The sequence below is a fragment of the Streptomyces sp. RLB3-17 genome (assembly GCF_007113425.2).
GTDB classification, from domain to species: Bacteria; Actinomycetota; Actinomycetes; order Streptomycetales; family Streptomycetaceae; genus Streptomyces; species Streptomyces mirabilis_D.
This window is the reverse complement of the sequence record NZ_CP041610.2, coordinates 1,816,124-1,871,906: the sequence shown is the minus strand read 5'-3', so window position 1 is coordinate 1,871,906 and position 55,783 is coordinate 1,816,124. Positions and strand designations below refer to the sequence as shown.

Sequence of the window (55,783 nt, the reverse complement as noted above, 5' to 3'; positions counted from 1 at the left end):
AAGCCGGTCCCGGCCACCGCGGGCACCCTGCGCACCGAAAAGCCGCTGTTCACCGGCCTGTTGGTGGGCGCCATCCTGATCATCACCGGTCTGACCTACTTCCCGGCGCTCGCGCTGGGTCCGCTGGCCGAGGGGTTGGCGTCATGACCACTCGCACAGATTCACCTTCAGAAGAGGACTCGATGTCCACAGCCACTCCGACCCGGGCGCCGCACAGCGATGTGCCGACCGGCCACAAGACTGACGAAAGCCGTGTCGGCGCCGGTCTGTTCGACCCGAAGCAGCTGCTCAGGTCGCTGCCGGACGCCTTCCGCAAGCTCGACCCGCGGGTGATGATCAAGTCGCCCGTCATGTTCGTGGTGCTGGTCGGCTCGGTCCTGACGACGATCTTCTCCTTCAAGAGTCCGGGCGACTGGTTCGGCTGGGCGATCAGCGCCTGGCTGTGGCTGACCGTGATCTTCGCCAACCTGGCGGAGGCGGTGGCCGAGGGCCGCGGCAAGGCGCAGGCGGACACGCTGCGCAAGGCCAAGACGGACACGGTGGCCCGCCGCCTCAACGGAGACGTGGAGGAGCACGTCCCCGGCACCGAACTGCGCGTCGGCGACCTGGTCGTCTGCGAGGCGGGCGACATCATCCCCGGCGACGGAGACGTCGTCGAGGGTGTGGCGAGCGTCGACGAGTCGGCGATCACCGGTGAGTCGGCCCCGGTCATCCGGGAGTCCGGCGGCGACCGCAGCGCCGTGACCGGCGGTACGAAGGTCCTCTCCGACCGGATCGTCATCAAGATCACGACGAAGCCCGGCGAGACCTTCATCGACCGGATGATCGCTCTGGTCGAGGGCGCGGCCCGGCAGAAGACGCCGAACGAGATCGCGCTGAACATCCTGCTCGCGTCGCTCACGATCGTCTTCCTGCTCGCGGTGGCGACCCTGCCGCCGTTCGCCGACTACGCGGGCACGCACCTGACGATGGTCGTCCTGGTGGCCCTCCTGGTCTGCCTGATCCCGACGACGATCGGCGCGCTGCTCTCGGCGATCGGCATCGCGGGCATGGACCGGCTGGTCCAGCGCAACGTCCTGGCCATGTCCGGTCGCGCGGTCGAGGCCGCCGGCGACGTCTCCACGCTGCTGCTCGACAAGACGGGCACCATCACCCTCGGCAACCGTCAGGCCTCCGAGTTCGTGCCGGTGTCCGGCACCACCGAGGCCGAGGTGGCCGACGCCGCCCAGCTGTCGTCGCTGGCCGACGAGACGCCCGAGGGCCGCTCCATCGTCGTACTGGCGAAGGAGAAGTACGGGCTGCGCGAGCGGCACCAGGGCGAGCTGTCCGGGGCCGAGTGGATCGCCTTCACCGCCCAGACCCGTATGTCGGGTGTGGACGTCGACGGACGCAAGATCCGCAAGGGCGCGGCCGGTTCGGTCATCGCCTGGGTCCAGGAGCGGGGCGGCGAGGTGTCGGCCGACGCCGACACCCTCTCCAACCGGATCTCCGAAGCGGGCGGCACGCCGCTGCTGGTGGCCGTCGAGGACACCGACGGCGCGCGCGTCCTCGGAGTCATCCACCTGAAGGACGTCGTCAAGGAGGGCATGCGTGAGCGGTTCGACGAGCTGCGCCGGATGGGCATCAAGACCATCATGATCACGGGTGACAACCCGCTGACGGCCAAGGCGATCGCGGACGAGGCCGGCGTCGACGACTTCCTCGCGGAGGCGACTCCCGAGGACAAGATGGCGCTCATCAAGCGCGAGCAGGCGGGCGGCAAGCTCGTCGCGATGACCGGCGACGGCACGAACGACGCCCCCGCGCTGGCACAGGCGGACGTGGGCGTGGCGATGAACACGGGTACGTCGGCCGCCAAGGAGGCCGGCAACATGGTCGACCTCGACTCGAACCCGACCAAGCTCATCGAGATCGTCGAGATCGGCAAGCAGCTCCTCATCACCAGGGGCGCGCTCACGACGTTCTCCATCGCCAACGACGTCGCGAAGTACTTCGCGATCATCCCGGCACTGTTCGCGGCGGTCTACCCGGGCCTGGACAAGCTGAACATCATGCACCTGTCCTCGCCCGACTCGGCGATCCTGTCGGCGGTCATCTTCAACGCGCTGATCATCATCGCGCTGGTCCCGCTCGCCCTGCGGGGTGTGCAGTACCGGCCGGTGAGCGCCGACAAGATGCTGCGGCGCAACCTCGGGATCTACGGTATCGGCGGCCTGATCGCCCCCTTCATCGGCATCAAGATCATCGACCTGCTCATCTCCCTCATCCCCGGAATCGGCTGATCGGCTATGAACAACTCGGTTACGAACACTGCCCGGTTGCTCTGGGCGGGCCTGCGCGCCCTTCTGGTGCTCACCGTGGTGACGGGCGTCCTCTACCCGCTGGCCATCACCGGGGTCGCCCAGGGCCTGTTCTCGGACCAGGCGAACGGCTCGGAGATCAAGGCGAACGGCAAGGTCGTCGGCTCCTCGCTGATCGGCCAGTCCTACAACCTGCCGCTGAAGAAGGGTCAGGAGACCCCGGACGCCGACCTGAAGTGGTTCCAGGGCCGCCCCGCGAACGGGCTGGGCGCCAACAGCGTCAACACCCAGTACAAGCTGATCCTGTCGGGCGCCACCAACCGTTCCGGTGACAACGCCGACCTGATCAAGTGGGTCAAGGACGCCAAGGCGGCCGTCATCAAGGACAACTCGGTGAACGGCTACACGGTCAAGCCGTCCGACGTGCCCGCCGACGCGGTCACCTCCTCCGGCTCGGGCCTGGACCCGGACATCTCCCCGAAGTACGCCGACATCCAGGTGCACCGGATCGCGGAGAAGAACGGCCTGCCTGTCGCCCAGGTGCAGAAGCTGGTCGACGAGCACACCGACGGCCGCACCCTCGGCTTCATGGGCGAGCCCCGCGTCAACGTGCTCGAACTCAACATCGCGCTCAAGGGACTCGTGGCGAAGAGCTGATGGGGTTACCTGCACCACGCGGGAGTCGGCGGCCGGGGACGCTCCTCGAGTCGCCGACTCCCGCAGCCATGAGGCCGGTTCCGTATGGCTCCGGCCCGCCGTACAACAGGAAGGGCGCACACCGATGACCCGGGTACTGGTGGTGGAGGACGACCCTCAGCTCGTCCGGGCCCTCGTGATCAACCTGCAGGCCCGGCGGTACGGAGTGGACCCGGCCCCCGACGGCACCACCGCGCTGCGCATCGCCGCCGCCCGGCAGCCCGACGTGGTCCTGCTCGACCTCGGCCTGCCCGACATGGACGGCACGGACGTCATCAGGGCCCTGCGCGGCTGGACCCGCGTACCGATCCTCGTCCTGTCCGCCCGCCGCGCCTCCGACGAGAAGGTCGCGGCCCTGGACGCGGGCGCCGACGACTACATCACCAAGCCGTTCAGCATGGACGAACTCCTCGCCCGGCTGCGCGCCGCCGTCCGCCGCACGGACGACGTTCCGCTGGCCCCCGAGACCACGCTCGTCATGACGGACGGCTTCACCATCGACCTGCTCGCCAAGAAGGCCACCCGCGCCGGGCACGACGTACGCCTCACACCGACCGAGTGGCATCTGCTGGAGATCCTGGTCACCAACCCCGGCCGGCTCATCACGCAGAAGCACCTGCTGGCGGAGGTGTGGGGTGTCAGCCAGAGCAACAAGACCAACTACCTGCGGGTCTACATGGCCCAGCTCCGCCGGAAACTGGAGGCGGACCCCGCCCACCCCCGCTATCTGATCACCGAGCCGGGCATGGGATACCGCTTCGAGAGCTGAAGCGCGCGTACGAAACCGACGAAGAGAAGAGAAGATGGCACGCGGCAAGCTTCGGATCTACCTCGGTGCGGCACCGGGGGTCGGCAAGACGTACGCGATGCTCTCCGAGGCGCACCGCCGGGTGGAGCGGGGCACCGACTGTGTCGTCGCCTTCGTGGAGCACCACCACCGGCCGCGCACCGAGGTGATGCTGCACGGTCTGGAGGAGATCCCCCGTAAGGAACTGGAGTACCGCGGAACCGTCTTCACGGAGATGGACGTGGACGCGGTGCTGGCCCGGCGCCCCCAGGTGGCCCTGGTCGACGAGCTGCCCCACACGAACATCCCCGGCTCCCGCAACGCCAAGCGCTGGCAGGATGTCGAGGAACTCCTCGCCGCCGGGATCGACGTGATCTCCACCGTCAACATCCAGCACCTGGAGTCGCTGGGTGACATCGTCGAGTCGATCACCGGCATCCGGCAGCAGGAGACGGTGCCGGACGAGGTGGTACGGCGGGCGGACCAGATCGAGCTGGTCGACATGTCACCGCCCGCGCTGCGCCGTCGTATGGCGCACGGCAACATCTACAAGCCGGACAAGGTCGACGCGGCGCTGTCCAACTACTTCCGGCCCGGCAACCTGACCGCGCTGCGCGAGCTGGCGCTGTTGTGGGTGGCCGACCGGGTCGACGAGTACCTGACCGAGTACCGCAGTGAGCACCGGGTCTCGAAGATCTGGGGTTCGCGGGAGCGGATCGTGGTCGGGCTGACCGGTGGTCCCGAGGGGCGCACACTGATCCGCCGGGCCGTGCGGCTCGCGGAGAAGGGCGCGGGCGGCGAGGTCATGGCCGTCTACATCGCCCGCAGCGACGGACTGACCTCCGCCTCGCCCAAGGAACTGGCGGTCCAACGCACACTGGTGGAGGACCTGGGCGGCACCTTCCACCACGTCATCGGCGACGACGTCCCCACGGCGCTCCTCGACTTCGCGCGCGGGGTCAACGCCACCCAGATCGTCCTCGGGGTGTCCCGGCGCAAGGCATGGCAGTACGTCTTCGGACCGGGCGTCGGGGCGACGGTGGCCCGCGACTCGGGTCCCGACCTCGACGTCCACCTGATCACCCACGGCGAGGCGGGCAAGGGGCGCGGACTGCCGGTCGCCCGGAGCGCACGGCTCGGCCGCCTCCGGGTCGTCTGGGGCTGGTTGACCGGCGTGGCCGGGCCGGCCCTGCTCACCCTGCTGCTGACCGGCGTCGCGCCCGAAGTCGGCCTGGCCAACGACATGTTGCTGTTCCTGGCGATGACGGTGGCCGCCGCCCTGCTGGGTGGGCTGTATCCCGCCCTGGCCTCGGCCGTGGTCGGCTCCCTGCTGCTGAACTGGTTCTTCACCCCGCCCGTCCACACCCTGACGATCGCCGACCCGAAGAACATCGTCGCCATCGCGATCTTCGTCGGGGTCGCGGTGTCGGTGGCGTCGGTGGTGGACCTGGCGGCCCGGCGTACGCACCAGGCGGCCCGGCTGCGTGCCGAGTCGGAGATCCTCTCGTTCCTCGCGGGCAGCGTGCTGCGCGGCGAGACCAGCCTGGAGGCCCTGCTGGAGCGGGTCCGGGAGACCTTCGGCATGGAGTCGGTCGCGCTCCTGGAGCGGGAGAGCGACGTGACGCCGTGGACCTGCGCCGGACGGGTGGGCACGGGGAGGACGTTGGAGCGGCCGGAGGACGCGGACGTGGACATGCCGGTGGGGGACCGGATGGCGCTCGCGCTGTCCGGGCGGGTCCTGCCGGCGGAGGACCGCCGGGTGCTCGCCGCCTTCGCCGCCCAGGCCGCGGTGGTCCTGGACCGGCAGCGGCTCCAGTCCCAGGCCGACCAGTCCCGTGCCCTGGCCGAGGGCAACCGCATCCGCACCGCGCTGCTGGCCGCCGTGAGCCACGACCTGCGGACCCCGCTGGCCGGGATCAAGGCCGCGGTCTCCTCGCTGCGGTCGGACGACGTGGCCTGGTCGGAGGAGGACCGGGCCGAGTTGCTGGAGGGCATCGAGGAGGGCGCCGACCGGCTCGACCACCTCGTGGGCAACCTGCTCGACATGTCCCGCCTGCAGACGGGCACGGTCACCCCGCTGATCCGCGAGATCGACCTGGACGAGGTGGTGCCGATGGCGCTGGGCGGCGTACCGGAGGACAGCGTGGAGCTGGACATCCCCGAGACGCTGCCCATGGTCGTCGTCGATCCCGGTCTGCTGGAACGCTCGGTCGCCAACCTCGTGGAGAACGCGGTGAAGTACAGCCCGGCGGACGAACCGGTCCTGGTCGCGGCGAGTGCCATGGCCGACCGGGTGGAGGTACGGGTGGTGGACCGCGGCCCAGGCGTCCCCGACGAGGCCAAGGACCGCATCTTCGAACCCTTCCAGCGCTACGGCGACGCTCCCCGCGGCGCGGGCGTGGGTCTCGGGCTCGCCGTCGCGCGGGGCTTCGCCGAGGCGATGGGCGGCACACTGAACGCCGAGGACACGCCTGGCGGCGGACTCACCATGGTCCTCGGTCTCCCGGCCGCGGCCGGCAACGGTGCGACGGCGGTGCCCGCATACGCTCATGAGCGCGTAGCTCCTCCTCGGGCCGCCGATGCCCGCTCCGGACCGCCACACTGAAGTACGCGTCTGCTCGTCCGAGGCTGAAGGGGATCCAAGTAGGCCTGGATCGGCGCCTGTTCACGGTAGGCGGCGAACATGGCCTCCCCGTACTGATCATCGGTGTGCCGGGGGTGTCGCTCACCGCGGAGCGCCGACCGCGCTCAGCACCGCGTCGGCCATGCCGCGCGCGCCGCGCTCGTTGGGATGCATCGGGGCGGCGGGAAGGCTGGGCAGCAGCGGCTCGATCCAGCGGGTGTCCCTGCCCGCGCAGGCGTCACGGCCGACGGACGGCTTGTACGTGTCGACGTATCCGGCCCCGGCGTCCTGTGCCCGCTCGCGCAGCACGGCGTTGAGCTGCTGTTCCTTGTCGTGGAGGTAGGTCGCGTCAGCGGGTGCGAGGGTCAGGTCGTCGGCGCAGCCGGTGCCCTGGGCCGGCAGGATCGCCGGGTATCCCACGACGTACACACGGGCCTTCGGGGCACGGCGCTTCACCTCGGCCAGTGCTGCGGACAGCCGCTCACCCGCCGTGTCGATCTTCCGCTGTACGTCGTCGGTGTCGCCGGAGACGTACTTCCCCCGGCACGGCGCGTCGTCCCCGGTGTACTTGCCGCGGCCGGTCATGTCGTAGAACACGCCCGCCTTGACGCACGTGGTGACCAGCGAGGCGAAGCCGATGTCGTTGCCGCCGATGCCGAGGGTGACCAGCCGCGTCCCGGCGGACAGTGCCGACAACTGGGCCGGGTTGGTGCCGTCGTCGGTGGACTGCGGTGTCGTCAGGTCGGCGACGGTGGCCCCGCTGCAGCTCACGTCGCGGAAGTCGGCCGCCCGCAGCCCCAGCCGCTCGGCGACCAGCGCCGGGTAGTCGTGGTCGGAGCGATCGCACCCGGCGGGGGCTCCGGTCCGGTCGGGGATCCGTGGCCCGGCGGTGTAGGAGTCGCCGAGCGCCACGTACGGTCCTCGTGGCGTCGGGTCGGTGCCCGAGTGGTGCCGGGTGATGCCGACCGCGGCGACCAGGGTGGCGCAGGCGAGGAAGACGCCGATCAGCACGGTCCGTAGGTGATTCGTCATCGACATGTCCTACTGACTCGGTGACGGATGAGGGCGCGCACGCCAGAAGGCCCGACAACCCGGTGGCCAAAGGCAAACAGCCAGGGGAGAGGTCTTGTCGTCCCGCTCTCTGGGACGCCTTCAGGCTCGCGGACAGGGCCCTGTCGCGTCGTCCTCCGGCTGCCGACAATCCCGCTACTGAGAACGCAGTACGCCGTGGAGTGCGCGTAGTGCCGATGCAGACGCACGCCCGCGCCCGATGTGGTCCTCAGTCGCTGCCACGCCACTGGAGCAGATCGAGGGCGACGGCGACCTTGACGGTGTTGTCCTCGAGTGGCTTCGGGAGCAGTCGGTCGGCTCGGTCGAGCTGCCGGAGCAGGGTGTTGCGGTGGGTGTAGAGCCGGCCGGCGGCGCGGGTCGTGTTGCACTGGGCCTGGATGTACGTGAGGACGGCGTGCCTCAGTTCAGGGCTCGCCGTGGCGAGGTCGCCGAGGGTGGTCTTGACGAACTCGTCGGCCTGTTCGACGTCCTGACTGATCAGGCTGCTGAGCTGGACGTCGTCGAAACCGGCGACACGACGCGGTGAACGGAGCCTGGCGAGCATGCGCTGGGTGGTCAGCGCGGCGAGGTGGCTGCGCCGGAAGCCCTCCCTGCCCCGGGCGGGCGGGCCCACGGCGATCCGGACGCCCGGCAGCGGGTCGAGGAGCCGGCTCAGCGGGCCGGTGTCGGGTGCGGCGGGTCCGGGCAGCCACACCCACAGAGTGGCCGCGCCGACGATCACGGTGAGTGGTTGCTGCACTCCGGCCGTCTGCGCCAGGGCCTCGGTCGCACGTTCGAGGTGGCCCGGTTCGGGGGCCGGTTCCTCGCTCCACACGACGGCGGCGGTGTGTGTCCGGTCGAGGGCGTAGCCCAGGCGTGCTTCCGCCCGTTGTCGGCTGATGGGCGCGCCTTCGACGAGCAGGGTGACGATCTCGCGACGTTCGGCGTGGGTGCCGTGGGTCAGCTCTTCGCGCTCGGCGGCCATGCGGGCGGCGATGTCGACGATCGTGGCGTCGAGGAAGCTCGAGACGGAGCGCGCCGACACGTCGAGCAGCTCACGCAGTTCGTCGGGGTCGGAGGTCAGGGTGAAGGCGGTCTGCATCCAGCGCCGCCAGGCCGCGTTCTGTCCGACGCGGTAGGAGTCGAGGGCCGATTCGTCGAGCCCGCGGCGTACCAGGTCGCGGGCGTGGCTGAGACTGTCCGGGCCGGTGTACGCGGGTACCGGCGCGCCGGGGTCGCGCACGGTCTCCGACGCCCAGAACGTCAGGTGGGCGCGGTTGATCCGCCGTGTGGCGGCGCGCAGGGCGGGGTCCTGCGCGACGGCTCGCATGGTCACCGCCGCCAGGGTCGCCTCGTCGATCTCGTCGAGCCACTCCTGCAGACTGTTGAGTGCGATCTCCGCACCCTGCCGAAGCAAATCGCATGTACGTTCGGATGGGCGCTGCCAGATCATGCCCGCACGTTAGCCCCGCGGTGGTGCAGAATGCACTGGTCTTTTCCGATGAAGGTGCAGACCGCCACACCGTACTGGCCGGTATGTGAGGTCATCATCGAGGCACCACCCAGCTAACGCCTCAGCAACGGAGTCCCCGCACATGACCCGTCAGAGCGAGCACATCGACGTGCTGATCATCGGCGCCGGCATCTCCGGCATCGGCGCTGCGCACTACCTGCAGACCGAGCGGCCGGGCAGCAGTTACGCGATCCTGGAGGCCCGTGGTGTCTCCGGCGGCACGTGGGCGCTGTTCCGCTATCCGGGCATCCGGTCGGATTCGGACCTGCACACCTTCGGCTACGCCTTCAAACCGTGGCGCAACGACAAGTCGATCGCCACCGCCGATCTGATCCTCGACTACCTGCGGGAGACCGCGGGGGAGAGCGGCATCGAACAGCGCATCCGCTACCACCACCGGGTGCGCGGCGCGGCCTGGTCCACCGCCGAGGCCCGCTGGACGGTGGAGATCGACCGCGCCGACACCGGTGAGACGGTGTCGATGACCGCGAACTGGCTGTTCTGCGCCGGCGGTTACTACCGCTACGACGAAGGGTTCACCCCCCGGTTCGAGGGCAGGGAGCGGTTCGCCGGTCAGATCGTGCACCCGCAGCACTGGCCGGAGGACCTGGACTGCGCGGGCAAGAAGGTCGTGGTGATCGGCAGCGGTGCGACGGCCGTCACGCTGATCCCGGCGCTGGCGGACACGGCCGGCCATGTCACCATGCTCCAGCGTTCGCCCACCTACATCCTTCCGGTCGCGTCGCAGGACGTGATCGCGAACACGCTGCGCAGGGTGTTGCCGGCCGGCCTCGCCCACCGGCTCACCCGGCGCAAGAACATCGCCCTGCAGCGCTTCGTCTGGCGGACCTCGCAACGCCATCCACGGGTCGTGCGACGTCTCATCCGCGCCGTGAACATCAGGCAACTGCCGGCCGGTTATCCCGTGGACGAGCACTTCAACCCGTCCTACGACCCCTGGGACCAGCGGCTGTGCACGGTCCCCGACGCGGACCTGTTCAAGGCGCTCAAGAAGGGAACGGCCTCGGTCGTCACCGACCGGATAGCGACGTTCACCGAGACCGGCATCCGGCTCGAGTCCGGTCGTGAGCTCGACGCCGACATCATCGTCACCGCCACCGGGTTGAACGTGCAGCTGTTCGGCGGGATGGCGCTCTCGGTGGACGGCGAACCCGTCGACTTCGCCGACAGGGTGGCCTTCAAGGGCATGATGCTGAGCGGCGTACCGAACTTCGCCTTCGCGATCGGCTACACGAACTCCTCGTGGACGCTCAAGGTGGGCCTGCTGTGCGAGCACTTCACCCGGCTGCTCGGACACATGGACGCCATCGGCGCGGACATCTGCCGCCCCGAGCTCCCCGACCCGGCCATGCCGACCCGTCCGCTGCTCGACTTCGGCGCCGGATACGTCAAGCGGTCCCTCCACATGATGCCGCGTCAAGGACTCGCCCATCCCTGGCTCATGTCGATGAACTACCACTCCGACGTCAAACTGCTGCGCGGCGGCCCCGTCGAGGACGACAACCTGCGCTTCACCTCCGTCGCACGCCACGCGAAGGCCCGGACGTCGGCCTGAGCGGCGACCGGCTCGCTTCCGTCGGACGCGACATCACCCCGTGCCACCGGACGCACGGCGACGACCGACGGCTGCGTCGGCCGGTACTCCTTCGGCACCCGCTCCGACAACCGTGCCGCCGGCCGGACCACGAGGATCACGGCGACCTGGCCCAGGACACCGCCGGCCTGCTCGACCACCTCGGTGTGGCGAGCGCGCAACTGGTCGCCATGTCCATGGGCGGCATGATCGCCCGTGCGAAGGACAAGGCCATCGCCCCGGCAGGGCACGGCGCGACAGACCGACACCTTCCGGAAGTCCGGCGACCGGACCGCGGAACTCCGAGATGTCACGACACCGACCCCGTCATCCACATCAATTCACTGGGCCCTGGGAGCGGAGCCGGATGCATTCGCGTGTCCGGATCGTACGAAGACGAGCGCGGCACTTGCGCGCACGGTGCGGTGCTCACCGGGCTCGGACCTCTGCGAGGTTGAACTCCCAAATACCTTGCGGTGCAAAGGACATGCGCACGCCACCACGCCTCGATACCGTCCACATGCTGGGAATGGGCCACTCCGGCCGTCCGTCGCGCCGGGCGAGGACTAGGCTGCTCCACAGACGTCCCAGACCCCGGCGGCATGTCGTTGCTGAGCACAGATCGCCGCGAGGAGCGGGCCCTTCGCCCGTCGCCCGGCGCATCCCTGGAGGGAACCGGGTGAGCCCGCAGTCCTGCCGCGCAGGCCGGCCAGTCGGTCGTTGCCCGACCTCCGCCGAATGTACTCCGCTGCCGGAAGTGGGCTGACGGTGCCGGGATCCCGGCACCACCGAGTCCCCTGCCGGACGGTCTTCCGAACCGAGGCGTCATGCCCCTTCCGCCGCTCACCGTCTACCGTCACGACCGAAGAAAACGGGCACTGATCACGCTGGCCGGTGAGATCGACCTGGACACGGTGCCCCTGGTGCGCGCATCACTGGAACGGTGTCTGCGCGACGGCATCCGCACCATCGACGTCGACCTCACCCTCGTCACCTTCTGCGACTGCAGCGGCCTCAACGCCTTCCTCAACGCCGCACAGCACATCACCGCGGCCGGGGGGACGCTGCGACTGCACCATCCGCCGCGGACACTGGTCCCCATGCTCGACATCGCCGGCTGCGAATTCCTGCTCCTGGGGGTCCCGTTCGGGCGGCTGTCGCCTCCTCCCGGGTACGCCCCGGTCACGACCGCTCCCGTCCCGCCGCATCGGTCTGTTCCGCCTGTTACTCGTGTACGTGTCCTGTCGGGCGGTGCGGTGTGATGGCTCGGCCGCATCAGGGACGGTCGCGGCAGCCCCGTGGAATCGAGAAGCCCGGCGTGAACTCCGGAGCGGACCTCAGAGCGGACCCGGGACCGGGCGCGGTGCGGTTGCGCCGGGTGAACCGATGGCTCGTGGAGGACATCCGCGAGGATCTCGGGAATCTGTACGAGGACTCCTGCGCATCGGGATCCGGAAAGGCATACCGCCGTGCCAGCCGCCAGGACTTCCTGAACCATCTGACGGGCCACATCCGCCGACCGGGATTCGCCATGGTGATCGCGGAGGCGGACGGTCTGACGGGGTGCGCCTTCGGGTTCCCCGTACTCAGCGACGGCCGCTGGTGGCTCGGTTTCGACGGTGTGCTGCCACGCACCATTGAGCGGATCACCAAGTCCAGCACTGTCTTCGCGATCAGCGACACCCTGGTCCGCCCGCACCCGCAGGACCAGAAGCTGGCCCACCGTCTGCAGGAGAAGCTGCTGACCGACCACCAGGCGACCCTTGGCGCCACCTTGGTGGATCAGGCCGACCGCCTGACTCTCGACTCGCTCCACTCCTCGGGATGGCTGGACATCGGAGAGGTTCGGAGGCCGACGAGCCCCACCACGTTCCGTGCGCTGGTGCTCCCCGTCGGGGAACGGACCACGGCAAGGCTGGAGGGTCTTGCGCACGAAGCCCGGATACGGTGGCCCGGGTGAGGTCCGACAACCGGTCGGCCCGGATCCAGGTACTGGTCGCCGAGCAGGCGGCCCGGCGGGGTGCCCGGGTCGGCGTGGTGGACGTGTGTACCGCGGCGGTGGCCGCACTGCCGGTCGGCGGGGCCGGACTTTCCGCGATGTCCAGATCCGCGGCCAGTCATCCGTTGTGCAGCACCGACGATGTCAGTGAGCAGTTGGAGGAGCTCCAGCTCACCTTGGGCGAGGGGCCTTGCGTGGATGCCTTCACACAGGGTTCGGCCGTACTGACGCCCGATCTGCTCGCCGCCGAAGTGCAGGACCGCTGGGCCGTGTTCGCCGACGCGGCCCTGGAAGCCGGGGCACGCGCCGTCTACGCCTTCCCTCTTCAAATGGGTGCGATCAGCCCCGGAGTTCTGGACCTGTACTCCCAAGTCCCGGGCAGGTTGGACGCGGAGGCGCTGTCCGACGCGTTGGCTTTCGCCGACACCGCCGCTCTGGTCCTGCTCGACTCCCGGATAGACGGCGAAGCGGACCTGGCCGGCGGATGGTCGGCGGACGGACGACACGAGGACCTGGGCGCGTACCGGGCGGAGATCGACCAGGCCACGGGCATGCTCACGGCCCAGCTCGGAGTCGGTGCCGAAGAAGCCTTCGTCCGCCTGCGCGCCTACGCCTACGCCAGAGGACGCCGCCTTGCCACGGTGGCCGCCGACGTGGTCGCCCACCGGCTCACGTTCCCCCCGGGCGCGGAAACGGATCGGACCGACGATGAAGCCTGACACCTTTGCCGAGCCAACAAGCCGAACTAAGAAGACCGAACCAAGAAACCGGACAAGGACATGAGTTGCACTTCCCGTCCCTTCATCCGGGCCGGGGTCAGTCTCGACGGAGGGTGTGCACGATGAATCAGCGACTCCTGGCCAAGACCTTCGTCGAGCTGGCGGACAACCTGGTCGCCGACTTCGACCTGATCGACTTCCTGCGCCTGCTGACCGACCGCTGTGTGGGCATGCTCGGCGCGAGTGCCGCAGGCGTGCTGCTCGCGGACCGCGACGGCGAACTCCGCGTCATGGCCGCCTCCGACGAACAGGTGCGCCTGCTGGAACTCTTCCAGCTGCAGAACCACGAAGGGCCCTGCCTGGACTGCTTCCGCACCGGCGCACCGGTGATCGTCGCCAACCTGAGCGGGGAGTCCGACCGCTGGCCACGCTTTGTCGCGGCAGCCCACCGCAGCGGGTTCGGGGCGGTCCAGGCCCTGCCGATGCGTCTACGGGACGAGGTCGTCGGAGCCCTGAACCTCTTCCACGCCACCCCGGGCCCCTTCGAGCCGGACGCCACGCCGCTCGCCCAGGCCCTGGCCGACGTCGCCACCATCAGCCTGCTGCAACAACGCACCGCGCACCGCAGCACCGTCCTCAACGAGCAACTGCAGAGCGCGCTGAACAGCCGCGTCCTGATCGAACAGGCCAAGGGAAAACTCGCCGAACGCCGAGGCATCGACATGGAACAGGCCTTCACCACACTGCGCGGATACGCCCGTGCTCACAACCGGCGCCTGTCCGACCTGGCCCGCGCGTTCATCGACGACTCCGAAGCCCTCCCCGGCCTGAGGTCCTGACCAAGGCCACGACCCGTCAGCAGCAGCTCCCAGAGAGTGGTTCACCGGTTTGTGGTTCGCAGACTCTGCTTTCCCGGCCGGACGGCCGCCGCCGATGGTGTTCGGCGGCGGCCGTGGTCGCGAGGACGCGAGGCCCCCCGGCTATCGTGTCCTCGCGCACTGCCCTCGCGGCGGCGGGGTGGCGGGAGCACCCCGAGTGGAAAACGCCAGGAGGACGGAAGCTGGAGCCGCGGTCTCCGGCGATGCGGCTCCGGCCGGCCTCGATTGCGACTCGGGGGCTGGGAGCCTGGGTGGGGGACTTGCCGGTTCCGTCGATTCCTCACACGGACGAAGTCCCGCCTGCCTTGCCCTGACCGTAGAGCACATGCACGACGAGCGGAACAGGGCATGACATACGCGTTCGTCACCCGCGGCGCTCGCGGTCCCGCCGGTCCTCACGGTTCCAGCGCCCTCGGTGCTGTCGGCTGTAGCGGCGATCCCAGCGGTCCTGACGCTCCCGGCGGTCCCGATAGTCCTGGTACTCAACGAAGTCGGACCCGCCGCCGCGGCCCCGGCCCCCGCGGCCGTAACGGGTGGCTCCGAAGACCAACACAGCCGCGGCGGCCCACCAAATGGGGTTGAGGAAACCGAAGCCGAACAAGACCACGATCAGGACGAGAAGCAGAACGAACACAGCGGGCCTCCCCGGGAGCAAAACACAACATCGGTACCGGGGACTGGGGCCTCACCCCACAGCGTAGTCCTGCCCGGAGACCGCCGATAGTGCGCGACAGATGCATCTACTGCCGGACATCGATGGCTACTTGGCACCTATTGAGGAAATACCGGAAGGTCTGGCGTACGACGTGGCGCCCCTGCCCCGGCAGCGTCGCACCGCGAAGGCGCTCCTCAAACCATGCGGGCAACGTGGTGATCACCGTACTGATCGTCCTCGCGACGACAGCCGTACTCGTGGGACGCGGACCGGTCCGGGACCCGGCGAGCACTGAAGCCCTACGGCTCCCTCCGGAACAGTCACCGAGCGCAGTATCGTTGGTTTTGGGCCGGTTCACTCTCACGTGCAACCGCCCGGAAGGGCGGCTCCGGCGTGTTTGCGCCGGAGCCGTTGAATCATGCCCCGTGAGGGGGGGCGCAAGATCGGCGTGCTCGAAGCGATCTATGTGGACACCACCACCGACGAACCCGCCGTGGCCACCGTGCGAACCGGGCTGCCCACCCGCCAGCGCCTGGTTTTCGCCCCCCTCGACGAGGCGATCCTCGGGCCGGACTACCTCAAGGTCTCCTACGCCAAGAGCCTGGTGAAAAAGGCTCCTTCGATCGGCACGGACGACATCCTGCCCGCCGAGCAGGAGAAGGGGATCTTCCAGCACTACGGCATGACCTACCAGCCAGGCGTGAAGGGCGAACGCCAACTCGCGCGCCGCTGAGCGACCGCGCCCCGTCCCACTCAGTCCGGTCTGGTCCAGCCCAGTCGGGTCCGGTCCAAGGAAGGCGTTCAGGCGATGGTGCTCTTTCTTCTCCTCGTCCTCGTGGCCGTTGTCCTCGGAATCACCGGAGTGGCAGCCGAGGGCCTGGGATATCTGCTGATCATCGGCATCGTGCTGCCCGCGGCCGATGTGGCCATCGCCAATGCCCGATGGCCCGGGCGCGCCGGCCGTCGCCCCATCCGCTGACGGCGGGCAGCGGGCGACCGCACGTCCGGCACCCCGTGGAACTCGCGCCCCCGTAACCGTCCATCGAACCCGGGCCAGGAGTATCCTGGAGATACCGAGGGTACGTCGTACACCGGCTTCGATGCCCGTGCCGTCCCCGGCGATTCACGACACCGGGCCGGTCCTGGCCGGCCCGGGACAGGGTTCGCGTGATGACCGCAACCACGTTCGACAAGCCCGCGGTCGAAGACCGGACCTTCTCTTCTTCACCGCCACCTCTCCGGCTGCAGCTGGCGCCACCCGGCACGGCCCCCGCCCTGATCGACGGCGCATGGTGGCCACGCTCCCGCGACCTGACGGCCGAACTTCCCGCGCTCACCGCCGTCTTGGACCGGCTGTGGGGGCGGATCACACACGTCACCGTCAACCCCACATTCTGGCCGGTCATCCCCCGCAAGGTTCCCGTCCAGGGCCATGTGGTGAAGGTCGGCTGGTTCAAGGCCGAGCAGGACCCGCACAAACTGCTCCTGCTGTCCTACACCGCGGGCCGCTGGGACCTGCTGGTGATCCCACCCGAGACCGACGCCGCCACGGCTGCCCGGCTGATGACCACCGCCGCGGATCCCGTACGCAGCCTCACGGCAAGCGGCCTGATCCAGGAGGCCGAACTCTTCCGTATCGCCGCCGAGGACGAGGCCGCATGGGACTCTGCCCGGGAAACGGTCTGGGACTCCGAAGGCGGACACGACGCCCGCCACACCTCTTCCCACAGTCCCGTGGGCGCTGCCATCGGCCGCCTGCCGATTCCGGCGCCAGGCATGTGACAGGTGCGTGATGGGCGGCGTTCGGAACCGGTGCCTCGCCGGGGCCCGTTCGGCGTGCCGCGGGAGTAGCGTGGGGGCATCGAGAGTATTTCGCACATCGGCCGCCATGCCGGTGTCGTTCTCGGCGAGTGACGACACCGGGCCGCCTCAAACAGCGGCTGGGAGACAGGTGCGCGCGATGTTCGCGACCACCGACCGACCCCCGTTGCGGATCGTGCCCTTCAGGGCTCCGACCGCTCGCCTCGCGCTGAAGACCGTGAGCACGTCCCGAGGACTTCTCGACGGTGCCTGGTGGCCCCGCTCCCGGGACCTGACACACGAACTCTCCGCCCTGGCCGACGTACTGGACCCCCTGTCCGGACGGATCACCCGGATCGCCGTCAACGCGACCTACTGGCCTGCCATCCCAATCAGGGTGCCCGTCAACGGTCATGTGGTGAGGGTCGGTTGGTTCACGACGGAGCTGGACCCCCACAAGATCATGCTGCTGTCCCACACCACGGGCAGCTGGAACCTGCTGGTGATACCACCGGAGACCAACGCCCCGGCAGCCGCTCGCCTGATGGCCGCCGCGAGCGACAGCAGCGGTCCTCCGACGACCGCGAGCGCGCTCATGGCAGCGGAACACGCCCTCCACGGCAGTTCCATCACTGCCCTGGACCGGAATTCCGAGGAAACCTGGGAGGACGGGGATGACACCTCCACCTACCAGGCAGCTGCCGACCGGCCGTGCCGCCTGATCACGGCGAACGCAGGTTCTCCTGACAAGGCCCGGAGTAGAGTGAGGTGACAGGCACGAGTGGCGGCAATCATGGCAACACTGCGAGAGCGGAAGAGCTACCGCGAAGCGATCATGAAAACGCTGTACGAGGCCACCGAAGGCAATCGCCTCCTTGGCGTCACCGGCGCGAGGCTGCGTGACGACCTCCAGGTCCCTGAGCAGGATCTGGCCGCGGCGTGCGCATATCTGGTGGGCGAAGAGCTCATCACCGTCGACTGGGCGCAGGGAAACACACCCGCGATGGTGATGTTGACGCATCGGGGGATCCGGCTCATGGAGGCCGAGGAGGAGGAACGCGGCTGACGCGATCCGGGGCCGGTGCACTCTTATGGTGTGGAAGGCCCGTTGGATTCAGGGCCGGCGGATGCCGATGCCGGCCACGCCCGGCTGTCGGCTCAGTCCAGGACTGCGAGATGGTCGGCCGTGCCCCCGCGCCATTCGATCAGGAAGAGGGTCGCGTCGTCGCTGGTGCGGCCTCCCCGTTGCCGCTTCAGGGCGTGGGAGAGTGCGCGCACCACCGCTCGTACGCCCTTCTCTCCGTGTTCGATGCGGTTGACCCAGTGGATGAGCTGTTCCTCGCCGAACTGTTCTTCGCCGGCCTCGTGCTCCTCGATCAGGCCGTCGGTGAAGCACAGCACTCGGTCGCCGCGTTGGAGCATCTGCTCGCTGATCTGGGGATCTTCACCGCCGAAGCCGACCGGCAAGGTGGTCGGGCCTGCCAACTGCCGGACGACCCGGTGGTCGCGGATCAGCAGTGGTGCGGGGTGGCCGGCGTTGACCCACTGCAGGTGACCCGTCGCGATGTTCAGACGCATCATCTGCGCGGTGACGAAATGGTCGGGCCCGAACTGCTCGGCGATCGCCCGGTCCATGAACGCGTAGATCTCGGACAGGCCGATGCCGGCACGTCTGGCGTGCCGGTAGGCCCCGATGGCGACGGTCGCCATCGTGGCGGCGTCCAGGCCGTGGCCCATCGCGTCGACCATGGCCACGTGCAGGATGTCTTCGTTGAGGGCGTAGTCGAAGCTGTCGCCTGCGACGTTGTAGGCGGGCTCCAGGATTCCGGCCACCGCGACCTGCGGGTTGGACATCGCCAGCGGCGGCAGCAGGGACCACTGGATCTCCGCGGCCACGCTCATCGGTTCGCGGCGCCGGGTGAGGAAGAACTGGTCGGTGTAGCTGTGCTTGGTGACCAGCATGTCGGCGACCAGACCGGCGAGCCTGCGCAGCAGCCGTCGGTCGTCGTCATCGACGGTGTCCAGGGTGAGGGCCATCACGCCCACCTGGTCGCTGCCGTCCAGCAATGGCAGGTACATCCGGACGCCGTCGGGCCGCGGCACCTCGGCGATGGTTGCGTACAGGAAGGCCGTGCCGGCGGGAGAGTCGTCGATCGGCTCGGGCTCGCCGACTGTCAGCCGCCGACCCGGTAGCGGCACCAGCACCTGTTGGCCGTAGTCCTGCAGCAGGATCGAGACGTCGCGGCCACCGACCCTGGTCACCTCTTCCGCGATCAGCGGGGCGATCAGCTGCGGCGGCATCTCATGTGCCCGGTCCAGCAGCACCCCCAGCAGTCGCTCACCGAACCCTTCCGACCGGTCCACCAGGCCCTTGTCGGGCCGTCGCTCACCTTCCGCCACAGCCGTACCCCCGCACCGGCGTCTTCGAAGCCTCGGCCACCGTCTCCCTGCTCATCTCGTGCCGCGGATCCAGCGCCCGCCCCGACGTCCTCGGGTCCATCCGGCGGTCACGGCGGATACGCTCGCCCCGCTCACGTGATCTGTACACACGAGCTCCTGACACGGCCGTGATGAACCCGCACAGAGTGACGTGGCCGACCAACCCGAAGAGCCCATTACGCCACACGCGGCATGTCACACACGGTCAGGGAAGTTGGCTCTCAATGTCGTTGTGACGCCTGGCAGGGTGTACCTGGCGGCCATCAGCCGATATCCCCGGACAGGCGATTCCTCAGAGTCGAGCGCCGCCGTGCCACGGAGTCTCACGGCAGTCACCGATGTTCAGTGGGCAGCATCTACCCTGTGACCTGCGGCCACCGCGTGATCGTTTGTCTTCACACACCGATGATCAACGGTGGCCGCATCTATGAGTACCAGCGGGATGGAAAGGCTCGTCGAAGGAGATCCCAGTGCTGGGATTGCTCGGCTTCCACGACGAACTGGACCACCGCACCGGCCGACCGAACGGATCCATGCGCGATGCCGTCCAGCCCGTCGGCGAGCCGGATGAGGCGGAACTGGTGGCCTACTTGGACGCCGGCCAGGTCCTCATTGACGTCATGGAAGCCGGACGCGACGTCATCACCGGAAGCTCCCACCGGCACTCTTCGGGATGCTCTTCTTTGGTAACCGACGGTACCTGGCTGTGGCGCAGGGACTTCCCGCACTACGTGGAAACGCACCACGTCCCGGTTGGCTGGGCCTCGGCTGTCCCATGGCGATCGACTGCGACCACTGGAGTACTAACGGGCGCTGAGGTCCAAGGGCTTCGCCGACGGGCCGGGGCGGGTGCGTGCCTCCGGCGGGACGAGGGCGCCGTGTCCCGCGGAGCAGACGACCACGGTCTCGACCGGCGCGCCGCAGTCGGCGTGCGTGACCTCCAGGGGCGGGCCCTCGGGATCCGCCGCATGGCGGTCTCCCCACTGCTTGAGGGCGATCATCGCCGGCCACAGCTCCCAGCCCTTGCGGGTGAGCCGGTACTCGTGGCGGGTGCGGCTGCCGGGCTCGTTGTAGGGGACGGTGTCCAGGATCCCGGCCGCGACGAGCTTGCGCAGCCGGTCCGCGAGCACGCTCTCGGACAGCCCCACGTGCCGGCGGAAGTCGTCGAAGCGCCGTACGCCGTTCATGGCGTCCCGCAGGACCAGCAGCGACCACTTCTCGCCCACCAGGTCGAGAGTCCGCTGGACCGTGCAGTTCTCGGTGCTTGTCTCCAGCCACGTCATGCGGCCCATCGTAGGCTGGCTTCGACGTTGACATCCAGACCTCGTGCTGGCTAGCTTCGAATTCCACAGCCAGATCATCGAGGGAGCGACATGGGCAGGTCACGCACGTACGACTGGGAGGACCCCGCCGTCTCCGCCACCGCCGTCGGGCAGTACAGCGGTCTCGACTTCCTCCGCGAGGTGCAGGCAGGACGGCTCCCCGCCGCGCCGATCGCGGCGACCCTCGGGATGACGTTCGAAGAGGTCGAGCACGGCCGGGTCGTCTTCGCCCTCGTCCCGGGCGAGGAGCACTACAACCCGATCGGAAGCGTCCACGGCGGTGTGTACGCCACCCTGCTCGATTCGGCGGCGGGCTGCGCGGTGCAGTCGGTCCTGCCGCAGGGGATGGGATATACCTCACTCGACCTGAATGTGAAGTTCCTGCGCCCGGTCACCGTGGACACCGGCAAGGTCCGCGCCGTGGGCACCGTCCTCAACAGTGGACGTCGTACCGCCCTCGCGCAGGCCGAGCTCTTCGATTCCGGGAACCGGCTGCTGGCGCACACCACCAGCAGCTGTCTGCTGTTCCCCGTCTGAGCGGCCGCCCGCACAGGAGCGCGACGTACGGAAGGCAGGCAGCTATGACGGTGTACGACTACGACCGGCGCCGGACGGGGGTTCTGCTGGTCGATCCGCTGAACGACTTCCTCGCCGACGAGGGCAAGCTCTGGCCGCGCATCGCGGAAGTCGCGCGGGAAGTCGACCTGCGGGCCCATCTGTCCGAACTGGTGTCCACCGCTCGTGAGGTCGACGTGCCGGTCTTCTATGTTCCGCACCACCGCTGGACACCCGGGCTGTACGAGTCCTTCTCCCACCCGAACCCGTCACAACGCTCCGTGGACAAGCATCAGCTCTTCGCCCAGGACGCGTTCGGCGGGGACTGGTACCCGCCCCTGCGGCCCGAGCCCTCGGACACGGTCGTCGTGCAGCACTGGGCCCAGAGCGGGTTCGCCAACACCGACCTGGAGATGCGCCTGCGTCAGCGAGGCGTGGACCACGTGATCGTCATCGGACTGCTGGCGAACACCTGCATCGAGACCACGGCCAAGTACGCGATGGAACTCGGATTCCATGTGTCGCTGGTGACCGACGCCACCGCGGCGTACTCGAGCGAACTCATGAGGGCCGCCCATGAATTGAACGGTCCGACCTACGCTCATGTCATCACGGACACGAAAAGCGCCGTAGCGGCACTGAAGACATAAGGTCACAGGGTCAGATGGTGCAGAGGATGTTGGACCGGCTCTGAGCCGGGCTTCACCGGAAGGATCCACTCATGGACGAGCGCTTCGACGTGGTCGTACTCGGAGCAGGACCGGGCGGCTATGTCGCCGCCATCCGCGCCGCGCAACTCGGCAAGCGGGTCGCGGTCGTCGAGGAGCGGTACTGGGGCGGTGTCTGTCTGAACGTCGGCTGCATCCCCACGAAGGCACTGCTGCGGAACGCGGAGCTGGCGCACATCTTCACGCGGGAGGCGAAGACCTTCGGCATCAAGGTCGACGGCGAGGTCTCCTTCGACTACGGCGAGGCGTTCCGGCGCAGCCGCCGGGTCGCGGACGGCCGTGTCAAGGGCGTCCACTTCCTGATGAAGAAGAACGCGATCACCGAGATCGACGGCCGCGGCACCTTCCTAGACGCCCACACGCTCCAGGTCGCCCTCGCCGACGGCACCACGAAGACTGTCGGTTTCGACGACTGCATCATCGCCACCGGCGCCACCCCCAAGTTGCTGCCCGGCACCCGGCTCAGCGACCGCGTCGTCACCTACGAGGAGCAGATCCTCGCCGAGGAGCTGCCGCGCTCCATCGTGATCGCGGGCGCCGGGGCCATCGGCATCGAGTTCGCGTACGTCCTGCACAACTACGGAGTGAAGGTCACGGTCGTCGAGTTCCTGGACCGGGTGGCCCCGTTGGAGGACGCGGACGTCTCCGCCGAACTCGCCAAGCAGTACCGGAAACTGGGCATCGACGTACTCACCTCGACACGTGTCGAGTCGATCGACGAGTCGGGCCCGCAGGTGCGGGTGACGGTCACCGGCAAGGACGGTGCGCAGAAGGTGCTGGAGGCCGACAAGGTCCTCCAGGCGATCGGCTTCGCGCCGAACGTCACCGGTTACGGCCTGGAGGCCACGGGCGTACGCGTCACCGAGCGTGGCGCGATCGACGTCGACGGCCGCTGCCGTACGTCCGTACCGCACATCTACGCGATCGGGGATGTGACCGCGAAGCTGATGCTCGCGCACAACGCCGAGTCCATGGGAATCATCGCGGCCGAGACGATCGCGGACGCGGAGACCATGGAGCTGGACTATGTGATGATCCCGCGTGCCACGTACTGCCAGCCGCAGATCGCCAGTTTCGGCTACACCGAGGAACAGGCGAGGGAGCGGGGCTACGACGTCAAGGTCGCCAAGTTCCCCTTCACGGCCAACGGCAAGTCGCACGGCCTGGGTGACACGGTCGGCTTCGTGAAGCTGATCAGCGACGCCAAGTACGGCGAGCTCCTCGGTGGCCATCTGATCGGTCCGGACGTGACGGAGCTGCTCCCGGAGCTGACGCTGGCGCAGCAGTGGGACCTGACCGTGCACGAGGTCGCCCGCAATGTCCACGCCCACCCGACCCTGGGTGAAGCGGTGAAGGAAGCCGTGCACGGCCTGGCCGGACACATGATCAACTTCTGAGGCGGTATTTTTGCAGTCCAGTGCAAATTAGCTGAAGATGGTAAAGTGCGGGCATGATGAGCGATGGTCTGCGGGAGCGGAGCAAGGCCCGGCGCAGGGAAGCGATCGTCCGGGCGGCGTACGAACTCTTCGCCGAACGAGGCTTCGACGCGACGACCATCGCCGACATCGCCGCGGCCGCCGAGGTCTCGCCGCGGACCGTCACGCTCTACTTCCCCTCCAAGCTGGAGCTCGCGCTGTCGCGCCCCGAGGCCTTCGCGGACCGGCTCGCCACCGCGATGCGCGAGCGCCAGGAGGGATGGGGGGCCCTCGACGCGCTGGAGCACTGGCTGCGTGAGGAGGTCGCCCACCGAGGCGACCTGGACGACCTCACTCACCGCATGCTCGAGTTCAACCCGCAGCTCAGGGCGGTGGCCGGCGCCCGCCTTGCCGAGGCCGTCCAGGACGCCACCCGCATCCTCGCCGAGGAGCAGGGCAGTGCCCCGGGCGACTTCGGCCCGCGCATCGCGGCCGTCGCCGCGGCAGCGGTCGTCGGCGAAGTGGTGCACCGTCGTGAGGAAGCCGACATCGAGGCGGCGATGACCTTCCTGCGCGCCGGGCTCGACACCCTGACGACCGCCGCGCGGCCCCCGCGGTGACTTTCTCCGCGGCCGTACGCGGGGGCCGGCGGAAGGCGACGTGGTACCGCTCAGGGGCGCAGCACCAGGCGGATCGGATCGCCCTTCTTGTGCTCCAGCCGTTCGACGGCTTCGGCCGCCTGCTCCAGGGGCAGTACGTCCGAGATGGAGCGGGAGAAGTCCAGCCGCCCGTTCTCGGTGAGGTGGATGAGCTGCGCCACCGCGTTCGTGCCGGAGCCGTAGTGGCCCAGCAGCCGTAGCTCGCGGGTACTGAAGGTGGTGCTGTCCGCGATGGTGACCGGCTTTCCGCTCAGCCCCACGAGGACGAGCTTGCCGCCGTCGGCCAGCACGGACAGGGCCTGCTCGCGCACCGGGGTGACGCTGGCGAAGTCGAAGGCGGCCTCGATGCCGGCCCCGCGGGTGGCGGCGGCGACCTTGTCCGCCAGAGCGGGGTCGGCCGGATCGAGGGCGAGGTCCGCTCCGAAGGCGAGGGCGCGGTCGCGGGCCGCGGGGGAGGGGTCGACGGCGATGACGGGGCAGGCGCCCACCATGCGCAGCAGTTGCACCCCGTGTGTGCCCAGACCTCCGATGCCCCACACCCCGACCGCCTCGCCGGGGCGGATGCCCGCGGTGTCGGTGATGGCGCCCCATGGGGTGGAGACCGCGTCGGGGATGACCGCTCCCTGCTCGAAGGGGATCGAGTCCGGGAGCGGGACCAGGGTGTCGATCCGGGCGAGCGCGAACTCGGCCCAGCCTCCGTCGTAGTCGACACCGCGGGTCCAGGCCCGCCCGTCGCGGTACTCGCCGGCCTGCAGGACGACGCGGTCGCCGACCGCCCAGCCGTCCGCGTCCGGACCCGGCTCGGCGACGGTGCCGGCCACCTCGTGGCCCAGGGTCACCGTGTCGCCCCGTAACAGCGCGGGTGTGCCGCCGAGTTCCCCGGAGATCAGGTGGACGTCGGACAGACACACCCCGGCCGCTTCCACCTTGACGAGGACCTCTCCCGCACGGGGGATGGGCCGGTCGACCTCCTCGACCCGCAGCTCGTGGGTCGGGAAGTGCAGACGCACTGCGCGCATGACAGCCATGACGGCTTCCTCTCTGGACGTGACCTGTGCCGTGACCTGTGCCGTGATCTGTACTGTGAAGTGTGCCCGGCAGCCGCTACGAGTCGGCGCGCATCCTCTCGAAGAGGGTCGGGTCGTGGGCGTTGACGATCGCCAGGTCGGGCTCCGCGCGCCGGTGCAGCTCGGCGAGCCGGGCGTGGTTGTCGCGCACCTTCTTCAGGTCGAACGCGATGACGCTCTCCATGGCCCGCAGGGCGGCGGGCACCCGGGCGCGCCCGTCCAGCGTTCCGTGGTGGTAGAAGGCGTCACCGCTGTGCAGCAGCCAGCGGGTGCCGGTGTCGACGGCGACACAGGCGTGTCCCCGGGTGTGGCCCGGCAGTGAGACCAGGACGATTCCGGGGGCGATGGCGTCGAGTTCCCTCGCCGCGGCGAAACCGCGCCACTTCTCCCCGTCGGGCTTGTGTTCGACGAGCTTCGGGCCGTGCGCCCACTGGGCCGCCTGGTAGCGGATCCGCTCCCGCCGGGACGGGGCGTGCACCGCCCCGAGCGCCTCGGCGGCCGTGACGTGGACCTGGGCGTCCGGGAAGTCGGAGAGACCGCCGATGTGGTCGGCGTCGAAGTGGGTGAGGACGATGTGGCGGACGTCCGTGCGGTCGAAGCCGAGCTTCTCGACCTGGCGGACGGCGGTCTCGTCCGCGCGGAGGACCGGCCTGACCAAGTGGCGGGCCGGGCCCACCCGTCGCCCGGGATCGGCGATGTCCGCCAGGCCGTAGCCGGAGTCGACCAGGACCAGGCCGCCCGCCGTCTCGACGAGCAGGACATGGCAGACCATGGGCGCGGTGGGCATGCGCATGGTGCCGCAGTTGAGGTGGTGAACTTTCATGGCGGACGTGTCCTCGGTGACTCAGTCGGCGAAGGCGGGGGGAGTGGTGCGGGTGAGTGCGGGGTGGGGCTTGTCGCCGGACGTCTTGAGAAGTCCCCTGACGCATCGGGCGGCCAGTACCCAGTTCCTCGGATTCCTCAGGTCGAGGCCGCCGATCAGCTGCTTGAGGAGTGTCAGGGTGTCGAAGTAGATGCGCTCGCAGACCAGGTTCTCCTCGGCGTCGAAGATGAAGTACGCCGTCATCCGTACCCGGAAGCGGTTGCCGGTGGGCGGGATGGCGCCGAGCGGGCCGAGATGGGTGCCCAGCAGCCAGAACTCGGCGATCACGGCGTCGTCGCTGTGCCGAAGGGCGATGATCTCGTGGTCCTGGTCGGGGAAGGCGACCCGGCTGTCGTGGTAGTAGCCGCGCACCTCGCCCTGGCCGTCGTGGACGGTCATGGTCGGGATCAGCTCGTAGTGCGGATGCGGGAACGTCGACAGGACGTCGTCCCAGTCCTGGCGGACCTCGTCGCGGAAGTGGTCCAGGACCAGCTTCTGCCGGGCCTTGCGGACGTCATCGGTGATCATGGGTGCTCCGGTCTGCGGGTCGGTCACGCCGTGTGGCGGATGGCCTTGTGGGAGAAGGTCGGCGTGGTACCGGGATTGGTCCAGGAGGCGGTCAGCTCGCTGGAGGGGAAGAACTGAAGGAATCGGGGGTCGGACTGGGCGCGGTCGACCAGGGTCTTCTCGATGATCAGTGAGTTGTACTGGTCGGCGGTGGTCTCGATGGTGTTGGCGTTGAGGACCACCTCCTGCTGCCAGGTGCGCGCCCAGCGCGCGACACCCGGCATCCGCGAGTGCTCCGGCGTCAGGCACTCGGTGGCGATCGCGTTCTCGCTGCTGGCCCAGATGCCCGTGGAGGTGTTGAGCACCAGGGTCTGGTTGCCGTAGACGTGCCCCGGCGTCTCGACCACGGCGACACCCGGTCCGAGGACCAGAGAGCCGTCCACGGCCAGGAAGGCGTCGGGCCGCACGTCTCGATAGGTCTCGGGCTGGTACCAGGGCTGCTGCAGCGGGTGCAGTTGGGTCATGGCGAGCAGTTCGTGGCGCTGCACGATGACCTTGGCGTCGGGGAAGACCGGCTCGACGGCGCCGCCGAGGTCGGCCTGCGGGCCGGTGGTGCCGATCCAGCGGCGCAGGTCCTGGGTGTGCAGATGGTCGAACATCAGGTAGTCGACGTCGGCGGGTGCGATGCCCAGCCGGGCCAGGTGCTGGAGCACCGTGCCGTGCTCGGTGGTCAGCAGCGACCGCAGCGGCGCGGGGGTGCGCCGGATCAGCGCGGCGAAGTACGGGGTGTTCTGGCCGAGTTCGACATCGCTCGGTTCGAACAGCAGCACGCGCCGGCGGCCGTCCTCCTCCCGCCACCGGACGACGAGCATCCGGTTGGTGATGGAGAGGAAGGGAGCGATGGCCCTGCTCGCCCGGAACAGTCCGAACCTCGTCGGGTAGGGAAGGGTGACCAGATCGCAGGTGGTGACGGTGTCGGGGGTGCCGGTCGAGGCGAACTCGGCGCGGAACGCCTGGGCGCGGGAGCGGGCCCACGCCAGCTTGGCGCCGTATCCGCCGGGGACCTCGTCCAGGCCGTCGAAGGCGGTGATGTGGGTGCCGACGGACGGCATCTCCGCGACGTCGGCGTCTTTCCAGGCGAGCTTCAACTCTCCTCCTCGGGGAGCACTGTGTACGAGGGAGTGGTCGGTTCGGTACGGCGGCGGCCGGTCGGCCCGGAGCAGCGCGCCGGCCCTCGCCCGCCGACGCCTCCGCTCTGTCGTCGGCGCGCCGATGCCGCGTCCACGCCGGCGGATCAGCCGAAGCGGCGGATCGGGTCGCTGCCGTCCCAGCGGGCCGAGAGGTCGCGGAGGGCGGCGAAGATCTCGCCCTTGGCCCCGCCGATGTCGGAGATCTCGATGACCGTGCCCGAGTCCTTCTCGGTGTCGAGGTAGGCGAAGCGCCCGCCACTGATCGAGCCCTCCTGGGCGACCGTGTAGCCGAGGGACAGGGCGCGGTCGTACAAGTCCTGGTAGTCCCTGCTCCAGTAGGCGACGTGCTGCGCCCCCTCCCGCCCCGAGTCCAGGAAGTCCTTGTAGAGGGAGGGCGCGTCGTCGAGGGGCTGGATCAGTTCGATCTGTATGTCGCCCGAGTTGGCGACCGCGGCGGCCATCTTCATGTCCGAGTCGACGCCCCGGTAGCGGAAGTGGTCCAGCCGCACCGGGTCCATGTAGAACCAGGGGCCGACCCCTTGCGCGACCCAGTGCTCCATCGAGGCACGCAGGTCACGGACGACGTATCCGATCTGGGCAATCTGCCCGAAGATCCGGCTCATGGGACAGCTTCTTTCTGTCTAGACGGGCGGGTCGGCCTCGGCTGCTGCGGAGAGGCGGAGGCGGTCGTTGAGCAGTTGTTCGATCTCGCGGCGGCTCGCGTCGAGGTCCACCGCGTCGCCGTCGAGCACGTACTGGAGCGCGACGCCGCGCAACAGGCCGAGGAGCACGGTCGCGAGGCCCCGGGGATCCACATCGCGGGGGAAGTCCCCGGCGGCCACTCCACGCAGGAGGCGGTCCTCGATCTCCCCGCGGAACATGCGGTCGGAGGCGGCCATGGCGGGGCGCGCGTCCGGCGAGGTGACCATCGCGTCGGACCACAGCACGAGGAACGCGCGGTGCAGCGGCGGACGTTCGGCCACCAGGTTCATGAACGTGCCGATCAGGCCGCGGAGTTCGTCCCTGGGTGAGGGGGAGGGAGCGGCTTCGGTGAGCGCCGCGCGGAACTCCGCGGTGACGACGTCCACGAGCCGCTGCATCAGGGCGCTCTTGGAGCCGAAGTGATGGGTGACCAGGCCCCGGCTGTAACCGGCGCGCTCCCCGATGGCGGCCAGTGTCACCCGCGAGGTACCGATCTCGCCGATCAGCTCCGCCGCCGCGTCCAGCAACCGCCGTTCCGCCTCGGCCCGCCGATCCTCCTGGGACCTGCGGGAGACGACTGCGTGACGACTCATGGGAGCTCCTACGGTGATGGCCGTGCCGGGACCCGGACGCGGGGTGGCTACGGCAGTTCGAGGACGATCTTGCCGACTGCCTGGTCGGAGCGCATGTGGTCGGCCGCGGCCCTCGCGTCGTCGAAGCCGAAGACCCGGTCGACGACGGCGCGGACGCGGCCGTCCTCGACGGCGGGCAGGACAGCGGACGTGACGGCGGCGCAGACGTCGGCGAGTTCGTCGGGGGTGCGCACGCTGAAGGTCGTCCCCAGCACCCTGAGTCGTCGGAACGACAACTGGTCGAGGTCGACGGCGGACCCGGCCCCCGCCAGCCGGCCCACGTTGACGATGGTGCCCCCGACGCGCGTGGCCAGGAACGTGTCGGCGAAGACCTGGCCACCGACCTGGTCGAGAACGAGGTCGACCCCGGCGCCCTCGGTGGCACCGGCGACGGCTTCGGCGAGGTTCTCGGCGCCGGTGTCGACGACCACGTCCGCGCCGACGGCCTTGAGGGTGGCCGCCTTGCTCGCCGAGGTGGTCGTGGCGACGACGAGGGACGCGCCGAGTGCCTTGGCGAGCTGCACGCCGAGCAGGCCGACCGAGGAGGTCGCTCCGGTGACGAGCACACGCTGCCCCGCGGTGAAGCCGCCCTGTGTCAGGGCGTCGTGCTCGGTCGCGAGCCCGACCGGCAGGGCTGCCGCGTCCGTCCACGACAGGGACGCGGGCACCGGGATCACATGGCGGTGGTCGACCAGTGCGTACGGGGCGAACGCGCCGAGGGTCACGCCCATGACCCGGTCCCCGACCGCGAGGTCCGTCACGCCGTCGCCGAAGGCCGCGACCTCACCGGCGAGCTCGAGGCCGGCGGTGAACAGGTCGCTGGTCTTCGCCCGGGGGTTGTACACGCCCTCCAGCATGTGAAGATCCGCGCGGTTGAGGGCGGCGGCGCGGACGCGGACGAGGAGCATGCCCGGTCCCGGCGTCGGGATGTCGACCTCGCGGACCTCCCAGTCGGGTCCGGCGCCGCCGAGCAGTGCGCGCATGGTGTCGGTCATCAGTGGTTCTCCGTCTTGATGTAGGTGTCCCGCTCGCACTTGCTTGTTGGCCAACAAGTTATGAAGAGAAACTTGCGGTGTAAGTCCATCTTCTTCGAAACGTAGGCTTACGGCATAAGTACTGTCAAGGATCCAGACGCGAAAACTGATACCGTAAGTCGAGGGGTGTTACCGTGCGGCGAAGGGATGGGCGATGGCACAGAGGATGACCCGGCGGGGGCCGCTGACCAGGGACGAGATCGTGCAGCGCGCCCTGGAGCTGGCCGAGGCCGAAGGCATCGAGAAGCTGTCGCTGCACAAGGTCGCGGCGGCCGTCGGAGTGCGGACCATGTCGCTCTACAACCACGTCGACGACAAGGCCGACGTGCTGGACGCCATGGCCGACGTGATCCTGAGGGGGATCGCGATCCCGGAGCCCGGCACCATGGACTGGGCGGACGAACTGCGCGCGCTGGCACGGGCGTTCCGGGCCGCCGCACTGCGGTATCCGCGATCCGCCCCGCTGGTGCTGACCCGGCGCATGAACGCGCCCGCCGCTCTGCCGGTCGTCGAGGCGGCGCTCCGCGTGCTGGGCCGCGCCGGCGTCGAGGGCCCCGCCGCCGTCCGTGTCCTGCGGGCCTTCATCGCGTTCCTGATCGGGACCCTCGCACGTGAGGTGGGCTCGGCCCCCACGTACGCCGGAGCGATCCCGGGCATCATCGCCTCCAGGGAGCAGGACCTGGTCGACAGCGGCTTTCCCGCCGTCGCCGCCGTGGCGGCCGAGTTGGCCGTGTGCGACCACGAGGCGGAGATGGAGTTCGGCCTGGAGATGCTGCTCGGCGCGGTGCGCCGCCGGGTCGAGGCGGGCGGCTGACGGACCGGCCGGGGGCCGCTGTGTTCGTCGAGTCAGTCGCTTCAGTGGCCTCGGCGGGCTCATTGGCTTCAGTGGGCTCCGCGGGCTCAGCGGGCTCAGTGGGCTCGGCGGGCTCAGTGGGTGAGGATGGCGGTGCGATGTGACCATTCCTCGCTGTCGACCTGGCGGAGCATGAAGTCGGCGACATCGGCGCGGCTGATGCGGCCGCCGATCTTCTTCCCAGGGGTCTCGATCACCGTGTAGGTGCCGGTGTAGGGGCCCTTGGTGAGGATGGTGGGGTAGACGAGGGTCACGTCGAGGCCGCTGCCGCGCAGGAGTTCGTCGGCGACGGCCTTGTCGCCGAAGACGCCCTGCAGCAACAGCCTGACGAAGGTTCTCGGGACGGCGGTGTAGTGCCGGAGGGTGTCACCCACGCCGAAGGCGGACAGGACGACGATCCGCTGGACGCCGGTGGCCCGGGCGGCGGGGACGAGCGCCTGGGCGGCGCGGCTGGCGAGGTCGGATGTGCGGGCGCTGCCCGCGCCGAGCGCGGACACCACCGCCCGACTGCCGGTCATGGCCCGGGCGAGGTCCTCTGTACGGGTGGCGTCGCCGGTGACCACGGTGACGTCGGGCTCGTCACGTTGGGGGAGCCGGGCGGGGTCACGGACCAGGGCGGTGACCCGGTGACCGGCCTTCAGGGCCTGCTGGAGCACGAGTTGGCCGGTGGGACCGGTGGCGCCCAGGAGAGTGAGGTGCATGGGGATTTCCTTCTTGTGTGCGGTTGATGCCACCGCTCGTGGTGGCTGCGGGGCAGGGGGTCGGTGCGCGACGACCTCGGGGCGCGGGTGCTCCTTCGGGCCGCAGCGTTCTGCATCCTAAGGCATAGTTACCATCGAATGTAAAATAACCATGGGCAGTAACATGCGGTGGATGAGGGAGTGCGCGGGATGGGCGTTCTACGATCCGGGGGCATGACGACTCCCCCCTGCTACGCATGCGGCAAGGAAGCGCGGTTCGACGAACTACCGCCACGCGAACGCATCGCGTTCGACCAGTACTGGCGGGTGGCTCACAGCTTCAACACCGCGGTGCCCGGCTGGCTGGTGCTGCTGCCGCGGCGGCACGTCACGGCCGTCCACGACCTCACCGACGCCGAGGCCGGGGCCCTGGGGGTGTGGCAGGTCGGGCTCTCCAGGGCGCTGCGCGGGGTGACGGGTTGCCTCAAGACCTACGTCGTCCAGTTCGCCGAGTCCGAGGGCTTCGCGCACGTGCACTTCCACATCGTGCCGCGCATGGCGGATCTGCCCGCCGCACACCGGGGGCCGGGCATCTTCGGGCTCCTGGACCGCCCGGGGTCGGAGGGGGTGACAGCGGAAGGCGCGGACCGCATGGCCCGCGCCCTACGAGCCCGGCTTCACGGGCTCCCGCACTCTTGGGGTCCGCCGGACGGGCCCTAGTTCTGGACCCGGAGGGTGCCCCGGTCGCTCTCCCGCAGCGCGCGACCGATGATCAGGCGCTGGATCTGGTTGGTGCCCTCGAAGATCTGCATGACCTTGGCCTCCCGCATATAGCGCTCGACCGGGAAGTCGCGGGTGTAGCCGGCGCCTCCGAGGACCTGGACGGCGTCCGTGGTGACCTTCATGGCGTTGTCCGTGGCGATCAGCTTGGCGATGGACGCCTCGCAGGCGAACGGGAGTCCCTGGTCCTTGAGCCGGGCGGCGGCGAGCGTGGTGGCCCGGGAGGCCTGGACCGCCGCGGCCATGTCCGCGAGGACGAACGCCAGGCCCTGGTGTTCGATGATCGGGCGGCCGAAGGTCTCCCGTTCGCGCGAGTAGCGCAGCGCGTGGTCCAGCGCACCCTGGGCCAGGCCCGTGGCCACGGCCGCGATGCCCAGTCGTCCGCAGTCCAGCCCGGCGAAGGCGATCTTGAGTCCCTGGCCCTCCTCGCCGATCCGGCGATCCGCCGGGACGCGCACGTCCTCCAGACGGATGGTCGCGGTGGCCGACCCGGTCAGACCCATCTTGTGCTCGGGCGGATCGGCTATCAGGCCGGGGGTGTCGGCCGGCACGAGGAAGCAGGAGATCGCGCCCGAGCCCGCGTCGGACGTACGCGCCATGATCGTGTAGAAGTCCGCGTGCCCGCCGTGGGTGGTCCACGCCTTGGCGCCGTTCAGGACGTAGTCGTCGCCGTCCCTGACGGCCCGGGTGCGCATCGCGGCGGGGTCGGAACCGGCGTGGGCCTCGGACAGGCAGTAGGCGCCGAGCAGCTCGCCGCTGAGCATGTCGGGCAGCCACTCCTTGCGCTGCTCCTCGGTGCCGAAGGCGGCGAGGGCGAAGCAGGACAACGCGTGCACCGAGACGCCGACCCCGACGCTGGCCCACACGGCGGCGATCTCCTCGAGGGCCTGGAGGTAGACCTCGTAGGGCTGGTCCCCGCCGCCGTACTCCTCGGCGTAGGGCAGGCTCAGCAGGCCCGCCCGGCCGAGCGTGCGGAAGACCTCGCGGGGGAACTTCTCCTCGGCCTCCGCCTCGACGACGCGGGGCGCGAGCTCCTTCTCGGCGAGTTCACGGGTCAGGCCGATCAGGTCGACTGCTTCCGGGGTGGGAAGCGTGCGGGTAGCTGGCATGGGATTTCCTCGGTCGCTCAGAAATCAATGATACGGCGAGCGATACAACAGTATCGTTTTTGGTACCGTGATGCCATGCAGTCCAGCGATGGATCCGCAGGTCCCCTCGTCGGTCTACGCGTCCTCGAACTCGCGGGACTCGGGCCGGCTCCGCACGCGGCCATGGTGCTGGCCGATCTCGGCGCCGACGTGGTGCGCGTCGAGCGGCCCTCCGGCCGGGCGCTGCGGCTCGGCCCGCAGGACGCGACCGACATCGTGCGGCGCGGCCGCCGCTCGGTGTTCGCCGATCTCAAGGAGTCCGAGGGACGTGCGCTGGTACGGGCGCTCGCCGCCCGGGCCGATGTGCTGATCGAGGGCCTCCGGCCGGGCGTCGCCGAGCGCCTCGGCGTCGGCCCCGAGGACTGCGGCAGGGACAATCCGGGGCTCGTCTACGCACGCGTCACCGGCTGGGGTCAGGACGGCCCGCTCGCCCAGGATCCCGGGCACGACCTGAACTACATCGGTCTCACCGGGCTGCTCCACGCGATGGGCCGTGCCGGTGATCCGCCGCCCCCGCCGCTCAATCTGGTCGGAGATTTCGGGGGCGGGTCCATGCTCCTGGTCATCGGCGTCCTGGCCGCGCTCTGGGAGCGCGCACGCTCCGGGGCCGGGCAGGTCGTGGACTCCGCCATGGTCGACGGGACCGCCCTGCTGGGGCAGATGACGTACGCGCTGCGCGGCATGGGCGAGTGGTCGGACGAGCGGAGCGCCAACCTCCTCGACGGGGCCGCCCCCTTCTACGACACCTACGAGTGCGGCGACGGCAAGTACGTGGCCGTCGCCGCACTCGAACCGCAGTTCTTCGCGGCGCTGCTGGAGGGGCTGGGCATCACCGGGGCCCACCCGTCCGCCCAGGGCGACCGTGGCGGCTGGCCCGCGCTGCGCGCCCGGTTCGCGCGGCGGTTCGCCTCCCGTACGCGCGACGAGTGGGCCGCGCACTTCGCCGGCACGGACGCGTGCGTCACCCCCGTGCTGACGTTCGCGGAGGCGGGAGCGCATCCGCACGTGGTGGCCCGGAGCACTCTCATCGAGGTCGACGGCATCCTCCAGGCCGCCCCCGCCCCGCGCTTCTCGCGCACGCCCAACCGGCGGCCCTCGGCGCCGGGCGCGCCGGGCGCGGACACCGAGTCGGTGCTGCGGGACTGGGGTGTCGGCTCCCCGGCCGTCACCCCCGCGGTCAGGGCGAGACCGCGTGCACGATGAGCGACGCCAACTCGGCGTACGCCTCCGCGTCGGTCAGCCCCGTGCGCGCGGACACCTCGCCGCGCTGGATCTCCTGCATGGTGGCGGCGACGACCTCGCCCACGAACGCGGCGTGGACGTCACGGAACGCGCCGGCGGCGACGCCGTCCGCGATCAGCTGTCTGATCCGGCCCGCGGCCAGGCGGGTGTTGGCCTCGTACACCTCGCGGGCCGGTTCGAATCCGGCCATGTCGTCGAGGAATCGCCGGGACAGCGGCCTCAACTGCTGCGCGACCGCGTTCAGGTAGACCACCACGCGCTCCGCGGGCGCCGAGGTGTCCGCCACCTGCTTCTCGATGGCCTCGGCCGCGCTCCGGAAGTAGTGCTTCACGGCCTCGCGGACCAACTCCTGCTTACTGCCCGCCAGTTGGTACAACGTCGTCTTCGAGCAGCGCAGCCGTTCGGTCAGCTCGTCGAGCGTGAACGAGGCGAAACCTTCCGCCGCCAGCAGGGCGACCAGCCTTTCGAGCAGGTCGGTCTGGCGCGCTGTGCGACGTGTGGACGGCATGACCTCAGCGTAGCCGTTTCCCTTTACTCGGCAGGAGGTGCTGTCAGCGGGCGGTCCAGCCCCCGTCGACGACGACCGTCTGCCCGGTGACATAGCTTCCGGCGTCGCCGACGAGCCACAGGACCGCGCCGACGATGTCGTCGGCGGTCCCCTCCTTGGGCAGCGGGGTGTTGCGGCGCAGGTACTCGGCGGCGCGCTCACCCTCGTAGAGCGGGCTGGTGATCTCGCTGCGGAAGAAGCCGGGGGCGACCGTGTTCACCCGGATCGAATGCCGCGCCCACTGCACCGCGAGTTCGGCGCTCAGGCCGGACAGGCCGGCCTTGCTCGCCGCGTACGAGGCCTGCGGGATACCGGGGATGCCGACCCGGCCGCTGATGGACGAGACGTTGACGATCGCACCGCGGCCCAGGGCGCGCATGTGGGGGAAGACGGCCTGCGCGAGCAGCAACGGGGCCAGCAGGTTGAGGTCCACGGTCCGGCGGACGGCGTCGAGCGGTTCGGACTCGGCGCGCTCGGTCGTGAACATGTTCCCGGCGGCGTTGACGAGGATCTCCGGCGGTCCCAGCTTCTCGACGACCGTGGGCACCACGGAGCCGATCCGGTCGAGGTCGGACAGGTCGCAGGGGACGGCGAGGCCGTCGATCCCCTGGGCGAGCTCGGCCAGCCGGTCGTGACGGCGGGCCACCACGGCGACCCGGGCGCCGAGCGAGGCGAGTGCGTGCGCCACCGCCGCTCCCAGCCCCGACGAGGCACCGGTCACGACCGCCACCCGTCCATCGAGGCCGAACATCCGTGCGGCGACATCGGGGTCGGGCGCCACGCGGGTCTCCCTTCGACGGCAGGGCGTGTCGAGGGCGGCTGCGGCGCTGATCGCGGACCGGCCCGGCAGGCATCCTAAGGCGGGCGCTCCATCCTTACAAGGATGATGACTTTACCGGGCCCCTGGCTCCATGGCCCCCGGCGTCAGCCACGGCGGAACCGCATACGGCTGCGGGCGGACGCGGCGTCGATGACCCGGTTCTTGAGCGTGCGGCACACCCAGCGCTGAGTCGCCGTGAGGTGCTCCTCCGCGATCCGCGCCGCCTCGTCGGCGTCGCCCTGCTCGATGCTCGTCACGAGACGTTCGTGCGCCCGCTGCGCGAGGGCACGGTCGGCGCGCGAGGGGTAGTCGCCCCGCGAGACCTGGAGGTCCGCCCAGGCCTCCTCCTGGACCGACCAGAGCGACGTGAGGCTCTTCACGACGACGCGCAGGGTCGCGTTGGGGTCGAACCCGACGACGACGTCGTGGAACTCGCGCGAGGCGCGGGTGAACGCCGCACCGTCGTCGATGCAGCTCTCGCTCGCGGCGAGCAACTCCCGCAGCCGGGGCACCACCACGCGCTCGCGGTCCGCCCGCTGCGCGCAGTGAGCCGCGCACAGCGGTTCGAGGGTGGCGAGGGCGGCGCCGAGGTCGGGAACCCCGACCTGCATCGCCTGGAGCGTCAGACCGAGGGCGTAGCCGGCGGTCCCGATGTCGGGAGCGTGCACCGTGGCGCCGCCGCGGTTGCCGCGGCGCACGGTGATGAAGCCCTCGGTCTCCAGGATCCGCAGCGCCTCGCGCACCGAGGGGTAGCTGACGCCGAACTCCTGGACCAGTTCGTCCTGTTTGGGGAGCGTGGAGCCGTCACCGATGCCGCCCGCGAGGATCCGGTCGCGCAGCGCGGCGGCCACCAGCTCCGCCATGCGCATCTGCCCGATCTTGGTGTGCTCGGACCCTGTACGTTCCATGATTGCAAGGCTAGCAGTGATACGCGGGGGGCTTTCAGCAGGATCTAGCGCGGAACCCCGGGCGTTCGCGCCCGGGAGGAAGCGCCTGTCTGGACTGCTGTGACCCGCAAGTTCCCACGGGTCCACACGGTTGACCTCAGCCGGGGCGCTTCTGGTTCTCGATGTACTCCTTGATGATCGACAGCGGGGCGCCCCCGCACGAGGCGGCAAAGTACGAGGGCGACCAGAAGTGGTCACCCCACAGGTACTTGCGGATGTGTCCGGGAAACTCCTGACGGAGCCTGCGGGCAAAGACCCCTTGAGGGAGCCGGCCAACCGGGACGGAGACCTTCGGCGGGTAGTGCACCAGCAGGTGCACGTGATCGGTCTCGCCGTTGAACTCGACCAGCTCTGTTTCGAAGTCCGTGCAGACGGCACGCATGACTTCCTCGCAGCGTCGAAGGATCTCGTCGGTGAATGGTCCGCGCCGGTATTTGGGTGTGCAGACCAAGTGGGCATGGAGGGAATAGACGACCGTACGGCCCCTGCGAATATCGGGGTTTGGCCCCCATCGTGGTTCCATAGATCGGTACGATCATCCGCGTGAAGATCGTCGTGCAAGTGAAGCTGATGCCGGAGGCCGAGCAGGCCGCCGCGCTGTCGGTGACGCTGCACACGGTCAACGAGGCCGCGAACTGGGTGTCGGCGGTGGCGTTCGAGCGCGGTGTCCCGCGTGAGTACGAGCTGCGCAAGCACACGTACGGCGAACTCCGGGCGCGGGGACTGGGGGCGCAGGCCGCCCAGCACGTCATCAAGAAGACCCGCGACGCCTACACGACGCTCAAGGCCAACATCAAGGCCGGGAACCTGGGGAAGCCGGGATCGAAGCGTCGCGTCAGGGCCGGGGCGAAGCCCGTCACCTTCCGGCGCGAGGCCGCGCAGCCATACGACGACCGGTGCTTGAGCTGGCAGTACGACGCGCAGACCGTGTCGGTCTGGACGACCGCCGGGCGTATCAGACACGTCCGCTTCGCCTGTTCCCCGGATGCGCTCAAGACGCTTCGGGAGCACCGGCAGGGCGAGTCTGACCTGATCGAGCGTGACGGCGTCTTCTACCTGATGGCGACCTGCGACGTTCCCGAGGCCGAGCAGTACGAGCCCGGCCACTTCAACGGCGTGGACCTTGGAATCGCCAACATCGCCACCACGTCCACCGGCTACCAGGCCGCCGGGCGCGGCCTGAACCGGCACCGTAAGCGGCAACTCGACCTGCGCCGCAAGTTGCAGGCCAAGGGCACCAAGTCCGCCAAGCGGCGGCTCAAGGCCCGCAACCGGCGCGAACAGCGCCACGCGAAGAACCAGAACCACATCATCGCCAAGACGATCGTGACCGAGGCTGAACGCACCTCGGCCGGGATCTCCCTGGAAGAACTCCATGGAATCCGGCAGAGGGTACGGCTCCGCAAGCCCCAACGGGTCGCACTCCACTCCTGGGCCTTCGCCCAGCTCGCAGACTTCATCGTCTACAAGGCCCGCAGGGCCGGCGTGCCCGTGGTCTTCGTCGATCCCGCCTACACCTCGCAGCAGTGCTGCGAGTGCGGCCACATCGACAAGAAGAACCGGGCAAGCCAGGCCCTCTTCACCTGCCGGAACTGCGGGGTCGTTGCCCATGCAGACCGGAACGCTTCCCACAACATCGCCCGCAGGGGCGAGGCTGTGTGGACTGCGGGGCGTGAGTCACGCGTCCCTGCCACCCCATAAGGGTGTCTGGACGGAGGAGCCCACCCAGCAGCCAGTTGGGCGCCACCTCCAAACCCGCTCCATTAGGGCCGGGTCAAGCTGACGCTGTTCCGGGGCGCCGTCGCGGGTCCACGAGCTCGGCCAGTCGGGTGCGTTGCACCTTGCCCATCGCGTTCAACGGCAGCGCGTCGACCTGGGACCAGATCTCCGGAACCTTGTACGGGGAGAGCTCGCGCCGGCAGTGCGCGGTGAGCGCCTCGACGTCGAGCGGGGGACCGGCGCTCCGGACCACCGCGGCCACCCGCTGTCCGAGTCGGTCGTCCGGCACCGCGCACACGGCGACCGCGGAGACGTCCGGGTGCGTCGCGATGACCCGTTCCACCTCCAGCGGGTAGACGTTCGCGCCGCCCCGGATGATGACGAGCTTCTTGCGGTCCAGCACCGTCAGCCACCCCTCGCCGTCGACGGTGCCGACATCACCGGTGGGGACCGGGCCGGGCTCCGGCGGCCGGACGCCGCCGCGCTCCCGGAACCCGAGCATCGGCCGCCACCTGTCGGCCCACGGTCCGGCGGTGGCTCCGCTCAGCCGCAACTCGCCGAGCTCCCCGGCCGGCAGGCGGCGCCCCTCGTCGTCGTACGCCGCGACGTCGTAGTGCGGCAGTACCCGCCCGCTCGTGCCGGGGCGCCACTCGTCGCCCGGTGGGTCGATGGACACGACGGTCGGGGCCTCGGTCAGGCCGTAGGTGACCCGGGGGACCAGCCCGTGCGCCTCGGTGAACGCGCGGCGCAACGCGTCCGGTGTGTCGCCGCCCCCGCTCCACACCTCCTGGAGCGGGCCGAGGTCGAGGTGCGGGCGCGCGGCGAGGTCGTAGAGCTGGGCGGGGGCGCCGTTCCACACCGTGACGCGCCGCGCGGAGATCCAGTCGGCGACCCCGTCGACGTCCCGCCGGTCCATGACCACGGAGCATCCCCCGGCCTGTGCGGTGAGCAGGGTCGACAGCACCATGAGGTTGAGGATCGTCAGTGGGAAGCTGTCGCCCTTGCGCAGCTCGGGGCCCCAGCCGCGGGTGGCGACCAGGGCCGCGCCGGGCAGGAGCAGGTTGCGCTGGCTGTGCACGACCGCCTTGGGGTGTCCCGACGTACCGCTGGTGAACGCGATCCCCGCCGGGGCGTCGAGAGCCGGCTCGACCCGGGGAGCCGGTTCGGCGCTCGCCACGAGCCGGGACCACCGATCGGGGTCGACACAGTCGGGCGAGCTCAGTCGGCAGCGCGGTCCGGCCAGGACGACCGTCGGCTCGCAGAGTTCGTACAACTCCCGCTGCTCGCCTGCCGCGAGCGCTTCGCCGACTCCCGCCCAGACGGCTCCGATCCGCTGCGTGCCGTGGAAGGCCGCGACGATGTCGAGGTCGTTGGGGAGACAGGCGGCGACGCGGTCGCCGGGGCGTACGCCGAGCGACCACAGCGCGCCGGCCGCCCGTCGGGCCCGGTCGTCGAGTTCGGCGTACGACCAGGCGCCGGAGGCCGCTTCGATCGCCGTCGCGTGGGGGCGAGCGGCGAGCGAGGCGTCCAGTACCTCGGCGATGCTCCTCGGGACGGCCCTTCCCCGACCGGCCGTCAGGCCCTGGGAACCGTCGTGTGCGTACTGCGATGTGCCACCGGCATCGGTACGACTCATGCCATCTTATTATCACTATCCTTGTAAGGATTCATCCTATAGGCTCGGGCCGGAGGCCGGGTCCGCTGACGGAGGAGTGGTCGACACGTGAAGGCAGGCGCGCCGCGGCCCAGTCCGACGACACACACCGGCCCGCTGTCGGGAGTGCGTGTGGTCGATCTGACGGCGATGGTCATGGGCCCCTACTGCACCCAGATCATGGCCGACATGGGGGCGGACGTGATCAAGGTCGAGCCCCCCGACGGCGACAACACCCGCTACATATCGGTCGGTCCGGAACCAGGCATGGCGGGCGTCTTCGTCAATGTGAACCGCGGGAAGCGCAGCGTGGTGCTCGATCTGCGCTCCGCCGACGGCAAGGACGCGTTGCGCGAACTCATCGGGAATGCCGATGTGTTCATCCATTCGATGCGCGCGAAGGCGATCGCCGGACTCGGATTCGGCTACGAAGAAGTGGCCGCCGTCAATCCGGCGGTGATCTACACCAACTGTTACGGCTACGGCCGCCGTGGCCCCGACGCGGATCTCACCGCCTATGACGACACCATTCAGGCGGAGTGCGGTCTGCCGTTCGCGCAGCAGCAGTTGACCGGTCAGGTCGGCTATGTCGGCACCATCATGGCGGACAAGGTGGCCGGAATGACCGCCCTGTACGCCACCATGATGGCGCTGTTCCACCGCGAGCGGACCGGTGAGGGCCAGGAGGTGGAAGTCGGCATGTTCGAAACCATGGCCGCGTTCATGCTGGTCGAGCACGCCAACGGCGCGATGTTCAGCCCTCCATTGGGCTCCGCGGCCTACCCCCGCGCGGTGGCGCCCAACCGAAAGCCCTACCGGACCAAGGACGGCCACCTCTCCGCGCTGGTCTACAACGACAAGCAGTGGTCGGCCTTCGTGAAGGCCGTGCGGCCGACGTGGGCGGGGGAGCAGTTCGCCACCCTCGAGCAACGCGCCCGCCAGATCGACACCGTCTACGCCCTGCTGGGGGAGACCTTCCTGGAGCGTACGACGCAGGACTGGCTGGACCTGCTCAAGTCCCTCGACATTCCCGCCGCGCCGGTCCGCGCCCTCGACGAACTGTTCGACCACCCGCATCTGAACGAAGTGGGGTTCTTCGAGACGGTGGACAGTCCGAACGGCCCCGTCCGTTTTCCCGGCATGCCGGCCTGGTTCTCGCGGACTCCCGGTCGTGTCGCCGGCCCTGCCCCTCGGCTCGGCGCCCACACCGAGGAGATCATGGCCGATCTCGGCAGGGCGGACACCTGAGTGAGGGAGTCGGAGAAGCAGTGACCAGTACCGTAGAACCCTTCAGCGCACGCTCCTGGCTGTTCGCCCCCGGCGACAGCGAACGCAAGATGGAAAAGGCGGCCGCCGGTCCGGCGGACATCGTGCTCCTCGACCTGGAGGACGCGGTGGCCGAGGAGGGAAAGCCCAAGTCCCGCACGATGATCTCGTCCTTCCTTGCCGACCGGTCGCCCGAGGAGAGAGACCGGCTGTGGGTGCGGATCAATCCCCTGGACGGCGCCCACGCGTTGGCGGACCTGGCGGCGGTGATCCCCGCGGGGCCCGGCGGCATCATGCTTCCCAAGGCGCGCGGGCGTGCGGATGTGGAGCTTCTGGACCACTATCTGTCCGCGTTGGAGGTCTCAGCCGGGAGGGAGCGGGGCTCGACGAAGGTGATCGTACTGGTGACCGAGACGGCCGAGGGCATGTTCACCACCGGCACCTACCAGGGCGCGCCGAGGATGGTCGCCATGACCTGGGGGGCGGAGGACCTCGCCGATTCCGTGGGCGCCAGTGAGAACCGCAACCCCGACGGAAGCTACGGATTCACCTACGAGTTGGCGAGAAGCCTGTGTCTCCTGGGAGCGGCCGCCGCCGGTGTGGCCCCCGTCGAGACCATCCAGGGCGACTTCCGTGACGTGGAGGGACTGCGCAGGCGGGCCGAGAGGGTGCGCCGTGACGGCTACCGGGGCATGCTGGCGATTCACCCCGCCCAGGTCGATGTGATCAACGCGGCCTTCACCCCCACGGAACAGGAACTGGCCGCGGCCCAGGAGATCGTCGATCTCTTCGCCGCCCGTCCCGGTGTCGGCGCCATCGGCCACCGGGGCGTCATGCTCGACCGGCCCCACCTCGCCCGCGCACAGGCGCTGCTGGCTTCGGGGGGACGGGCGTGAAGGTCCTTTCCGACGTCGGTGACCTGGACCTGAGTCAGTTCCTGTGCCCCGGAGACCGCATCGTCATGGGCCAGGCCTGCGGTGAACCGACCACGCTGGTCGAGGCGTTGATCGAACAGAGCCCCGGCATCGGAGGTCTCTCGGCCTTCATAGCGACCAGCTTCTCCGGACGGTTCACCCCGGCGGCGGTGAGCGGGTTCTCCCTGGCCAGCATGGGGGCGATCGGTGCGTTGCGCTCCCTGACCAAGGAACACAGGCTCAGCGTGATCCCCTGTCATGTCAGCCAGATCGCCCCGATGATCGAGGCCGGGACCATCGGCTGCGACGTCGCTTTCGTGCAGGTCAGTCCCGCCGACGCGAACGGAGACCACAGCTTCGGCCTCATCAGCGACCATGTGCGGGCCGCGGTCACGAAGGCGCGCGTCGTCGTGGCGGAGGTGAACGAGCAGGTGCCGTTCACCCACGGGGAACTGCTGCCCGCGGCGGAGATCGATGTCGCCGTACAGGTCTCCCGCCTGCCGGTGGAGGTACCACCGGGGAGAATCGGCGCGACGGAGGAGGCCATGGCGCGACACGCCGCCGCCTACGTCGAGGACGGCTCGGTCATCCAGACCGGGGTCGGCGCCGTCCCGGACGCCCTCCTTCGACTGCTGCACGACCGCAAGGACCTCGGAGTGCACTCCGGCATGCTGGGCGACGGCCTGGTCGAGCTGGTGGAGGCGGGCGTCGTCACCAACGCGCGCAAACGCATCGACCGCGGGGTCTCGGTCAACGGCGCCCTGATCGGCACGAAGCGCCTCTACGAATTCGCCCACCGCAATCCGCGGATCCGCATGTGCGCCACCTCGTACACCCACGATGCCGCCGTGCTCGCCCGGTTGGACCGACTGGTCACCATCAACTCGGCCCTGGAGGTCGATCTGACCGGCCAGGTGAACGCCGAACAGAGCGGCCCGGCCTACCTCGGCGGCACGGGCGGGCAGGTGGACTTCGTGCGCGCCGGCGCCCGCTCGCCCGGGGGGCACGCCATCATCGCGCTGCCCGCCACCGCCAAGGGCGGCACCGTCAGCAGGATCACCGCCGACCTGTCGGGACCGGTCACCACGGCTCGTAGCGACGTGGATGTGATCGTCACCGAATTCGGCGCGGCCGAGCTCAGGGGGCAGACCCTGGCCGAGCGCACCCGGCGTCTGATCGCCGTCGCGCACCCCGATTTCCAGGAAGAGCTGGCGCGGGCGGCCCACACCATCCAGCGGCGAGGCTTCTGAGCACGAGAGCCGTGCCGTGGAGCGGGCCGTGCGGTGTGGAGGGCCGTGCGGTTGAGACGGACGTGCCGTACGTCTACCCGCGCGGCCGCGTGGCAGGCTGTCCGCGCAGCCGACTGGCGGCCAGTTCGCGGAGCTCGCCTGACTTGATCTTCGCGCTGCCGGTGAACGTGATCTCCTCGTCGCGGAAGAAGAGCACATGGCGCGGCACTTTGTAGCTCGCCAGGCGTTCTCGCAGGAACGCGAGGATCTCCCCGGGTTCGAGGCCCGAGCCCTCGTGGGGGACGACGCAGGCGGTGACGATCTCGCCGAGTGTCTCGTGCGCGACGCCCACGGTGCGGGCCACCTTGACGCCGGGACAGGCGCAGAGCGCCTCGTCCACCTCGAGCGGTGAGACGTTGGCGCCGCCCGTCTTGATGATGTCGGTGAGCCTGCCCTCCCAGAAGAGCCGGCCGCTCTCGTCGAGGTGTCCGCCGTCGCCGGTGGGGAAGAAGCCTTTGGCGTCGAGTGTCTCGTCCAGCGGTGTGCCGAGGTAACTCAGCATCAGGGTAGGGCTCTTGACGCATATCTCGCCGTGCTCGCCACGCTCGACGACGGCGCCCGTGAGGGGATCGACGATCTTGACCGACACGCCCGGTAGCGGCTCGCCACTGCTGCCCGCGGTCACTTCCGGCGGTGTGTCGGCCGGGAAGCACGTCGTGATCGTGAAGGTCTCCGTGTTGCCGTAGGCGCTTGCGGGTTCGTGCCACCGGCCCGACACCGTGGGGTGCCGCGCGACCGGGGTCCTGAAATCCGCGAACCGTACGCTGCTCAGATCCACCTGGCTCCAGTTGGGCGCGCTTTCGAGCTGGGCCCACTGGTGCGGCACGGCGAGGGGGAAGTTCACCCGCTCCGCCTGCATCAGGTCGAGCGCCTCGGCGGCGGCGAAGGTCGACTGCAGCACCAGGGACCCGCCACTGGCGAAGGTCGTGCCGAGGCCCATGGCGAAGTTCCCCGACCAGAAGAAGCCGTTGGCCGTCCAGCAGCGGATGTCGTCCTGCGGGCCGAATCCGTACATGCGCCGGAAACGCCACAGCTGGATGGCGACGGCGCGATGCGCGCTCAGGATCCCCTTCGGCCTGCTCGTCGAGCCCGAGGAGAAGAAGAGCACGGCCGAGTCGCCCGCGCGCACCGCCGCGGCCGTCGCCTCGACCAGTTCGCGCGACTCCTCGCGCCCGCGCGCCAGGAATTCCTCCCAGGTGTCGACGGTGCTGTCCGGCAGGGCGTCCCCGACCATGGCGAGCCGGCGCAGGAACGGGAACTTCGCCGACCGCAGTGTGCCGGGCGACGCCTTGCCGATCTCCGGCTCCAGCTTGGTGAGGTCGGCGGCAAGGTCTTTCTTCGAAACCCGCCGCTCGAACAACAACACGGAAACACAGGACACTTGGAGCAGGTGCTCCAGCTCGGGCGGTGTCGAGAACGTGCTGAGCGTGACGGCCACCCCGCCCGCCAGCGAGGTGCCGAAGACCGCCGCGATCCATTCGGCGCGGTTGGTCATCAGGACGCCCACACGGCTGTCCTTGCCCACGCCGCACGCCCGCAGGGCGCGCGCCACCTCGACGGCGCGCTCCCAGAGTTCGGTGTACGTCCAGCGGGTGGTGCCCTCCGCCGTACGCATCACCAGCGCCTCGCGCTCGCCGTACAGCGCCGTCACCTCGCGCAGGAAGCCGGGCAACGTGAGCTGCCCGAGCCCCGGTTCGGCGCTCAACGGCGGCCCCGACACGATCGAAGGGGTCCGCACGGATTCGGCGTTCGTCTCAGTGCCCATCGCTCACCGCCCCACAGCTCCTCGTCGCGTCAGTACGGCAGCTCGACCTCGGCCGTGCAGTCCACCAGCAGGCCGCCGTTCTGGTCGCTGAGCCGCAGCTTCACCTGGACGAGCGGCACGCCCCACGTCGACTCCGTCTCCTTGCCGACGACCTCGGCGTCGAAATAGGTCACGTCACCCTCGAAGGCGGGGCCGCGGAAGTTCGCCTTGGAATGGCGCACCTCGCCGTCGTGGCCGGCCCAGTAGGAGAGGTAGTCGGTGCACCAGGCGCCCAGCGTGGCGCCGTAGCCGTAGGCGCGCCCCATGCCGATCTCGCTCGCCTTGTCACTGTCGATGTGCCCGCGCGAAGGGCCGACATAGAGGCCGTCGCGCTTGCGCGGGTCGATCTTGGCGCCTTCCTCGTCGAAGCCGAAGCCCTCCACCCACCCCGGATCCTGGTTGATCCAGGGGTCCTTGACGCCGGGCGGAGCCACCCAGTGGGACGTGCCCCAGATGTTGAAGAGGAAGGCGCGGTACTCGGTGGTGAAGCTGGCGATGCTGTGCGGACCGATCACACGCCGGGGCAGCTTGTCGCCGACGCGCACCTCCTCGAAGTGCGGTGACACGCCCAGCCGGTTCGACAGGAGCCACTCGTGGCGCAACTTCTCGATCTCGTTCAGCTCGCTGTCGCTCCAGCGCTTCACGACCAGACTCCGGTCCTGGTACATGCCGCGCTTCTCCGCTTCGAGGGCGAGGTAGCGGATCGCGGTGGAGCGCTCGCGCGCCACGAGCGTGCCGTGCTGGTTGGTGTGGGTGGTGTCGCCGCGCGAGAACATCGTCGGTCCGGCGAACTTCGTCTCGACCACCTTGTAGTCGTGGAAGCGCCGCTCCTGGAAGAGCGTGTCCCCGGCCCGTACGGGGCAGCCGTAGAACCACCATTCCTCGCCGCCGAAGATCAGGTGGCTGCCGGGGATGTACCCCACGCAGGCGGGCTGGGCGCCGTGTCCGTAGTCCAGGCCGACCGCGATGGACTGCGGTGCGACGAGGCCGCCGAACTTGGAGTCGCGGGCGAACTCCTCGTCCCAGTGGAGCGGATTGGGGTAGTCCATCGCCATCACCCAGCGGCGGATGTCCGAGGTGCTGAGCGGGTCCCACAACTGCCCGCCGCCGACCGGTTTGCCCACGCGGTGGTCGACGTCGGAGAGGTCGAGTTCGGTGATCTCTGCTTCGGTGGACTTCTTGCTCACGCCTGCTCCCGATGCTCCCGGCTGAAGGGCTGAAGGGCTGAAGGGCTGAAGGGCTGAAGGGCTGAACGGCTGAAGGGCTCAAAGGCTGAAAGGTCTATCGATTGACGTCGACGACGACGCGGCCGCGCACCTCGCCCTCCATGAGCCGGCCCGCCGCGGCGATCGCCCCGCTCAGGCCGACCTCCTGGGCGATCGCCTCCAGCGCGTCCACGTCCAGGTCGCGCGCGAGCCGGTCCCAGGCGGTCGTCCGTACGGTGCGCGGTGCCCGTACGCTGTCGATCCCGAGCAGGGACACCCCGCGCAGGATGAACGGGGCGACCGACGCCGGGAAGTCCATGCCCTGGGCCAGGCCGCAGGCGGCGACCGTGCCGCCGTAGCGCGTCTGGGCACAGGCGTTGGCCAGGGTGTGGCTGCCGACGGAGTCGATGACACCCGCCCAGCGCTCCTTCTGCAGCGGCCGGCCGGGCTCGGAGAATTCGGCGCGGTCCAACACGGTCACGGCGCCGAGCTGTTGGAGGTACTCGGCCTGCGACGCGTTGCCGGTCGCGGCGGCCACCGTGAAGCCGGCCTTCGTCAGGAGCGCGATCGCGACGCCGCCGACGCCGCCCGTCGCCCCCGTCACCAGGATCTCGCCCTGCTCCGGGCGGACCCCGTGCTCCAGCAGGGCGCCCACGCACAGGCTCGCCGTGTAGCCCGCCGTGCCGATGGCCATCGCCTGCCGGGTGGTGAAGGCGGGAGGCAGGGGCACGAGCCAGTCGCCGTCGAGGCGGGCGCGCTGGGCGAGGCCGCCCCAGTGGTTCTCGCCGACGCCCCAGCCGTTGAGTACGACGCGGTCGCCCTTGTGCCAGTCCGCGTGCGCGCTGTCGGTGACGACGCCCGCGAGATCGATGCCGGGGACCATCGGAAAGCTGCGGACCACGGGTGAGGCGCCCGTGATGGCGAGACCGTCCTTGTAGTTCAGCGTCGAGTACTCCACCTCGATGCCGACGTCGCCGTCGGGCAGATCCGCCTCGTCCAGCCGCGTGAGCGAGACCGTCTGACCCGTCTCGCCCTTCTCGATCAGGAGTGCCGAAAACATCGCAGAACGTGTCCTTACGCAGGTCGGCTCAGGCCCTCATGCATACCGCAATCTCGCGTATGAGAATGTCATTCTCAATATATGACGATGATGCTTGCACGGTGACGTGTCGGCGTCAACCTGCGGGGAGGGCGTGGGTCTGTTTGTTCGCAAGGCTAGCAATCCTTGTAAGGATTGAAATACGGTGGCGGCATGGACTTCAGGATGGGAGAGCGCGCCACCACGCTGCGGGCACAGCTGCGCGGCATGGTGCGCGAGCACGTCCCGGCCGACTTCCTGGGCGCGTTCACCGAGGACCCGGCCGATCTGGAGGTCGCCCAGCGCTTCTGCTGGCTGCTGGCCGACCGGGGACTGCTGTGTCTGGCCTGGCCCGAGGAGTTCGGCGGCCGGGGCGCCTCGGTGTGGGAGCAGACGGTCGTCCGCGAGGAGATGTGGGCGCACCACGAGCCCCGGGGAGCGCAGTACATGGGCGTCAACTGGGTGGGACCCGCGATCATGCGGCACGGCACCCCCGCACAGCAGCGCCGGCACCTGCCCCCGATCGCACGCGGTGAGGTGATCTGGTGCCAGGGCTTCAGCGAGCCGGACGCCGGATCCGACCTCGCGTCCCTGCGCACGACGGCCCGCCCGGACGGAGACGGCTGGCAGGTCTCCGGCCAGAAGATCTGGACCTCCTACGCCACCATGGCCCAGTGGTGCTTCCTGCTCACCCGCACCTCGCGGGGGGCCAAGAAGCAGCACGGGCTGACCATCTTCCTCGTGCCGATGGAACGGGCGGGCATCGAGGTCCGTCCCATCCGCTCCATGATCGGCCCGCACCACCTCAACGAGGTCTTCCTGGACGAGGTCCGGGTCGGCCCGGCCGATGTCCTGGGCACCGTGGACGACGGCTGGAAGGTCGTACGGGAGGTGCTCGCGTTCGAGCGGGTGGGCATCGCCCGCTACGCGCGCTGCGAGCGCCTCCTGCAGTCCGCACCGTCCGCCCTCGGGAACCAATGGGACACCCTGCCGGGGGAGTTGCGGGGCCGATGGGCGGGGATGCTGGTGCACTGCCGACGGGCCCGGCTGCTGGCCTACCGCGTGCTGTCGCTCCAACTCGAAGGACGCGTCAGTCCGGCCGACACCGCCGCCTATCGGATCGCGGTCACCCAACTCGACCAGGACAGCGCCGAGGTGCTCATGGAGATCGTCGGGCACGGTCGGCTCACCGATGCGGACGGGCGCCGCTTCCGGCGCGCGGTCCAGGACCACTGGCGGTACGCGCAGGCGTCCACCGTCGCGTCGGGAAGCATCGAGATGCAGCGCATCCTGCTGGCCCGGGCCCTGCTGGCGGGCGCGTGAACATCGACCTGAGCAGGGAGGCGACGGAGTACGGCCGTCAGGTGCTGCGGGCCCTGGAGACGGCCGGCGGCGACCGGCTCGTACAGCAGGCCGAGGAGGAACCGGACCGTCGCGAGAAACTCGTGGCGCCCGTCCTGGCCGAGCTCGGTGCGTGGGAGCTGGACGTACGGGGCAGCGCCGACGAGTTGGAGGCGGCGGCCGCGGTCTGCCGGGCCGCCGGATACCGGGCCCTGGCCTACCCGGTGGCCGAGCGCCTCTCCCGGCCCGCCGACCTCGACGCGGACGGACTGCTCGTCGTCGGCGACAACGCCCCCGCCGGTGCGGTGGCCGACCTCGACCTGCGCTGGGTGGCCGTGACTCTGGACGGCGAGCGCAGCCACGCCCTCGCCCTGCCGCCGAGTGCGCCGCCCCGCCACTCGGCCTTCGTCGCCGACCTCGACCTGACACGGATCGACGGCGGCGGGGCGGCGGACGCCGTGCTCGGACTGGTCCTGCCCTGCTGGACGCTGCTCGGGATGCTCGACCGGGCGATCGACCTCACCCGCGCACACGTGGTCGTCCGCACCCAGTTCGGCCGGCCGCTGTCGGCCTTCCAAGCGGTCCAGTTCCAGCTCACCGACGCCGAAGTCGAGCGCGGCGGCGTCGAGATGCTGGCCAAGTACGCGCTGTGGAGCCTGCGGGAAAGCCCCGCGGACGCGCTCGCCGACGCGCTCGCACTCCGACTGGCGGCGCTGGAGGCGGCCCAGACCGTGTTCCGCGTCGCCCATCAGCTGCAGGGCGCCACCGGGTTCTGCGACGAGGCGTTCCTGTCCTGGCTGTCGCGCTACAGCCAGCCGGTACGCCGACTGCCGCTCGGCCTGTCCGCCACCCGCGACCAGCTGGCCGGGCTGGTGGACCGGCGGGGCCTGACCGGGCTGTTCACCGACGCCGCTGACCCACACGGACGGCCGACATGGTGACGTACGACCAGCGGCTGCTCGCGGTGTTCTGGAAGGGGCGGTGACCATGACACACGGGTCGGCTTCACCCGATTCCCGGCCTGGGCTGTCCTCGACCGCCCCCTCCTGGCCGGACGACCTCGGCGAGTTCCGTGTCGCCGTGCGGGAGTGGTGTCGGGAGCATGTGCCCGCGCAGTGGCGGCGGAACCAGACCGGCGTGCCGGAGGCGGAGTTCGTCGCGTTCCAGAAGGAGTGGTTCCAGCGACTCCGGGGGGCCGGCCTGGCCGTCCCGCACTGGCCGCGGGAGTGGGGCGGCGGGATGCCGGTCACCCACCAGATCGTGCTGCACCAGGAGTTGGCCGCGCGGGACGCACCCAGACTGGTCCTGGCCTTCGTCGCGATCCACCACGCCGCCTCCACGCTGCTCGTCGCGGGCACCGACGCGCAGCGCCGACGCCACCTCCCGGCGATCCTGGACGGCGAGATCTGGGTCCAGGGCTTCTCCGAGCCCGAGGCCGGTTCCGATCTCGCCGCCCTGCGCACCACGGCCCGCCGGCAGGGCGAGGGCTACCTCGTCAACGGCCAGAAGCTGTGGGCGAGCGGCGCGCTGCACGCCGACTGGTGTCTGCTGCTCGCGCGGACCGACCCGCACGCGCCGAAACGGCGCGGCATCTCGTACTTCCTGCTGGACATGCGCGGCCCGGGCATCGACGTACGGCCGATCCGGCAGGCCACCGGTGGCGCCCACTTCTGCGAGATCTTCCTCGACGACGTCGTCGTACCCGCGGCCAACCTGGTCGGGCGCGTGAACGAGGGGTGGTGCGTCGCGCAGCGGACGCTGGGCGCCGAGCGCGGCACGACGATGCTGGAACTGGCCGAGCGCTTGGGCAACGCCGGGTTCCGGTGGCTGGTGGAGGCGTGCGCGAGGACCGGTCCGCACGGGCGGCGGCCCCTCGACGATCCCCGCGTGGCCGACCGGTTGGCGGCCCTGGAGACCGAGATAACCGGCCTGCGGGCGCTGTGCCGGGACCTGGTGGAGCGGCACGCCGTCGGCGCCGTGGGCCCGGCCGACGCCTCGATCGTCAAGCTCCACTACAGCGAACTGCTCCAGCGCACCATGGACTTCGGCGTCGAGATCGTGGGACCGGCCGGGCACACGGTGCTGGCGAAGCCGGCCTCCGGCGGCTGGGAGTCCGGCGCCTGGCTGCTCGACTTCATCGGCTCGTGGGAGTGGACCATCCCGGGCGGGACGAGCGAGATCCAGCGCACCATCATCGGCGAGCGCGGTCTCGGACTGCCCCGAGAGCCGGTGGGCGACTGATGGCCGCCGCGTCGGAGACCGAGGTGCGCGACGAACTGCGCACGGTCGCCCGCGAGTTGCTCGCGAAGGGGCAGGCGTCGGAAGGGGTGCCCCGGCGGCGGCTGGCCGAGGCCGGGTGGCTCGGCCTGGAGGTCCCCGAGGAGCTGGACGGCGCGGGGGTGACCTTCGCGGAGACGGCGGTGGTGCTGGAGGAGCTCGGCCGGGCGGCCGCCCGCACCGGGTACTTCGGGACGGCCGTGCTGGCCGCCGGGACACTGACCGCGCTCCAACCCACCGCCGAACGGGACGCGTTGCTGCGCCGGACGGCGAACGGGACGCAGACCCTGACCGCCGCCCTGGTGGACGCCACCGACGACAGCCTGGTCGCCGGCACCTTCGACGACACGGATGTGCCCTTCCGGATCGAGGACTCCCCGGAGGGACCACAGCTGAGCGGTCACGCGGGCTTTGTGCCCGACGCGGCCGAGGCCGACCGACTGCTGATCCTGGCGCTCGACCCGGCCGGCACACCGGTCGTCGTCCTCCTCGCCCCGGGGACCAAGGGGCTGACGGTGACCGGGCAGCCGGTGTTGGACGCCACCCGCCGGTTCGCTCGGGTGCGTGCCGAAGCGGTGGCCCCGGACGCGGGACGCGTGTTGCGCTTCGACGGCGAACCGCGGCGCGCCGTGGGCCGGTTGCTCGACCGGGCCGCCGTCGCGACGGCCTGCGACAGCCTCGGTCTCGCCGAGGCCATGCTGCGGGCGACGGTCGCGCACACCCGCGGTCGAGAGCAGTTCGGGCGGCCGGTCGGATCCTTCCAGGCCGTGAAGCACGCCTGCGCGGACATGCTGGTACGGCTCTCGGTCTCCCGGCACCTGGTGGCCGAGGCCGTGCGCCTGATCGCCGAGGACCACGTCGAAGCGGGAGTCGCGGCCTCGATGGCGAAGTCGTACGTCTGCGCCGCCGCGGTCGACGTCGTCGGCAAGGCGATGCAACTGCACGGCGGCATGGGCTACACGTGGGAGAGCGGCATCCACGTCCACCTCAAGCGCGCCACGCTCAACCGGTCGCTGTTCGGCTCACCGGCCGCCCACCGCCGACGGCTGGCCAGGCGGTACGGATGACTTTCCATTGCCTGCGCCCCTAACAAACGCTAGATTGAAATGAGAGTGAGATTCTCCACAGGGAGAATCTTATTCACCTCAACGACGAGGTCTCCGGGAGTCCGTCACCATGTTGCTGCCAGGAGCGCGCTACACCAGCGCCACATCGACAAGCCTCGCCGAGGGCTGGAGTCTGGAACGACTCACCCCACCCAGCCGCCTGTTCGGCGCCAACGGTCTGCGCACCGGTCCGGACGGCCGCGTCTACGTGGCCCAGGTGACCGGCAGTCAGATCAGCGCCATCGACGTCGGCACGGGCCGCCTGGAGACCATCAGCGCCAAGGGCGGCGACATCATCGCGCCGGACGACGTGGCCTTCGGCCCGCGGGGCGACCTCTACGCCACCGAGGTCATGGACGGCCGGGTGAGCGTGCGCGGGGCCGACGGGCGTACCCGCGTCCTGCGCGACGACCTTCCCAGCGCGAACGGCATCACGGTGCACCAGGGTCGCCTGTTCATCGGCGAATGCCGCGTCGGCGGGCGCCTGTTGGAGCTGGACCCGAACGGCGGCGCACCCCGCGTGATGCTCGAGAACGTGGCGATGCCCAACGCCATGGAGGTCGGCCCCGACGGCCTCCTCTACTACCCGGTGATGGGCACCAACGACATCTGGCGGATCCATCCGGACGGCGGCGAGCCCGAACGGGTCGTGGGGGACCTCGGCGTCCCCGACTCCGTCAAGTTCGACTCCGAGGGGTACATCGTCTCCACCCAGGTGGCGACCGGCGAGGTGCTGCGCATCGATCCGCGCAGCGGCGCGCGCACGGTGCTGGCCGCCCTGAACCCCGGTCTCGACAACTGCACCTTCGTGGGCGACCGGCTGTTCGTCTCGAACTTCACCGGCGAGATCACGGAGATCCTGGGCGGCGGCGAGACCCGGACCACGCTGCCCGGCGGGCTCAACTGGCCGCTGGACCTGACCGTGGGCGACGACGGCACCCTCTATGTGGCCGACGGGACCTTCTTCTACGCCCTGCGCCCGGGCGGTGAGCCGCAGACGCTCGGGATGCTCTTCACTCCCGGCTATCCGGGCTTCGTCCGCGGGGTGACCGCCATCGGTGGGGGCGAGTTCGTCGTCACCACCTCGGGCGGCCAGGTCGCGCGCTACTCGCCCGGGAACAGGGAGAGCGAGGTACTGGCCCAGGACCTCGACCAGCTCTACGGCGTGGTGGTCGCTCCGAACGGGGCCGTGGTGACCGCCGAGTTCGGCACCGGCCGTGTGCTGTCCATCCGGTCCGGCCAGGTCGAGGAACTCGCCTCCGGGCTGAACCAGCCGCTCGGTGTGGCGTTCGGACCCGACGGCAGCTGCCTCGTCTCCGAATCGGGCGCCGGACGGATCGTCGCGGTCACCGGTGCCGGTGTGGACACGGTGCTGGACGGCCTGGAGAACCCCCAGGGGATCCTGGTGCGCGGCGGACGGCTCTACATCGTCGACACCGGTGCCAAGGCGGTGATCGGCGTCGATCTCGAGAGCAAGACCCGGCACACCCTCGCCCGTGACCTGCCGGTGGGCGCCCCGCCCGGCGTGACCCCCAAGCCGCTGCGGGGGCTGCCGCCGTTCTCCGGGCCCCAGGGCCCCTTCGCAGGCATCGCCGCCGGACCCGACGGCACGCTGTACGTCTCCGCCGACGCCGACGGCAGCGTGCTGGCCCTGCGCGAGACAGGAGGAACCGCACGATGACGCAGGAGTTCCTGGGCCTCGACGGACGCGTCGTCATCGTCAGCGGCGCGGCGGGCGGGGGCATCGGCACCTCGGTGACGCGCATGGTCGCCCGAGCCGGGGCCACCGTCGTCGCGGTCAGCCGCTCTCCGGAGAACCTCGAGAAGCATGTCGCGCCGCTGGCCGCGGAGGGCCTGTCGGTCGTGCCGGTCGCGGCCGACGCCTCCACCGACGACGGCATCGCACGCGTGATGAAGGAGGTCGGCCGGAGGGCCGGCGACCTGCACGGCCTCGTGAACGTCGCCGGCGGCGCCGCACCCTCGACCTGGATGCCCTCGACCCGGGTGACCCGGGCGGACTGGCGCGCGCTGTTCACCCAGAATCTCGAGACGATGTTCTTCATGAGCCAGGCGGTCGCCGCCGAACTCACGTCTCAGGGCCGGCCGGGGTCGATCGTCTCGATCTCCTCCATCAGCGGCATGAACTCGGCGCCCCTGCACATCGGTTACGGCACGGCCAAGGCGGCGCTGGTCGCGGCGACCCGCACGATGGCCGTCGAACTGGCCGGGGACGGCATCCGGGTGAACGCCATCGCGCCCGGCGTCACCGAGACCCCGGCCTCGGGGACGTACGTCGACGAGGACGCCGAGCGGGACCGCCGCGCCATCGCCATGGGGCGACGCGGCCGCCCCGAGGAACAGGCGGGCGCCATTCTCTTCCTGCTCTCCGACCTGTCGACGTACATCACCGGTCAGACCCTGCTGGTCGACGGCGGCCTCAACCTCAAATGGACCCACCTGGCCGCCGACAACACCTCTCTCTTCCTCAAGGACGAGTCGTTCCGAGCCGCAATGACGCGCTGACACGGCTGGAGAATGTCATGAGCGAAACCGCCGAGAACGAAGCCCTGTCGCAGCCGCTGACGATCGGTGTGGAGGCGTACATCTCGCAGGAGTACGCCCGGGCCGAGCGGGACAGGCTGTGGGCCAAGGTGTGGCAACAGGTCGGGCGTGTCGAGGAACTCCCCGACGTCGGTGACTACCTCACCTACGAGATCCTCGACGACTCGATCATCGTCGTACGCACGGCGCCGGACACGCTCCGCGCCTACCACAACGTCTGCTCGCACCGGGGGCGCCGCCTCCTCGACACCCCGCAGGGCAAGCGGGACGCCCGCGGCCGTGGCAGGCAGTTCGTGTGCGGGTTCCACGGGTGGCGGTACAACCTGGACGGCCGGTGCACCCATGTGCCCGAACGGGAGGACTGGCCGTGCGGGCTGTCCGCCGGGAACACCGGCCTGACCGGGGTCGAGGTCGACACCTGGGGTGGCTGGATCTGGATCAACATGGACCCGGAGTGCGAACCCCTGCGCGACTACCTGGAACCCGCGGCCACCCTGCTCGACCCCTTCCAGCTGGAGAACATGCGCTACCGGTGGCGTCGCTGGCTCGTCTTCGACTGCAACTGGAAGACCGCCCTCGAGGCGTTCATGGAGACCTACCATGTGCCGTACACCCACCCGGAGTTCATGAGGTTCGGCAGTTTCCTCGGCTGGTCCAGGGCCCAGGGCAAGCACAGCAACATCGGCTACGACGCGCCCAAGGGCCTGGACGAGAACCAGGCGAAGCTGCGGCTCGGCGGCGGCACCGACCCCCGCGAGTCCACGGCCGAGCTGCAGAACTTCACCTGGGCGAACGCGAACACCAACACCACCCAGACCCTGGTCG

General features: G+C 69.9%; 55 protein-coding genes (2 of these 55 cut by a window edge). 33 read left to right on the top strand and 22 right to left on the bottom strand.

All coding sequences use genetic code 11. The annotated features are described in order from the left end of the window. From kdpA to FNV62_RS08875, 5 genes are all read left to right on the top strand, one after another. A protein-coding gene (gene kdpA, locus FNV62_RS08895) for a potassium-transporting ATPase subunit KdpA (protein WP_143612616.1) crosses the window boundary here: on the top strand, window positions 1-147 show its final stretch. The gene continues 1,518 nt to the left of window position 1, outside the view; 147 of the gene's 1,665 nt are visible here — the last part of the coding sequence; its start codon lies off the left edge, out of view; it ends in the stop codon at window positions 145-147. A gap of 35 nt (window positions 148-182) precedes the next feature. Then, window positions 183-2,282, top strand: a complete 2,100-nt coding sequence (gene kdpB / locus FNV62_RS08890; protein WP_144315008.1) for a potassium-transporting ATPase subunit KdpB — start codon at window positions 183-185, stop codon at window positions 2,280-2,282. A 6-nt stretch (window positions 2,283-2,288) separates the two neighbouring features. Further along, entirely contained in the window at window positions 2,289-2,957 is a 669-nt protein-coding gene (locus tag FNV62_RS08885) for a potassium-transporting ATPase subunit C (protein ID WP_097283371.1), read from the top strand. 124 nt (window positions 2,958-3,081) lie between these two features. Next, a complete protein-coding gene (locus FNV62_RS08880) occupies window positions 3,082-3,765 on the top strand; it encodes a response regulator (RefSeq protein WP_054233355.1) in 684 nt (227 codons plus the stop codon). Between the two features lie 34 nt (window positions 3,766-3,799). Then, on the top strand, window positions 3,800-6,388 hold the full coding sequence (locus FNV62_RS08875) for a sensor histidine kinase (protein ID WP_225900209.1): 2,589 nt from the start codon (window positions 3,800-3,802) through the stop codon (window positions 6,386-6,388). Between the two features lie 120 nt (window positions 6,389-6,508). On the opposite strand, the gene FNV62_RS08870 is transcribed toward FNV62_RS08875, so the two are convergent. After that, entirely contained in the window at window positions 6,509-7,438 is a 930-nt protein-coding gene (locus tag FNV62_RS08870) for an SGNH/GDSL hydrolase family protein (protein WP_143600564.1), read from the bottom strand. 247 nt (window positions 7,439-7,685) lie between these two features. After that, a complete protein-coding gene (locus tag FNV62_RS08865; RefSeq protein ID WP_143614522.1) occupies window positions 7,686-8,909 on the bottom strand; it encodes a PucR family transcriptional regulator in 1,224 nt (407 codons plus the stop codon). 142 nt (window positions 8,910-9,051) lie between these two features. Between FNV62_RS08865 and FNV62_RS08860 the strand changes: the two genes are divergently transcribed. From FNV62_RS08860 to FNV62_RS08840, 5 genes are all read left to right on the top strand, one after another. Further along, window positions 9,052-10,545, top strand: coding sequence for a flavin-containing monooxygenase (locus FNV62_RS08860; RefSeq protein WP_144315007.1), 1,494 nt, complete (start codon window positions 9,052-9,054; stop codon window positions 10,543-10,545). Window positions 10,546-11,390: 845 nt separating this feature from the next. Beyond that, window positions 11,391-11,825 (top strand): STAS domain-containing protein, encoded by a 435-nt coding sequence (locus FNV62_RS08855; protein WP_143600561.1) that lies wholly within the window; start codon window positions 11,391-11,393, stop codon window positions 11,823-11,825. A 56-nt stretch (window positions 11,826-11,881) separates the two neighbouring features. Then, entirely contained in the window at window positions 11,882-12,523 is a 642-nt protein-coding gene (locus tag FNV62_RS55575) for a hypothetical protein (RefSeq protein ID WP_225900208.1), read from the top strand. Beyond that, entirely contained in the window at window positions 12,520-13,281 is a 762-nt protein-coding gene (locus FNV62_RS08845) for a GAF and ANTAR domain-containing protein (protein ID WP_225900207.1), read from the top strand. The genes FNV62_RS55575 and FNV62_RS08845 overlap by 4 nt, the downstream gene beginning before the upstream one ends. A 122-nt stretch (window positions 13,282-13,403) precedes the next feature. Continuing rightward, window positions 13,404-14,120 (top strand): GAF and ANTAR domain-containing protein, encoded by a 717-nt coding sequence (locus FNV62_RS08840; RefSeq protein WP_143612611.1) that lies wholly within the window; start codon window positions 13,404-13,406, stop codon window positions 14,118-14,120. 403 nt (window positions 14,121-14,523) lie between these two features. On the opposite strand, the gene FNV62_RS08835 is transcribed toward FNV62_RS08840, so the two are convergent. Continuing rightward, a complete protein-coding gene (locus tag FNV62_RS08835; protein ID WP_097283365.1) occupies window positions 14,524-14,793 on the bottom strand; it encodes a hypothetical protein in 270 nt (89 codons plus the stop codon). A 439-nt stretch (window positions 14,794-15,232) separates the two neighbouring features. Here FNV62_RS08835 and FNV62_RS08830 point away from each other — a divergent pair, with 439 nt between their 5' ends. The 5 genes from FNV62_RS08830 to FNV62_RS08815 all read left to right on the top strand — a co-directional run bounded on the left by FNV62_RS08830 (window position 15,233) and on the right by FNV62_RS08815 (window position 17,680). Next, window positions 15,233-15,547: a PRC-barrel domain-containing protein gene (locus tag FNV62_RS08830; RefSeq protein WP_143612610.1), complete on the top strand. Its 315-nt coding sequence runs from the start codon at window positions 15,233-15,235 to the stop codon at window positions 15,545-15,547. 75 nt (window positions 15,548-15,622) lie between these two features. Beyond that, complete coding sequence (locus FNV62_RS54540; protein WP_179858078.1) at window positions 15,623-15,793, top strand: hypothetical protein; 171 nt, start codon at window positions 15,623-15,625, stop codon at window positions 15,791-15,793. A 191-nt stretch (window positions 15,794-15,984) separates the two neighbouring features. Next, window positions 15,985-16,596, top strand: coding sequence for a DUF5994 family protein (locus FNV62_RS08825; protein WP_143600560.1), 612 nt, complete (start codon window positions 15,985-15,987; stop codon window positions 16,594-16,596). A gap of 178 nt (window positions 16,597-16,774) precedes the next feature. Further along, window positions 16,775-17,386: a DUF5994 family protein gene (locus FNV62_RS08820; protein WP_186003060.1), complete on the top strand. Its 612-nt coding sequence runs from the start codon at window positions 16,775-16,777 to the stop codon at window positions 17,384-17,386. Window positions 17,387-17,407: 21 nt separating this feature from the next. Then, on the top strand, window positions 17,408-17,680 hold the full coding sequence (locus FNV62_RS08815; protein ID WP_097288779.1) for a hypothetical protein: 273 nt from the start codon (window positions 17,408-17,410) through the stop codon (window positions 17,678-17,680). 92 nt (window positions 17,681-17,772) lie between these two features. Here FNV62_RS08815 and FNV62_RS08810 read toward each other — a convergent pair whose 3' ends face one another. Both FNV62_RS08810 and FNV62_RS08805 read right to left on the bottom strand, forming a co-directional pair. Next, a complete protein-coding gene (locus tag FNV62_RS08810; RefSeq protein WP_143612609.1) occupies window positions 17,773-19,014 on the bottom strand; it encodes a PP2C family protein-serine/threonine phosphatase in 1,242 nt (413 codons plus the stop codon). 842 nt (window positions 19,015-19,856) lie between these two features. Next, the gene (locus FNV62_RS08805) at window positions 19,857-20,336 is read right to left on the bottom strand and encodes a winged helix-turn-helix transcriptional regulator (RefSeq protein WP_060897966.1); all 480 of its coding nucleotides are present in this window, start codon (window positions 20,334-20,336) and stop codon (window positions 19,857-19,859) included. 90 nt (window positions 20,337-20,426) lie between these two features. Between FNV62_RS08805 and FNV62_RS08800 the strand changes: the two genes are divergently transcribed. From FNV62_RS08800 to FNV62_RS08785, 4 genes are all read left to right on the top strand, one after another. Beyond that, window positions 20,427-20,912, top strand: coding sequence for a PaaI family thioesterase (locus FNV62_RS08800; RefSeq protein WP_054229948.1), 486 nt, complete (start codon window positions 20,427-20,429; stop codon window positions 20,910-20,912). 44 nt (window positions 20,913-20,956) lie between these two features. Then, on the top strand, window positions 20,957-21,580 hold the full coding sequence (locus FNV62_RS08795; protein ID WP_060897947.1) for an isochorismatase family cysteine hydrolase: 624 nt from the start codon (window positions 20,957-20,959) through the stop codon (window positions 21,578-21,580). A gap of 71 nt (window positions 21,581-21,651) precedes the next feature. Continuing rightward, complete coding sequence (gene lpdA / locus FNV62_RS08790) at window positions 21,652-23,055, top strand: dihydrolipoyl dehydrogenase (protein WP_143612608.1); 1,404 nt, start codon at window positions 21,652-21,654, stop codon at window positions 23,053-23,055. A 53-nt stretch (window positions 23,056-23,108) separates the two neighbouring features. After that, entirely contained in the window at window positions 23,109-23,693 is a 585-nt protein-coding gene (locus tag FNV62_RS08785) for a TetR/AcrR family transcriptional regulator (protein ID WP_143612607.1), read from the top strand. A gap of 50 nt (window positions 23,694-23,743) precedes the next feature. Here the strand turns inward: FNV62_RS08785 and FNV62_RS08780 are convergent, their stop codons facing one another. The 7 genes from FNV62_RS08780 to FNV62_RS08750 all read right to left on the bottom strand — a co-directional run bounded on the left by FNV62_RS08780 (window position 23,744) and on the right by FNV62_RS08750 (window position 29,687). Beyond that, window positions 23,744-24,760 (bottom strand): zinc-binding dehydrogenase, encoded by a 1,017-nt coding sequence (locus FNV62_RS08780; protein WP_143612606.1) that lies wholly within the window; start codon window positions 24,758-24,760, stop codon window positions 23,744-23,746. A gap of 76 nt (window positions 24,761-24,836) precedes the next feature. Continuing rightward, window positions 24,837-25,622, bottom strand: a complete 786-nt coding sequence (locus FNV62_RS08775) for an MBL fold metallo-hydrolase (protein WP_143612605.1) — start codon at window positions 25,620-25,622, stop codon at window positions 24,837-24,839. 21 nt (window positions 25,623-25,643) lie between these two features. Continuing rightward, window positions 25,644-26,189 (bottom strand): ester cyclase, encoded by a 546-nt coding sequence (locus tag FNV62_RS08770; protein WP_143612604.1) that lies wholly within the window; start codon window positions 26,187-26,189, stop codon window positions 25,644-25,646. A 23-nt stretch (window positions 26,190-26,212) separates the two neighbouring features. Further along, window positions 26,213-27,316, bottom strand: a complete 1,104-nt coding sequence (locus FNV62_RS08765) for a hypothetical protein (RefSeq protein WP_225900206.1) — start codon at window positions 27,314-27,316, stop codon at window positions 26,213-26,215. A gap of 146 nt (window positions 27,317-27,462) precedes the next feature. Then, window positions 27,463-27,981: a VOC family protein gene (locus tag FNV62_RS08760; protein ID WP_143612603.1), complete on the bottom strand. Its 519-nt coding sequence runs from the start codon at window positions 27,979-27,981 to the stop codon at window positions 27,463-27,465. 18 nt (window positions 27,982-27,999) lie between these two features. Then, on the bottom strand, window positions 28,000-28,653 hold the full coding sequence (locus tag FNV62_RS08755) for a TetR/AcrR family transcriptional regulator (RefSeq protein WP_143612602.1): 654 nt from the start codon (window positions 28,651-28,653) through the stop codon (window positions 28,000-28,002). Window positions 28,654-28,700: 47 nt separating this feature from the next. Continuing rightward, window positions 28,701-29,687: a zinc-binding dehydrogenase gene (locus FNV62_RS08750; protein ID WP_097283353.1), complete on the bottom strand. Its 987-nt coding sequence runs from the start codon at window positions 29,685-29,687 to the stop codon at window positions 28,701-28,703. A 193-nt stretch (window positions 29,688-29,880) separates the two neighbouring features. Between FNV62_RS08750 and FNV62_RS08745 the strand changes: the two genes are divergently transcribed. Further along, a complete protein-coding gene (locus FNV62_RS08745) occupies window positions 29,881-30,540 on the top strand; it encodes a TetR/AcrR family transcriptional regulator (RefSeq protein ID WP_205522234.1) in 660 nt (219 codons plus the stop codon). Window positions 30,541-30,653: 113 nt separating this feature from the next. Here FNV62_RS08745 and FNV62_RS08740 read toward each other — a convergent pair whose 3' ends face one another. Next, the gene (locus FNV62_RS08740) at window positions 30,654-31,280 is read right to left on the bottom strand and encodes an NAD(P)-dependent oxidoreductase (RefSeq protein WP_143612600.1); all 627 of its coding nucleotides are present in this window, start codon (window positions 31,278-31,280) and stop codon (window positions 30,654-30,656) included. A 213-nt stretch (window positions 31,281-31,493) separates the two neighbouring features. On the opposite strand from FNV62_RS08740, the gene FNV62_RS08735 reads away from it, so the two are divergent. After that, a complete protein-coding gene (locus tag FNV62_RS08735) occupies window positions 31,494-31,979 on the top strand; it encodes an HIT family protein (protein WP_143612599.1) in 486 nt (161 codons plus the stop codon). Here the strand turns inward: FNV62_RS08735 and FNV62_RS08730 are convergent. Next, window positions 31,976-33,148 carry an acyl-CoA dehydrogenase family protein gene (locus FNV62_RS08730; RefSeq protein ID WP_054232976.1) on the bottom strand — a complete coding sequence of 391 codons (1,173 nt, stop codon included), beginning with the start codon at window positions 33,146-33,148 and terminating at the stop codon, window positions 31,976-31,978. The two genes, FNV62_RS08735 and FNV62_RS08730, sit on opposite strands and share 4 nt — an antisense overlap. 75 nt (window positions 33,149-33,223) lie before the next feature. Between FNV62_RS08730 and FNV62_RS08725 the strand changes: the two genes are divergently transcribed. Then, window positions 33,224-34,390 carry a CaiB/BaiF CoA transferase family protein gene (locus tag FNV62_RS08725; RefSeq protein ID WP_097283349.1) on the top strand — a complete coding sequence of 389 codons (1,167 nt, stop codon included), beginning with the start codon at window positions 33,224-33,226 and terminating at the stop codon, window positions 34,388-34,390. Here FNV62_RS08725 and FNV62_RS08720 read toward each other — a convergent pair. From FNV62_RS08720 to tnpA, 4 genes are all read right to left on the bottom strand, one after another. After that, window positions 34,365-34,937, bottom strand: coding sequence for a TetR/AcrR family transcriptional regulator (locus FNV62_RS08720; RefSeq protein ID WP_054232974.1), 573 nt, complete (start codon window positions 34,935-34,937; stop codon window positions 34,365-34,367). The two genes, FNV62_RS08725 and FNV62_RS08720, sit on opposite strands and share 26 nt — an antisense overlap. Window positions 34,938-34,980: 43 nt before the next feature. Further along, a complete protein-coding gene (locus FNV62_RS08715; RefSeq protein WP_205522454.1) occupies window positions 34,981-35,757 on the bottom strand; it encodes an SDR family NAD(P)-dependent oxidoreductase in 777 nt (258 codons plus the stop codon). Between the two features lie 143 nt (window positions 35,758-35,900). After that, on the bottom strand, window positions 35,901-36,704 hold the full coding sequence (locus FNV62_RS08710) for a FadR/GntR family transcriptional regulator (protein ID WP_097283348.1): 804 nt from the start codon (window positions 36,702-36,704) through the stop codon (window positions 35,901-35,903). Between the two features lie 136 nt (window positions 36,705-36,840). Continuing rightward, on the bottom strand, window positions 36,841-37,266 hold the full coding sequence (gene tnpA / locus FNV62_RS08705) for an IS200/IS605 family transposase (protein WP_143607301.1): 426 nt from the start codon (window positions 37,264-37,266) through the stop codon (window positions 36,841-36,843). Window positions 37,267-37,286: 20 nt separating this feature from the next. On the opposite strand from tnpA, the gene FNV62_RS08700 reads away from it, so the two are divergent. Next, window positions 37,287-38,444 (top strand): RNA-guided endonuclease InsQ/TnpB family protein, encoded by a 1,158-nt coding sequence (locus FNV62_RS08700; protein WP_225900205.1) that lies wholly within the window; start codon window positions 37,287-37,289, stop codon window positions 38,442-38,444. 73 nt (window positions 38,445-38,517) lie between these two features. Here FNV62_RS08700 and FNV62_RS08695 read toward each other — a convergent pair whose 3' ends face one another. Then, window positions 38,518-40,098 (bottom strand): class I adenylate-forming enzyme family protein, encoded by a 1,581-nt coding sequence (locus tag FNV62_RS08695; RefSeq protein ID WP_143607300.1) that lies wholly within the window; start codon window positions 40,096-40,098, stop codon window positions 38,518-38,520. An 87-nt stretch (window positions 40,099-40,185) separates the two neighbouring features. On the opposite strand from FNV62_RS08695, the gene FNV62_RS08690 reads away from it, so the two are divergent. Genes FNV62_RS08690 through FNV62_RS08680 form a run of 3 tightly spaced genes read left to right on the top strand, consistent with a single transcriptional unit; the run spans window position 40,186 to window position 43,546 of the window. Further along, window positions 40,186-41,364 (top strand): CaiB/BaiF CoA transferase family protein, encoded by a 1,179-nt coding sequence (locus FNV62_RS08690; RefSeq protein ID WP_225900204.1) that lies wholly within the window; start codon window positions 40,186-40,188, stop codon window positions 41,362-41,364. 20 nt (window positions 41,365-41,384) lie between these two features. After that, on the top strand, window positions 41,385-42,278 hold the full coding sequence (locus FNV62_RS08685) for an HpcH/HpaI aldolase/citrate lyase family protein (RefSeq protein WP_143600552.1): 894 nt from the start codon (window positions 41,385-41,387) through the stop codon (window positions 42,276-42,278). Next, the gene (locus tag FNV62_RS08680; protein ID WP_205522452.1) at window positions 42,275-43,546 is read left to right on the top strand and encodes an acetyl-CoA hydrolase/transferase family protein; all 1,272 of its coding nucleotides are present in this window, start codon (window positions 42,275-42,277) and stop codon (window positions 43,544-43,546) included. Before FNV62_RS08685 ends, FNV62_RS08680 begins: the two co-directional genes overlap by 4 nt. Window positions 43,547-43,619: 73 nt before the next feature. On the opposite strand, the gene FNV62_RS08675 is transcribed toward FNV62_RS08680, so the two are convergent. The 3 genes from FNV62_RS08675 to FNV62_RS08665 form a co-directional block, all read right to left on the bottom strand. After that, window positions 43,620-45,350: a class I adenylate-forming enzyme family protein gene (locus FNV62_RS08675; protein WP_186003059.1), complete on the bottom strand. Its 1,731-nt coding sequence runs from the start codon at window positions 45,348-45,350 to the stop codon at window positions 43,620-43,622. 29 nt (window positions 45,351-45,379) lie between these two features. After that, window positions 45,380-46,576 carry a MaoC family dehydratase N-terminal domain-containing protein gene (locus FNV62_RS08670; RefSeq protein ID WP_143612598.1) on the bottom strand — a complete coding sequence of 399 codons (1,197 nt, stop codon included), beginning with the start codon at window positions 46,574-46,576 and terminating at the stop codon, window positions 45,380-45,382. A 94-nt stretch (window positions 46,577-46,670) separates the two neighbouring features. Further along, window positions 46,671-47,654 (bottom strand): MDR family oxidoreductase, encoded by a 984-nt coding sequence (locus FNV62_RS08665; protein WP_143612597.1) that lies wholly within the window; start codon window positions 47,652-47,654, stop codon window positions 46,671-46,673. A gap of 192 nt (window positions 47,655-47,846) precedes the next feature. Here FNV62_RS08665 and FNV62_RS08660 point away from each other — a divergent pair, with 192 nt between their 5' ends. The 7 genes from FNV62_RS08660 to FNV62_RS08630 all read left to right on the top strand — a co-directional run. Next, window positions 47,847-48,995: an acyl-CoA dehydrogenase family protein gene (locus FNV62_RS08660; RefSeq protein ID WP_143612596.1), complete on the top strand. Its 1,149-nt coding sequence runs from the start codon at window positions 47,847-47,849 to the stop codon at window positions 48,993-48,995. Beyond that, window positions 48,992-49,954, top strand: a complete 963-nt coding sequence (locus FNV62_RS08655) for an acyl-CoA dehydrogenase family protein (RefSeq protein ID WP_143612595.1) — start codon at window positions 48,992-48,994, stop codon at window positions 49,952-49,954. The genes FNV62_RS08660 and FNV62_RS08655 overlap by 4 nt, the downstream gene beginning before the upstream one ends. A gap of 46 nt (window positions 49,955-50,000) precedes the next feature. Further along, on the top strand, window positions 50,001-51,254 hold the full coding sequence (locus FNV62_RS08650) for an acyl-CoA dehydrogenase family protein (RefSeq protein WP_143612594.1): 1,254 nt from the start codon (window positions 50,001-50,003) through the stop codon (window positions 51,252-51,254). After that, window positions 51,254-52,357 carry an acyl-CoA dehydrogenase family protein gene (locus FNV62_RS08645; protein ID WP_143612593.1) on the top strand — a complete coding sequence of 368 codons (1,104 nt, stop codon included), beginning with the start codon at window positions 51,254-51,256 and terminating at the stop codon, window positions 52,355-52,357. Before FNV62_RS08650 ends, FNV62_RS08645 begins: the two co-directional genes overlap by 1 nt. A gap of 109 nt (window positions 52,358-52,466) precedes the next feature. Then, window positions 52,467-54,077 (top strand): SMP-30/gluconolactonase/LRE family protein, encoded by a 1,611-nt coding sequence (locus FNV62_RS08640; RefSeq protein WP_143612592.1) that lies wholly within the window; start codon window positions 52,467-52,469, stop codon window positions 54,075-54,077. Then, window positions 54,074-54,919 carry an SDR family NAD(P)-dependent oxidoreductase gene (locus FNV62_RS08635; RefSeq protein WP_097283338.1) on the top strand — a complete coding sequence of 282 codons (846 nt, stop codon included), beginning with the start codon at window positions 54,074-54,076 and terminating at the stop codon, window positions 54,917-54,919. Before FNV62_RS08640 ends, FNV62_RS08635 begins: the two co-directional genes overlap by 4 nt. 17 nt (window positions 54,920-54,936) lie before the next feature. After that, a protein-coding gene (locus tag FNV62_RS08630) for an aromatic ring-hydroxylating oxygenase subunit alpha (RefSeq protein WP_143600544.1) crosses the window boundary here: on the top strand, window positions 54,937-55,783 show its 5' portion. 509 nt of this gene lie beyond the right edge of the window; 847 of the gene's 1,356 nt are visible here — the first part of the coding sequence; the start codon lies at window positions 54,937-54,939; its stop codon lies off the right edge, out of view.

Excerpts from the sequence above, each read along its gene's own strand:
- kdpB (WP_144315008.1), top strand. The coding sequence starts at position 183 with ATGTCCACAGCCACTCCGACCCGGGCGCCGCACAGCGATGTGCCGACC.
- FNV62_RS08885 (WP_097283371.1), top strand. The coding sequence starts at position 2,289 with ATGAACAACTCGGTTACGAACACTGCCCGGTTGCTCTGGGCGGGCCTG.
- FNV62_RS08880 (WP_054233355.1), top strand. The coding sequence starts at position 3,082 with ATGACCCGGGTACTGGTGGTGGAGGACGACCCTCAGCTCGTCCGGGCC.
- FNV62_RS08875 (WP_225900209.1), top strand. The coding sequence starts at position 3,800 with ATGGCACGCGGCAAGCTTCGGATCTACCTCGGTGCGGCACCGGGGGTC.
- FNV62_RS08870 (WP_143600564.1), bottom strand. The coding sequence starts at position 7,438 with ATGACGAATCACCTACGGACCGTGCTGATCGGCGTCTTCCTCGCCTGC.
- FNV62_RS08865 (WP_143614522.1), bottom strand. The coding sequence starts at position 8,909 with ATGATCTGGCAGCGCCCATCCGAACGTACATGCGATTTGCTTCGGCAG.
- FNV62_RS08860 (WP_144315007.1), top strand. The coding sequence starts at position 9,052 with ATGACCCGTCAGAGCGAGCACATCGACGTGCTGATCATCGGCGCCGGC.
- FNV62_RS08855 (WP_143600561.1), top strand. The coding sequence starts at position 11,391 with ATGCCCCTTCCGCCGCTCACCGTCTACCGTCACGACCGAAGAAAACGG.
- FNV62_RS08840 (WP_143612611.1), top strand. The coding sequence starts at position 13,404 with ATGAATCAGCGACTCCTGGCCAAGACCTTCGTCGAGCTGGCGGACAAC.
- FNV62_RS08830 (WP_143612610.1), top strand. The coding sequence starts at position 15,233 with ATGCCCCGTGAGGGGGGGCGCAAGATCGGCGTGCTCGAAGCGATCTAT.
- FNV62_RS54540 (WP_179858078.1), top strand. The coding sequence starts at position 15,623 with ATGGTGCTCTTTCTTCTCCTCGTCCTCGTGGCCGTTGTCCTCGGAATC.
- FNV62_RS08825 (WP_143600560.1), top strand. The coding sequence starts at position 15,985 with ATGACCGCAACCACGTTCGACAAGCCCGCGGTCGAAGACCGGACCTTC.
- FNV62_RS08820 (WP_186003060.1), top strand. The coding sequence starts at position 16,775 with ATGTTCGCGACCACCGACCGACCCCCGTTGCGGATCGTGCCCTTCAGG.
- FNV62_RS08815 (WP_097288779.1), top strand. The coding sequence starts at position 17,408 with ATGGCAACACTGCGAGAGCGGAAGAGCTACCGCGAAGCGATCATGAAA.
- FNV62_RS08805 (WP_060897966.1), bottom strand. The coding sequence starts at position 20,336 with ATGACGTGGCTGGAGACAAGCACCGAGAACTGCACGGTCCAGCGGACT.
- FNV62_RS08800 (WP_054229948.1), top strand. The coding sequence starts at position 20,427 with ATGGGCAGGTCACGCACGTACGACTGGGAGGACCCCGCCGTCTCCGCC.
- FNV62_RS08795 (WP_060897947.1), top strand. The coding sequence starts at position 20,957 with ATGACGGTGTACGACTACGACCGGCGCCGGACGGGGGTTCTGCTGGTC.
- lpdA (WP_143612608.1), top strand. The coding sequence starts at position 21,652 with ATGGACGAGCGCTTCGACGTGGTCGTACTCGGAGCAGGACCGGGCGGC.
- FNV62_RS08785 (WP_143612607.1), top strand. The coding sequence starts at position 23,109 with ATGATGAGCGATGGTCTGCGGGAGCGGAGCAAGGCCCGGCGCAGGGAA.
- FNV62_RS08780 (WP_143612606.1), bottom strand. The coding sequence starts at position 24,760 with ATGGCTGTCATGCGCGCAGTGCGTCTGCACTTCCCGACCCACGAGCTG.
- FNV62_RS08775 (WP_143612605.1), bottom strand. The coding sequence starts at position 25,622 with ATGAAAGTTCACCACCTCAACTGCGGCACCATGCGCATGCCCACCGCG.
- FNV62_RS08770 (WP_143612604.1), bottom strand. The coding sequence starts at position 26,189 with ATGATCACCGATGACGTCCGCAAGGCCCGGCAGAAGCTGGTCCTGGAC.
- FNV62_RS08760 (WP_143612603.1), bottom strand. The coding sequence starts at position 27,981 with ATGAGCCGGATCTTCGGGCAGATTGCCCAGATCGGATACGTCGTCCGT.
- FNV62_RS08755 (WP_143612602.1), bottom strand. The coding sequence starts at position 28,653 with ATGAGTCGTCACGCAGTCGTCTCCCGCAGGTCCCAGGAGGATCGGCGG.
- FNV62_RS08750 (WP_097283353.1), bottom strand. The coding sequence starts at position 29,687 with ATGACCGACACCATGCGCGCACTGCTCGGCGGCGCCGGACCCGACTGG.
- FNV62_RS08745 (WP_205522234.1), top strand. The coding sequence starts at position 29,881 with ATGGCACAGAGGATGACCCGGCGGGGGCCGCTGACCAGGGACGAGATC.
- FNV62_RS08740 (WP_143612600.1), bottom strand. The coding sequence starts at position 31,280 with ATGCACCTCACTCTCCTGGGCGCCACCGGTCCCACCGGCCAACTCGTG.
- FNV62_RS08735 (WP_143612599.1), top strand. The coding sequence starts at position 31,494 with ATGACGACTCCCCCCTGCTACGCATGCGGCAAGGAAGCGCGGTTCGAC.
- FNV62_RS08730 (WP_054232976.1), bottom strand. The coding sequence starts at position 33,148 with ATGCCAGCTACCCGCACGCTTCCCACCCCGGAAGCAGTCGACCTGATC.
- FNV62_RS08725 (WP_097283349.1), top strand. The coding sequence starts at position 33,224 with ATGCAGTCCAGCGATGGATCCGCAGGTCCCCTCGTCGGTCTACGCGTC.
- FNV62_RS08720 (WP_054232974.1), bottom strand. The coding sequence starts at position 34,937 with ATGCCGTCCACACGTCGCACAGCGCGCCAGACCGACCTGCTCGAAAGG.
- FNV62_RS08710 (WP_097283348.1), bottom strand. The coding sequence starts at position 36,704 with ATGGAACGTACAGGGTCCGAGCACACCAAGATCGGGCAGATGCGCATG.
- tnpA (WP_143607301.1), bottom strand. The coding sequence starts at position 37,266 with ATGGAACCACGATGGGGGCCAAACCCCGATATTCGCAGGGGCCGTACG.
- FNV62_RS08695 (WP_143607300.1), bottom strand. The coding sequence starts at position 40,098 with ATGAGTCGTACCGATGCCGGTGGCACATCGCAGTACGCACACGACGGT.
- FNV62_RS08675 (WP_186003059.1), bottom strand. The coding sequence starts at position 45,350 with ATGGGCACTGAGACGAACGCCGAATCCGTGCGGACCCCTTCGATCGTG.
- FNV62_RS08665 (WP_143612597.1), bottom strand. The coding sequence starts at position 47,654 with ATGTTTTCGGCACTCCTGATCGAGAAGGGCGAGACGGGTCAGACGGTC.
- FNV62_RS08660 (WP_143612596.1), top strand. The coding sequence starts at position 47,847 with ATGGACTTCAGGATGGGAGAGCGCGCCACCACGCTGCGGGCACAGCTG.
- FNV62_RS08650 (WP_143612594.1), top strand. The coding sequence starts at position 50,001 with ATGACACACGGGTCGGCTTCACCCGATTCCCGGCCTGGGCTGTCCTCG.
- FNV62_RS08645 (WP_143612593.1), top strand. The coding sequence starts at position 51,254 with ATGGCCGCCGCGTCGGAGACCGAGGTGCGCGACGAACTGCGCACGGTC.
- FNV62_RS08640 (WP_143612592.1), top strand. The coding sequence starts at position 52,467 with ATGTTGCTGCCAGGAGCGCGCTACACCAGCGCCACATCGACAAGCCTC.
- FNV62_RS08635 (WP_097283338.1), top strand. The coding sequence starts at position 54,074 with ATGACGCAGGAGTTCCTGGGCCTCGACGGACGCGTCGTCATCGTCAGC.